Below are 57,064 nucleotides of genomic sequence, written 5' to 3' on the forward strand. Positions count from 1 at the left end.
TGCCAGAAGGCATTCATCTTCTGCAGGATTCCGGCGTTGACCACCGCGTTGTCGAACGACAGCGAGATCTCGAGGACGCAGAGGATCGCGACGATGCCGAAGGCCTCCCAGCCCCCGTAGAGCACCGCGGCGACCAAGCCGAGCACAGTGATCGCGAACGACCAGCCGAAGGTTTTCAGAATCACTGTCTACCCCATCGTGGAATTCATGGCTTTACGAAACGTTGACCCCGAAGTCTAGAGCGATGCCCCGGAGCCCGGACGCGTACCCCTGGCCCACCGCCCGGAACTTCCATTCGCCGTTGTAGCGGTAGAGCTCGCCGAAGATCATCGCGGTCTCGGTGGAGGCGTCCTCGGAGAGGTCGTACCGGGCGAGTTCCTGACCGTCCAGTTGGTTCACGACGCGGATGAAAGCGTTGCTGACCTGGCCGAAACTCTGGCCGCGGTTGTCGGCGTCATGGATCGACACCGGAAAGACGATCTTGTCGCAGTGCGCCGGGACCTTGTCGAGGTCCACGATCAGGGACTCGTCGTCACCGTCACCCTCGCCGGTGAGGTTGTCGCCGGTGTGTTCGACGGAGCCCTCGGGGCTGCGCAGCTGGTTGTAGAAGACGAAGTACTCGTCCCCGAGCACCCGGCCGGCCTGGCACAGCAGGGCGCTGGCGTCGAGGTCGAAGGGGGCTCCGGTGGTGGAGCGCGCGTCCCAGCCGAGTCCGACGAGGACCTTGGTGAGGTTGGGTGCGGCCTTGGAGAGGGAGACGTTGCCTCCCTTGGCGAGCGTGACGCCCATGTTGCGGTTCCTCCCCGGTGGTGATGAGGCACGTCCGGCGCCGCACGGGAGGTGCGGCGCCGGACGGTTCAAGACGGTTCGGCTCAGACGTTGACGCCGAAGTCCTGCGCGATGCCGCGCAGGCCCGAGGCGTAACCCTGGCCGACGGCGCGGAACTTCCACTCGGCGCCGTGGCGGTACAGCTCGCCGAAGACCATGGCGGTCTCGGTCGAGGCGTCCTCGGAGAGGTCGTACCGGGCGATCTCGGCGCCGCCGGCCTGGTTCACGACGCGGATGAACGCGTTGCGCACCTGGCCGAAGGACTGCTGGCGGTTCTCGGCGTCGTAGATCGACACGGGGAAGACGATCTTGGCCACGTCGGCCGGCACGGTGGCCAGGCTGACCTTGACCTGCTCGTCGTCGCCCTCGCCCTCACCGGTGAGGTTGTCACCGGTGTGCTCGACCGAGCCGTCGGCGCTCTTCAGGTTGTTGAAGAAGACGAAGTCCTGGTCGTTGCGGACCTTGCCCTCCTCGCTCACCAGGATGGCGCTGGCGTCGAGGTCGAAGTCCGTACCGGTGGTGGTGCGGACGTCCCAGCCCAGACCGACGGTCACGGCGGTGAGGCCAGGGGCCTCCTTGGTCAGCGAGACGTTGCCGCCCTTGCTGAGGCTGACTCCCACGAGTCCCTCCATACGTTTTCAGGGGCAGCGCCCCAGTCGTGCGTTGGCATCGGATCAACGACTGGATCCTAGTGACGGGTTCCCGGTCGAAACAGTCGATTCGACCGGTGATTCCGAGGGTGTCGGCCCCGGACCGGCTCAGATGGCGTCGAGCGCCTTCAGGTAGTCGCCGAGGTCGCGGGCGTCCGAAAGGGCGTTGACGACCGTCCAGCGGACCACGCCGTCCCGGTCGATGACGAAGGTGCCGCGCACCGCGCAGCCCTTGTCCTCGTCGAAGACGCCGTAGGCGCGGGAGGCCTCGCCGTGCTTCCAGAAGTCGGAGAGCAGCGGGAAGTCCAGGCCCTCCTGGTCGGCGAAGACGCGCAGGGTGTGGATCGAGTCGTTGGAGACGGCCAGGAGCTGGGTGTCGTCGTTGACGAAGCTCGGCAGGTTGTCGCGCAGCTCGCGCAGCTCGCCGGTGCAGACGCCGGTGAACGCGAACGGGTAGAAGAGCAGCACCACGTTCTTCTCGCCGCGGAAGTCCGAGAGCCTCACGGTGCGGCCGTGGTTGTCCTTCAGCTCGAACTCCGGGGCCTTGGTGCCGACCTCGATGGCCATCGCGTACGCATCCCTTCGACGGACCCGGTCGTCCTTGGGCCGAATCGGTGAGACCCACCCTACGGCCTGCGCACGAAAGCCCCCGCCGGCGGACCGGCGGGGGCTTCTCGCAGCGTGGTGATCAGCGCTTGGGGGCGGTCAGGCGGGTGCCCGTCCAGTCCTTGGCGACGCTGATGCTCTTGGTCTGGGAGAGACCAGCAGTCTGCGCGGCATCGTTGATGTCGGACGGCTCGATGTAGCCGTCACGGCCCGTCTTCGGCGTCAGCAGCCAGATGGTGCCGCCGTCCTCCAGAAGACCGATGGAGTCCACCAGGGCGTCGGTGAGATCACCGTCCTCGTCGCGGAACCAGAGCACGACGGCGTCGGCGACGTCGTCGTAGTCCTCGTCCACGAGGTCCTGGCCGATGATGGACTCGATGCCTTCACGGAGATCCTGGTCGACGTCGTCGTCGTAGCCGATCTCCTGGACCACCTGTCCGGGCTCGAACCCCAGCCTGCCGGCCGGGTTGGTCCGCTCCTCCGCGTGGTCCGCGGTCGCGCTCACGGCTTGCCTCCTGCTCATTCGGAAAATGCTGTGGGCCACGCGTGGGCGCGTGGCGCTGGCCGTAGTCCACACGTGCCGGGGCTGATCGCGCAAGTACCAGGCCGCGGAGACCGCCGAAACGGTGACGTTTGGGGCCGTCTCGCCCCAACTTTCGGCACGCTCGGAGCCTCCTTCGCGATCAGGCACACATGGTTCGTCCCGGTTTACGGACTTCTGCCGTTTCAGTCTGCCGAACGCCCGGACGAAACGCATGCGCGAGTTGGGCGTAAGGTTGCGATTTGACCGCACCCGGCGATGTGGAGGACACCCCTGGGGGTTACCCCCCGGTAAGTGTGACGTCTGGTGTCGGCGGGGTACACGATGGACATCCCGACCACTCCGTGGCCCCGTGGGCACCACCGAACAGCGAAGGAAGAGCGTGGCTCCCGGATCCGATCGCAACCCGATCATCATTGGCGGCCTTCCCAGCCAGGTCCCGGATTTCGACCCGGAAGAGACCCAGGAATGGCTCGACTCCCTCGACGCGGCCGTCGACGAGCGGGGCCGTGAGCGGGCCCGCTACCTCATGCTCCGACTGATCGAGCGGGCCCGCGAGAAGCGCGTGGCCGTGCCCGAGATGCGCAGCTCGGACTACGTCAACACCATCGCCACCAAGGACGAGCCGTTCTTCCCCGGCAACGAGGAGATCGAGCGCAGGGTCCTCAACGCCACCCGGTGGAACGCGGCCGTGATGGTCTCGCGCGCCCAGCGCCCGGGCATCGGCGTCGGCGGCCACATCGCGACCTTCGCCTCCTCCGCCTCGCTCTACGACGTGGGCTTCAACCACTTCTTCCGCGGCAAGGACGAGGGCGACGGCGGCGACCAGATCTTCTTCCAGGGGCACGCCTCCCCGGGCATCTACGCCCGCGCCTACCTCCTGGACCGGCTGAACGACACCCAGCTCGACGGCTTCCGCCAGGAGCGGTCGAAGTTCCCGAACGGGCTTTCGTCGTACCCGCACCCGCGGCTGATGCCGGACTTCTGGGAGTTCCCGACGGTGTCGATGGGCCTCGGCCCGCTCGGCGCGATCTACCAGGCGCGGATCAACCGGTACATGGAGGCGCGCGGCATCGCCGACACCTCCCGGTCCCACGTCTGGGCGTTCCTCGGCGACGGCGAGATGGACGAGGTCGAGTCGCTCGGCCAGCTCTCCATCGCCGCGCGCGAGGGCCTGGACAACCTGACCTTCGTCGTCAACTGCAACCTGCAGCGCCTCGACGGCCCGGTGCGCGGCAACGGCAAGATCATCCAGGAGCTGGAGTCGATCTTCCGGGGCAACGGCTGGAACGTCATCAAGCTGATCTGGGACCGCTCCTGGGACCCGCTGCTCGCGCAGGACCGCGACGGCATCCTGGTCAACAAGCTGAACACCACCCCGGACGGCCAGTTCCAGACGTACGCGACGGAGACCGGCGGCTACATCCGGGACCACTTCTTCGGCGGCGACCACCGGCTGCGGGCGATGGTCGAGGGCATGTCGGACCAGCAGGTCCTGCACCTGGGCCGCGGCGGCCACGACCACAAGAAGATCTACGCGGCGTACGCGGCGGCGAAGGCCCACGCGGGCCAGCCGACCGTGATCCTCGCCCAGACCGTCAAGGGCTGGACGCTGGGCCCGAACTTCGAGGGCCGCAACGCGACCCACCAGATGAAGAAGCTGACGGTCGACGACCTCAAGCGCTTCCGCGACCGGCTGCACATCCCGGTGACGGACCGGCAGTTGGAGGACGGCCTGCCGCCGTACTACCACCCGGGCCGGAACTCCGAGGAGATCCAGTACATGCACGACCGCCGCAAGGCGCTCGGCGGGTACGTGCCGACCCGTGTCGTGCGGGCGAAGCCGCTGGCCCTCCCCGACGACAAGACCTACGCGGGGGCCAGGAAGGGCTCCGGGCAGCAGTCGATCGCCACCACGATGGCGTTCGTCCGCATCCTGAAGGACCTCATGCGGGACAAGGAGATCGGCAAGCGCTTCGTGCTGATCGCCCCCGACGAGTACCGCACCTTCGGCATGGACGCGTTCTTCCCGAGCGCCAAGATCTACAACCCGCTGGGCCAGCAGTACGAGGCGGTGGACCGCGAACTCCTCCTCGCCTACAAGGAGTCGCCGACCGGCCAGATGCTGCACGACGGCATCTCCGAGGCCGGCTGCACGGCCTCGCTGATCGCCGCCGGATCGGCGTACGCCACGCACGGCGAGCCGCTGATCCCGGTGTACGTCTTCTACTCGATGTTCGGTTTCCAGCGGACCGGCGACCAGTTCTGGCAGATGGCGGACCAGCTGGCGCGCGGCTTCGTGCTCGGCGCCACCGCCGGCCGCACCACGCTGACCGGCGAGGGCCTCCAGCACGCGGACGGCCACTCGCACCTGATCGCCTCGACGAACCCGGCCTGCATCGCGTACGACCCGGCGTTCGGCTTCGAGATCGCGCACATCGTCAAGGACGGTCTGCGACGGATGTACGGCTCCGCCGCCGAGGACGTCTTCTACTACCTGACCGTCTACAACGAGCCGATCCAGCACCCGGCCGAGCCCGCGGACGTGGACGTGGAGGGCATCCTCCAGGGCATCCACCGCCTCGGGCCGGCCGAGGCCGGCGCGATCCCGGCGCAGATCATGGCCTCGGGCGTCGCGGTGCCGTGGGCGATCGAGGCGCAGAAGATCCTCGCCGAGGAGTGGAACGTGCGGGCCGACGTCTGGTCCGCGACCTCCTGGACCGAGCTGCGCCGCGAGGCCGTGGCCGTCGAGGAGCACAACCTGCTCCACCCGGACGAGGAGCAGCGCGTCCCGTACGTGACGCGCAAGCTCCAGGGCGCCGAGGGTCCGTTCGTGGCGGTCTCGGACTGGATGCGGGCGGTGCCGGACCAGATCTCCCGCTGGGTGCCGGGCCGGTACACCTCGCTGGGCGCGGACGGCTTCGGCTTCGCGGACACGCGGGGCGCGGCCCGCCGCTACTTCCACATCGACGCCCAGTCGATCGTGCTGGCCGTGCTGACCGAACTCGCCCGCGAGGGCAAGGTGGACCGCTCGGCCCTGAAGCAGGCCGTGGACCGCTACCAGCTGCTCGACGTGGCGGCCGCCGACCCCGGCGCCGCGGGCGGCGACGCCTGAGCCCGTCGGGCATAGCACCTGGTGAGGGCGGTGGGGCCGGTGGCCTCGCCGCCCTTCGGCGTTCTCTACGATGCCCTGCATGAAGGATCGCTGGGAAGAGCGCACGCAGGTGCCGCTGCTGGTGCTGGCCGTGGCGTTCGGCATCGCGTACGCCGTGCCGATCGTCGCCCCCGGCGCCGACCCGTGGGTGCACCGGCTGTGCACCCACGTCGAGTGGGCCGTGTGGGCGGCCTTCGCCCTGGACTACCTGGTCCGTCTCGCGATCGCCCCGGCCCGGTGGGCCTTCGTCCGCTCGCACCCCCTCGACCTGCTCGCGGTCCTGCTGCCGATGGTGCAGCCGCTGCGGCTGCTGCGGGTGGTGTCCACGCTCCTCCTGGTGGGCCGGCGGGCCCGGATGGCCCCGCAGATAACGCTCACCACCTATGTGGCGGGCGCGGTGGTCGGACTGATGATGTTCGGCTCGCTCGCCGTGCTGCACGTCGAACGGGACGCCCCGGACGGCAACATCAAGACGCTCGGGGACGCGGTCTGGTGGTCGTTCACCACGATGACCACGGTCGGCTACGGCGACCACGCCCCGACCACCGGACTCGGCCGGGTCCTCGCGGTGGGCCTGATGCTCTCGGGCATCGCCCTGCTCGGTGTCGTCACCGCCAACATCGCCGCCTGGTTCATCGCCCGCTTCGACCGGGACGACGCCGTGGAGCGCCGGCAGACCGAACTCCTGGAGGCGCTGACCCTGGAGGTCCGCGAGCTGCGCGCGGAGGTGGCCCGGCTCTCCTGTCCGCCGCGGGTGCCCGCGGCGGACGGGACGCAGGAGCTGCCCGCCCCTACCGCTCCCAGATCTTGAACGCTCTGACCTCGTAGGGAGCCTGCGGCACCCAGGTCCCCCGGCCCGGGTAGGTCTCGAACTCGCCCGCCTCCGCGCACTCGGCGGACTGGTACGTGGTGACCGGCCGTCCCGTGCGGTTCGCCAGGGACTGGGCCGAGGTGCCCGCCGGCAGGACGACGCAGCTGTCGATGTCCGTCGTGGCCAGCTCGTGGGTCTGCGCCCGGCCCTTGAAGTCGGGCTTGGGCCAGAGGCAGAGCCGGCCCGGACCGCAGGCCCCGAGCACGGTCCCGGACGGCGCGGCCGCCACCGGGGCCGCCGACGACGCCGAGACCGCCGAAGTCGCCTGGCCGGCCATGGTCGCCGTGGCCGCCGTGGCCGCCGAGACCGCCGGCTGCGCCCGTACCCCCGTGGCCGCCGGTGCCGCCCGTACCACTGGTGCCGCGGGTGCCGCCGGTGCCGTCAGGACGGTGGTCACGGTGGCGGTCAGGACGGCCGCCGTGGCGAGAAGAGTCTTCGTATACATGCTGATGAACCCCCGTTTCGTCACTCTCTGTAACCACGAGCATGGCGGAGGTCGGCGGGCTACGGAAGAGGGGCCGCCCCCGTTCACGCGAACGGGTGACGGCCCCCTACGGGAACCCTGACGGGAACGCGGACGGACGTCAGATGTGGCCGCCCATGCCGCCCGCCTCGGCGTTCTCGCCGCGCTTGGTGAGCGTGGCGACGAGGGCCGCGACGACGGCGACCCCGCCGGCGACGGTGAAGGCCAGACCCATGCCGTCGAGGAAGGTGTCGTGGATGACCGAGGAGATCTTGTCGAAGAGGTCGGGGGTCATCCCCGGGGCCTTCGCCAGCTCCGGCGGCGCCATGCCGAACTCGGCCGCCTGCTCCAGGCGCGGGTCGGCCGGGACCGGGATGCCGGCCTCCTTCCAGTTGTCCGCGAAGGCACCGGAGACCTTGGAGGACATGACGGCGCCGAGCACGGCCGTGCCGAGCGCGCCGCCGACCTGCATCGCGGCCTGCTGCAGGCCGCCCGCGACGCCGGAGAGTTCCAGCGGCGCGTTGCCGACGATGACCTCGGTGGCGCCGACCATGACCGGGGCGAGACCCAGGCCGAGCAGGGCGAACCAGAGGGACATGACGAGGGTGCCGGTGCCGGCGGAGAGCGTGATCATGCCGAACATCGCGACGGCGGTGCAGACCATGCCGCCGACCAGCGGCACGCGCGGGCCGAACTTGGTGATCAGCGCGCCGGCCAGCGGCGAGGAGACGATCATCATCGCGGTCAGCGGCAGCAGGTGCAGGCCGCTGTCGACCGGGCTGAGCCCCTTCACGCCCTGGAGGTAGAAGGTCACGAAGAACAGGCCGCCCATGAAGGCGAAGGCCATCAGCACCATCAGCACCACGCCGGCCGACAGCGGCACGGAGCGGAACATGCCCAGCGGGACGAGCGGCTCCGCGACCCTGGTCTCCCAGAAGGCGAACACGGCGAAGAGCAGCAGCGCGCCGATCAGGCAGCCCCAGGTCTTGCCGCTGGTCCAGCCCCAGGACTCGCCCGCCTTGATGAGGCTCCAGACGAGGGAGGCCATGGCGCCGGAGAGCAGCAGGATGCCGACGACGTCGAAGGAGCGCGGCGCGTTCTCGGCGCGGTGGTCCTTGAGGATCACCAGGCCGAGGACGAGCGCGACGACGCCGACCGGCACGTTGATGAAGAACACCGACTGCCAGCTGACGTGCTCGACGAGCAGGCCGCCGACGATCGGGCCGCCGGCCGTGGAGGCGCCGATGACCATGCCCCAGATGCCGATCGCCATGTTCAGCTTCTCGGCCGGGAAGGTGGCGCGCAGCAGGCCGAGCGCGGCCGGCATGAGCAGGGCGCCGAAGAGGCCCTGCAGGACGCGGAAGGCGATCACGGCGCCGATGGACTCGGAGAGGCCGATCGCGGCGGAGGCGGCGGCGAAGCCCGCGATGCCGATGAGGAAGGTCTGGCGGTGGCCGAAGCGGTCGCCGAGCTTGCCGGCGGTGATCAGGGCGACGGCGAGGGCGAGCAGGTAGCCGTTGGTGATCCATTGGACCTGGGCGAGCGTGGCGCCGAGGTCGGTCTTGATGGCGGGGTTGGCGATGGCGACGATCGTGCCGTCGAGCGCCACCATCATGACGCCCACGGCGACGGCGAACAGGCTCAGCCACGGGTGGCCGCGCAGTCCCTTCGCCGGGGCCGGGTCGGGTTCCCGGAGGCCCCCCTGACCCTGCGGGGTCTTTTCCACGGTGGTCTGACTAGTCATGCGGACGAGGCTAGTGACAGTCACTGACAATTGACAAAGCGGTTCACGCGTCGGTAACTGTCACGTAGCTCACAGGTACCCTGAGGCGGACCAAACGGCGGAAAAGAGGACCCCTACGTGACCGTGCCCGGCCTGCGCGAGCGCAAGAAGCGGCGCACCCGCGACGCGCTGATCCGGGAGGCCCTGGAGCGCTTCACCACCCAGGGGTACGAGGGGACCACCGTCGACGAGATCGTCGAGGCCGTCGAGGTCTCCCAGCGCACCTTCTTCCGCTACTTCTCCTCCAAGGAGGAGGTCGCCTTCGCCGTCCAGCAGATGGTGGAGGAGCGGTTCGTCCGCACCCTCGGCGAGCGCCCGCCGGACGAGGGACCGCTCGACGCGCTGCGCAACGCCGTCCTCTCCGCGTGGGACACCATCGGCGAGGCCATCACCGAGGTCGTGCCGGTCGAGCTGTACCTGCGGACGTTCCGGCTGATCGAGTCGACGCCCGCGCTGCTCGCCGTCCACCTGCGCCGCTCCACCGAGATGGAGGAGACGATCTCCCGGATCATCGCCGACCGCGAGGGCCTCGACGTGGACGGGGACCCGCGCCCCCGGATCGCCGTGGCGGCGTTCAGCGGTGTCATGCGGGTCACCGGGCAGTTGTGGGGCCGGGGCACGGACCAGAGCCTGGAGACCATGCGCGCCCTCACCGAGCGGTACCTCGACCACATCGGCCCGGCGCTGGCCCCGCACTGGCGGGACGCCTCCTGAACGCCTCCTGGACGCCTCCTGGCGGGGACCCCGCCGATCGGGCCCCGCCCGGGCGGGGCGCCCCTCGGGACGGTTCCCGCCGGTCGGCCCCGCACCGGTGGGACCGGTGCGGCGAGGGGTTCGGCTCCGCTCCGTAACCCGCGCCCCGTAGGGTGGCGCCCCGTGACCTCAGCCGATGCCTCCCCCACCCTCACCGTCGCGCGCGCCCTGCTGGCGCTCGGCGTGGTGTTCGTGCTCCTCGCGATCACCGGGTGGACGACGATCCGGCACCGGCCGGTGCCCGGCCCGTCGCGCGGGACGGCCCTCGCCGCCTGGGCGCACGACCGGATCGACCACCGCCCGCTGCCCGACGCCGTGACCGCGCCGGCACGTACCGTCGCCGCGTTCTTCGCCGGACTCGGCCCCGCGCGCGGGGCCCTGCTCGCCGAGCGGCACCCGCTCGTCGTCGGCAACCTCAACGGCGCCCCGGTCACCCTGCGCTACCGCGCCAACCGGATCACGCTCGGCCGGGCGCTCGACGCCGAACGGGAGCGGGTCGACGACACCCGGCTGTCGCCCGAGGGACGCCACGAGGCGCGCCGCCGGTTCGACCGCTTCGCCTCGCTGATGCGGCCGGGCCGTCAGATCCTCGCCTTCGACCCGACGGGTACGGGGCGGACGGCCGAGGTCCTCGGCGACCTGGACCGGGCCCGGCGGGTCTCGGTGATCGTGCCCGGCGTCGACACGAACCTGCTCACGTTCCAGAAGACCCGCGGCCGGTACGGGGCCCCGGAGGGCATGGCCAGCGCGCTCTTCGCCGCCGAGCGGCAGGCCTCGCCCCGCGCCCGCGTGGCGGTGATCGCGTGGGCCGACTTCACCGCGCCCGCCGGGGTCGGCGTCGACGCGGCGACCGGCCGACTGGCCGAAAGCGGCGCCGTGCGGCTCGTGAAACTGAGCGAGGCGCTCCCCGGGGACGCGCGCGTGGCGCTGTTCTGCCACAGCTACGGCTCCGTGCTGTGCGGGGTCGCCGCGCCCCGGCTGCCCGCCCGGGTGACGGACGTCGCCGTGGCAGGGAGCCCCGGCATGCGGGTGGAGCGGGCGACCGAACTCGCCACCCACGCGCGCGTGTGGGCGATGCGGGACGCCGACGACTGGATCGCCGACGTGCCCCACCTGGAGCTGGGCGGGGTCGGGCACGGCGCCGACCCGATGGCGCCGGAGTTCGGGGCGCGGCTGCTCTCGGCGGACGGCGCGGTCGGTCACAGCGGCTATTTCGAGCCCGGCACGGAAAGCCTCGGGAACTTCGCCGCGATAGGCGTCGGCGCCTTCCCGAGTGTCGTCTGCGCACGTGCCGACAGCGCTTGCCACGACGGAATATCCGGCGCGGAAGGGTCCTGACGCGCGTAGATCACGCGATTTCCGGACCTTTCACAGGGGCGACGCAGCGGCACGCGCCGCTTACGATGAGGCGTATGGGTGATGTGCTGGCCGGAAATCATGCCACCTGGGAGTTCGAGAGCGACGCCCTCCTCATCCGTTTCGATCGGGGGAACCGCACGCCGAAACTCCTCAGTGTGCTGCGCGAACGACGAGTACCGCACGAGGCGTTGGCATCCGTGACGCTGACGCCCGGCAAACGGGGCACCGTGGTGCTGCACGCGGTGCCGAGACCGGGTGCCGATCCGCTGATGGAAGTGGCCGCGGGGCAGCTCAAGGAAGCCTGCGACCCGTACCGGCTCGTGCTGCCCGCGGATCGGGAGACGCTCGCCGAGTACTACCGGGACGAGCTGCGGGCCCGCCTCCCCGCGGACGCCGTGACCGCGGTCGACCCCTTGGGCCCGGTCGACCCCCTCGACGCGATCGACCGCCTGAGCGCGGTCGCGCCCCGGGACCCGGTCGACGCCATGGGCGCGGTCGACGCCGCGACCGGTACGGACGTCGGGGCCGCGGGGGCCCCGACGCCCGTCGACCGGTTCCTGGTGGCGCCGCCGCAGGGGCCGCAGTCGTTCAAGACGTACGACGGGAAGGCGAGTTTCGACGGGGTCTCGGAGGTCTCGTTCCGCTGGTCGTGGACCGGGGCGTCGACCGAGAAGTGGAAGGCGGGCGACCAGACCTTCTCGGTGCGGGACCTGTGCGGGGTGGAGTGGCGTTCGCCCGAGGTCCTCGACGGGTACCTGCGCCTGGTGCCCCGGGGCGGGGCGCCGCGGCCGACGCAGCCGGACCTGGACCCGGCGTCGGTCGTCTTCGGCCTCGGCTACGGTCCGGTGCACCTGTCGCTCCCCTTCGCCGCGGCGGTCCTCGCCGCGATCCGGGGCCGCGCCGCGGACCGCGTGCCCGTCCCGGTCGCCGTTCCTGCCGGGATGCGGGACGGGGCGAGCCGCGACCCCGGGGCCGTGGCGGAACGGATCCGGCACCTGGGCGAGCTGCACCAGGCGGGTCTGGTGACGGACGCGGAGTTCTCGGCGAAGAAGGCGGAGCTCCTCGCGGAACTCTGAGCCGAGCTCCGCACGGAACTCTGCATCGAGCCAGGTACGGAGCTCTGTACGGAACGGAACTCTGTATGGAGCTCTGTACGGAGTTCCGGGCTGAGCTCCGGCGAAGGGGATCGGGGAACCGGAGCGCCGGAGCGCCGGAGGTCATACCCCGGTATCAGGCCGCACCCCGGTCCCCGGTATGACGTCGGGGGCGGGGTGCGCTGCCTACCCTGAGCTGGTCATGGCTACCGAACCGCGGCCCGAGCCGCCCACCGCCCGCCCGTCCACCGGACGCCCGTCCGCTGTCCGCCCGCCGGACGGACGGCCGTCCGGCGGCGGTCCGTCCGGCGCCGGTCCGTCCGGTGCCCGCAGGCTCCGTGTCCGCCGGTTCACCGCCCGGACGAGGGGGATGTTCCAGGGGCTCGGGTCCGCGCTGACCACGCCGTCGACGCCGGGGGCGCCGCTGCTCGCCGACGCGTCCTCGCGGTGGGTGCGGCTGCTGCCGTACGCCGTGGCGTTCGCGTGCGTCGCGGCCCTGCTTCCCTCGTCGATCGTGTTGCTCATCGGGGACTACGGGGTCAACGGCGCCCTCGCCGGGGCGCTCGCCACCGCGCAGACGCTGCCGCTGCTGCTCGCCGTCGCCCGTCCCCTCCAGGCGTGGTGGATCGTCTTCGCCGCCGATGTGCTGGGCGCGCTGGTGCTGCTCGGCGCGGACGGCACGCGGGCGGACTACTGGCCGTGGCCGCCGCCGGTGCTCGTCGGCTACTGCGCGCTGATGGTCGCGCTCGGCCTGCGCGAGTCGCGCCGGGCGCTGTTCGGCGTGTGGCTCGCCACCGGGGTGGCCGGTTACGTCCTGGAGGCGTTCCGGCCGGACGGGTACACCAGCATCCACACCCTGCTGCTGGTGCTGAGCGGGGTGCTGCTGCTCCTGACCTCGGCGGTGCGTGCCCGGGGCGACGCGCAGCGGCGGCTCGTGGAGCAGGAGACGATCAGCGAGGCGGAGCGGGCCCGCCGCACGCTCCTGGAGGAGCGGGCGAGGATCGCGCGCGAGCTGCACGACGTGGTGGCCCACCACATGTCCGTGATCACCGTGCAGGCCGACTCGGCGCCGTACCGCATCCCTGGGCTTCCGGACGCGGCCCGCGAGGAGTTCGCCTCGATCGCGGCGAGCGCACGCGAGTCGTTGGCCGAGATGCGGCGGCTGCTGTCGGTGCTGCGCAGTGACGGCGGCGAGGGCGAGCGGGCGCCGCAGCCGGGCCTGGACCGGGTCCAGCAGCTGGTCGAGGCGACCGTACGGGCCGGGGTGCCGGCCGAGTTGCGGCTCGCCGCCGACCTCGGGGACGTACCGCAGGCGGTCGACCTGTCGGCGTACCGGATCGTGCAGGAGGCTCTGGCGAACGTGGTGCGGCACGCGCCGGGGGCGTCGACCCGGGTGTCGGTGCGGGCGGAGGACGGGTGGTTGACGGTCCTCGTCGTCAACGGGCCCGCGACGGAGCCGGGTTCCGCGGTGGAGCGCGGCGCGGCGGGCACCGGGCACGGGCTCGTCGGGATGCGGGAGCGCGTACGGTTGACCGGCGGCTCGCTCGACACCGGGCCGCTGCCGGACGGCGGTTTCCGGGTGGCCGCCCGGCTGCCCCTGGCGCCGGACCCGGTGCCGCCCACGGACCCGTCCACGGACCACGTGCCGCCCACGGACCCGGCGCCGTCCGTCGAGGCGGACCGATCGGCGGCACACGCCGGGCCGGCGCCCGCCACGACCCCGGAGGACCCCGAGTGACCATCCGCGTGATCATCGTCGACGACCAGGCCATGGTGCGGGCCGGTTTCGCCGCGCTGCTGGCCGCCCAGCCCGACATCGACGTGGTCGGCGAGGCCCCCGACGGCCGCGCCGGCGTGGAGGTGGCGCGGTCGGCGCACCCGGACGTGGTCCTCATGGACGTGCGGATGCCGGAGCTCGACGGGCTCGCGGCGGCGCGGGAGATCCTGCACCCGCCGGCCGGTGTCACGCACCGGCCGAAGGTGCTGATGCTGACCACCTTCGACGTCGACGACTACGTGTACGAGGCGCTGCGGGCGGGCGCGTCCGGCTTCCTCCTCAAGGACGCGCCGCCCGCCGACCTCATCGCGGCGGTACGGGTGGTGGCGGCCGGCGAGGCGCTGCTCGCCCCGTCCGTGACCCGGCGCCTGATCGCCGACTTCGCCGCGTCCCGCCCCGCGCCGCGCCGCGACACGACCGCGCTGCGCCTCAACGGCCTCACCCCGCGCGAGACCGAGGTCCTGGAGCTGATCGCGCGGGGCCTGTCCAACCAGGAGATCGCGGACCACCTGGTGCTCGCCGAGCAGACGGTGAAGACCCACATCGGGCGCGTCCTCGCCAAGTTGGACCTGCGCGACCGGGCGCAGGCGGTGGTCTTCGCGTACGAGTCGGGCCTCGTCACCCCGGGCGACTCCGGCCGCTGACCCCGCACGCCGCCGCGCCGGCCTCGGCGACTCCGGCCGCTGACCCCGCACGCCACCGGGCGCGACCCGACCCACGCGCCACCCCGCACCCCGCACCCCGCACCCCAACACGCACCCCGCCACCCACCCGGGGGAAAACCCCACCCCTCCCCGGGGGCTGGCAGCTCCTCCACCCCCTACCCCGGTATCAGAAGGGAGTTGGCTCCCGGGTGTGACGCGTCGTCACCCGTCGTCTTCCTACCTTCCTCTCGCCGACGAACGAGCGAGTACCGGAGAGGGAGGGCGACCCCATGCGCCGCTTTGCGAGGACCCTGACCAGCGTGGCCCTGGTGGCCGCCGTGATCGCGGGGACGGCCGGCTGGGCGTCCGGGAACGCCCAGGAGGCCGTGACCGGGGCGCCGGCGGGGACGGGGGCGTGGCGGGCGGCGGGGCTGCCGGACCCGGAGCGGATGGCGCCGGCCGAGGTGGCGCGGTACTTCGCGGGCCTGGGCCCCGTGCGGCGGAGGGAACTGGCCCGGACGTACCCGACGGTCGTCGGGAACCTGGACGGCGCGCCGCTGGAGCTGCGGTACGAGGCCAACGGGCGTTCCGTGCGCGGGGAGTTCGGCGGGGCGCGGGTGCTGGCCCACGATCCGCGCGGCCGGGGGCAGGTGGCCCTGGTGTACGGGGACCTGGCGCGGGCGGAGCACGTGGCCGTGATCGTGCCGGGGTCCGACGTGGACGCCGGTCACGTGCGGCCGCTCGCGGACATGGCGACCGCGCTGCGCCGGGCGACCGGCGAGCGGACGGCGGTCGTCGCCTGGGTCGGGTACACCACCCCCGTCGGGGTCGGCCTGGACGCGGCAACCGGACGGCTCGCGGAGGCCGGGGCGGAGCGGCTGACCCGGTTCGCGGACGGCCTCGCGGCGGTCGGCGCGGCCGAACCGGCGGTGTTCTGCCACAGCTACGGCTCCGTCGTCTGCGGCCTCGCCGCCCGCGGCCTGAAGGCCAAGGACCTCGTCGTCCTCGGCTCCCCCGGGATGCGCGCCGGGAACGTCGCCGAGCTCGGCACCTCCGCCCGGGTCTGGGCGGCGAAGGACCCCACCGATTGGATCGACCGGGTCCCGAACGTCGAGGTCGCGGGCCTCGGGCACGGCACGGACCCCACCGACCCGGACTTCGGGGCCCGCCGGATCCCGGCCGACGACGCCATGGGCCACGGCGGTTACTTCGCCGCGGGCACCGGCTCGCTGCGCGCCTTCGCGGCGATCGCCGAGGGGGACGTCCGATGAGCACCCTCGCCGCCGCGGTCCGGAGGACGGCCGCCAGGATCGAGTCCGGCACCCCCGCCCACCGCGACCGGGCGATCGACGGGCTCCGCGCCCTCGCGCTGCTCGCCGTGCCGACCGGGCACTGGCTGCTCGGCGGCTTCACGCTCTCCGCCGACGGGGCGATCCACAACGCGAGCCCGCTGGGCGCCTTCGCCGGGCTCGCCCCGGTCAGCTGGATCCTCCAGATGCTGGGGATCTTCTTCCTGGTCGGCGGCTACGCCTCGGTGCTGTCGTACCGGCGCCGCGAGGGTTCCACGGGCGAGTGGCTGAGGGGTCGGCTGGCCCGGCTCGGCCGCCCGGTCATCGGGGTCACGGCCGTGTGGGCGGCGCTGCTGCCGCTGCTCCACTTCGGCGTCGGGGTGCCCGTGGACACCCTGCGGACGGCGTCGACGCTGGTGATCCAGCCGCTGTGGTTCGTCGGCGTGTACACGGTGGTCACCGCGCTGACCCCGTTCTGCGTCCGGCTCGCCCGCCGGCTCGGCGTGTGGGCCGCGGCGCCGCTGCTCGCGTCGGTCGCCGTCGTCGACTTCCTGCGGTACGGGCCGTACGCCGACGCCGTGCCGTCCTGGCTGAGCCTCCTGAACATCCTGCCCGGCTGGCTGTTCGCCTACCAGCTCGGCGTCTCGTGGGGCGAGGGGCGGGTCGCCCGGCGGCACGCCTGGGCGCTGCTGCTCGGCGGGGCCGCGCTCTTCGCGGCGCTCCTGGTGTTCTTCGGCTACCCGGCGTCGATGGTCGGCGTCCCCGGCGAGGCCCGCACCAACTCGCACCCGCCGTCGCTGCTCGTCCTCGCCCTCGCCGCCGCGCAGAGCGGCGCGGCGGTCCTGCTCCGCGACCGGCTCGGCGCGCTCCTGAGGCGGCCGGCGCTGTGGGCGCCCGTCGTGGTCGTCAACCTGTCCGCGATGACGATCCTGTGCTGGCACCAGACGGCGATGCTCGCGGCCGCGGTCCCGGGCTCGTACCTCGGGGAGGTCCCGGGGCTCGTCGGGGCGCCGGACTCGGTCGGCTGGATCCTCGCCCGGCTGGCGTGGATGCCGGTCTTCGCCGGGCTCCTCGTCCTCGTCGGGCGGTACGCGCGGGGCTTCGAGTCCCCGTGGGCGAAGACCGGACCGGCCCGCCGCGCCGCGGCGGGGCTGCTCGCGGCGGGCTTCGCGGTCTTCGCCCTGGGGCTCGCGTGATCCGGTCGGGGCACGTGGGGCGGGCGGGGTGCGGCTCAGACCTCCCGGTGCACGGCCGTGTGGCTCATGTCCGGGTAGCGGTCGCCCGCCACCAGGCCGGCGATCGGCTCCAGTTCGGCGAGTTCGGCGGCGGTGAGGGTGATGCGGGTGGCGGCCGCGTTCTCCAGGAGGCGGGAGCGCTTGCGGGTGCCGGGGATGGGGACGACCGTGAGGCCGTGGACGGAGGCCCGGTGGTGCACCCAGGCGAGGGCGATCTGCGCCGGGGTCGCCCCGTGCGCGGCGGCGATCTTGCGGACCGGGTCGAGGAGGGCCGCGTTCCGCTCGGCGTTCTCGCCGGTGAAGCGGGGCTGGTGGGCCCGGTAGTCGCCGCCCGACAGGTCCTTCGCGGCGTCCGCGAACGCCCCGGTCAGGAAGCCGCGACCGAGCGGCGAGTACGGCACGAAGGTCACGCCGAGCTCGGCGGCGGCACCGACGGCGCTGCGCTCGACGTCCCGGGAGAAGAGCGACCACTCCGACTGGAGGGCGGCGATCGGGTGCACCGCGTGGGCCTCGCGCAGCTCGGGCCCGGTGACCTCGCTCAGGCCCAGGAAGCGGACCTTGCCCTCCTGGACGAGTTCGGCCATCGCGCCGACGGACTCGGCGAAGGGGATCGCCGGGTCGCGGCGGTGCATGTAGTAGAGGTCGATGGTCTCGACGCCGAGGCGGCGGAGGCTGTCCTCGGCGGCCTTCCGGATGTACGCGGGGTCGTTGCGGACGCCCCGGTGGGTGGGGTCGTCGGCGCGCCGCTCGATGGCGAACTTGGTGGCGAGGACGACCTCGTCGCGGTGGGCGGCGAGGAAGGGCGCGAGGAACTCCTCGTTGGCGCCGCTGCCGTAGATGTCGGCGGTGTCGACGAGGGTGACGCCGGCTTCCAGGGCCGCGTCGAGCGTGTCGCGGGCCGCCGCCTCGTCGGTGTCGCCGTAGAACTCGCTGATGCCCATGGCGCCGAAGCCCTGGACGCCGATCTCGGGCCCGTCCTGGCCGAGCCGCACGGTGTCGATCCTGGTCACGCTGGTCATGAAGCTGTGCCTCCGCATGCAGTGCCGTAGTGGCCGATCTTGATGTCGAGCACGGCGAGCGTGTCCTGGAGCTCGGTGATCCGGGCGAGGACGTCGCGCCGGGTGGTCTCCAGGAGTTCGCGCCGCTCGTCGCGGGTGTGGTCGCCCTCGCGGACGAGTTCGGCGTACCGGACCATGTCGGCGACCGGCATCCCGGTCAGCCGCAGCTTGCCGACGAAGGCCAGCCACCCGAGGTCGCGTTCGGTGAAGCGCCGCTGCCCGGTGTGCGAACGGTCGACGTGCGGCATCAGGCCGATCCGCTCGTACCAGCGCAGGGTGTGCGCCGACAGGCCGGTCAGGGCGGCGACCTCGCTGATGGTGTAGTGCGCCCGGGTGCCGTTCGTCCGCGGGTCCCTGCTCGCGATCACGCTCATGCCCCCACGCTAAAACGTTGGAGTGCACTCGAAGCAAGTAGGCTCGGCGCCATGAGCAGCTTGCCGAGCCTGGCGTCGATCGAGAACTGGCCCGTCCCCACCGCGGCGGCGGCCGTCGTCCGCGCGGACGGCACCGTGGCCGGGTCCCACGGCCCCACCGGGCAGCGCTTCCCGCTCGCCTCCGTCACCAAGCCGCTCGCGGCGTACGCCGTCCTCGTGGCGTACGAGGAGGGGGCGATCGACCTCGACGAGCCCGCCGGGCCCGAGGGCGCGACCGTGCGCCACCTGCTCGCCCACACCTCCGGGCTCGCCTTCGACGAGAACCGGGTCATGGCCGAGCCCGGTACCCGCCGGATCTACTCCAACACGGGCTTCGAGGCGCTCGGCGACCACGTCGCCAAGGCGACCGACATCCCCTTCGCCGAGTACCTCCACCAGGCGGTCCTTGAGCCGCTCGGGATGGCGTCGACGACCCTGGAGGGCTCGCCCGCCAAGGACGGCGTGTCGACCGTGGACGACCTGGTGCGGTTCGCCGCCGAGGTGCAGGCGCCGCGGCTGCTCGACGCCCGGACCGTGCTGGACGCCATGACCGTGGCGTACCCCGGTCTCGCCGGCATCCTGCCCGGCTACGGCCGCCAGAAGCCGAACGACTGGGGTCTCGGCTTCGAGATCCGCGACGCCAAGTCCCCGCACTGGACGGGCGCCACGTCGTCGCCGCGCACCTTCGGGCACTTCGGGCAGGCCGGCACGTTCCTGTGGATCGACCCCGACGCGGCGGCCGCGTGCGTCGCCCTCACCGACCGGCCCTTCGGGCCGTGGGCGGTCGAGGCCTGGCCGCCGTTCACGGACGCGGTCCTGGCGGAGCTGCGCGCGCGGGGCTGAGCCGGACACGGTGCGCGGCCGCGCACCGGACGGGCAGCGCGCGTCGAGTGACCGCGCACCGACCGGCCGCGCCCACTCGGTGGCGCGGGGGCGCCGGTCAGACCTGGCAGCGGGTCGCGGGGAGGCTGCCGTCGGGGCCGCTGAGGGCCACCTCGACCATGCCGCCCGGGTCCTCCGAGAAGGCGGCCGTGCACACCAGCTGCTGGACGGCCCCGTCCGTCAGGTCCCCGACGGGGAAAGGGGTGCTCAGCCGGACCAGGCCGCGGCCGTCCGTGAGCCCCGCGGCCTCGTCCACCACGGCGTGCGGGTTGAGCCCGTGGCGCGGGAGCCCGCTGGTCATCCCCGCGGAGGTCTCGGGGGCGTTCGGTCCGGCCAGGAGCATGGCGAGCACCTTGTCGGTGGCGACGGCCTCGCCCCGGCCGGTCTCCACTCCCATGCCGCTGCCGCTCGTGTCGTCCCGGGGCGTCCAGCCTCCGGAGAACTGCCCGAGGTCGCGGACCGCGGGCAGCGGCCGGCCGTCCGGCCCGAGGAAGTAGAGCACCACCCGGGTGGTGCCGGGCGGGGGGTAGACGGCGACGGTCGCGGCCCCGCCCGCCTCGACGACGTCGCTCCGCTGGATGCCGCAGCCGGCGAGCGCCAGCAGCGCCAGGGGGGCGAGCAGGGCCGCGGCGGCCGTCCGGCGCGTCACAGCGGCATCCGCACGGTGAAGACCGCACCGCCCTCGGGACGGTTGGCGGCCTCCACGGTGCCGCCGTGCAGGCGCACGTTCTCCAGGGTGATCGCCAGGCCGAGGCCGCTGCCCGCCGAGCGGGTCCGGGCCCGGTCGGCCTTGTAGAAGCGGTCGAAGACGTGCGGCAGGACGTCCGGGGGGATGCCCGGGCCCCGGTCGGCGACCTCCGTCACGAGCCGGTCCCCCTCGGCGTACAGCCGCACCGTCACCGGCGCGGCGCCGTGCCGCAGCGCGTTGCCGACGAGGTTGGCGACGACGACGTCGAAGCGGCGCGGGTCGAGGCGGGCCCTGATGCCCTCGTCGAGGTACGGGACGACCTGGGCCGGATCGGTCCAGTGCCGGTGCTGGAGGGTCTTGCGCACGCAGTCGGCGGCGTCGACCTCGTCCGGGTGGAGCTCGGCTGCGCGGGCGTCGAAGCGGGAGATCTCCATCAGGTCCTCGACGAGCACGGCGAGCTTGCCGGTCTCGGTGCTGATGAGGCGGACCGCGCGGGCCGTGTCGGTGTCGAGGAGGCCGGCGTCCTCGTCGAGGACCTCGGTGACCGCGAGCATGCCGGCGAGCGGGGTGCGCAGCTCGTGCGAGACGTCGGAGGCGAAGCGGCGGGCCCGCTCCTCGGCGTCCCGCAGCTCGGCGACGGAGCGTTCCAGCGCGGCCGCGGACTCGTTGAACGTCCTTGCCAGGTCCGCGAGTTCGTCGCTGCCCTTGGCATGGATGCGGGTGTCGAGCCGGCCCCGCCCCATGCTGTGGGCGGCGTGGCGCAGCTCCCGCACCGGGCGGAGCACCCCGCGCGCGGCGATCAGCGCGGGGATCAGGGCCACGGCGAGGGCGGGGAGGGCGCCGTCGCGGGCGGCCGCGACCATGGCCTCGATGTTGGCCTCCTCCTCGTCGAGCTCCATGACGGCGTAGAAGACGAGGCCGGTGTGCTGGGCCGTCCCCTGGGTCGCGTGGGTCCGGAAGACCGCCGGGACCGCCATCGTCAGGTACGGCGTGCCGTTCTTCACCACGCGCTGGAAGCTGCCGTGCGGGCCCGCTTCCCGGGACGTCGCGCGGGCCCGCAGTTCGGGGGTGATCACGGAGGAGGTGGGGCGGTCCGTCGAGGAGGCGCGGACGGTGCCGTACTCGGCGTAGACCCGCCAGGGGCGGGGCTTGCCCTGCCGGGCGATCTGCATGAGCGGGCCGCGCAGCGAGTCGGCCTCGACGGGCAGCGTGGTGCCGAGGGCGTCCACCTGTTCCCGGAACGCGGAGACGGCGGTGTCCTGGGTCTGTTCCAGGATCGCGTTGCGCGCGGCCCGGTAGGTGAGCGCGGCGGTCGTGCCGCAGCCGACGGCCGCGACGAGCAGGAACGCGAGGACGAGCCGGGTCCGCAGGCCGAAGGGGTGCGGGCGGAGGCGCGGCGCGCGGGCCTTGCGGCGCCGGCGGGGTGCGGCGCCGACGGCCTCCGCGGTCGCCCCCGTCGGCGTCGCCCCCGTCCTCGTCGCCGACGCCCTTGTCGCCGTCGTCCTCTTCGCCGTCGTCCCGGGGCCCGCCGACGTCTCGGAGGCCCCGGGCTCCGGGCTCACGCAGGCCTTCACAGCGGGCCGAAGCGGTAGCCGAAGCCCCGCAGGGTCTGGATGTAGCGCGGCTCGCCCGGGGTGTCCTCGATCTTGTTCCGAAGCCGGCGGACACAGGCGTCGACCAGCCGGGCGTCGCCGTGGTAGCTGTGCTCCCAGACGTGCTCCAGGAGCTGCTGCCGGCTGAACACCTGCTCGGGCGCGGCCGTCAGGTGCAGCAGCAGCTTCAGCTCTGAGGGCGCGAGGGCGACGCGTTCGCCCGCCTTCGCGACGGTCAGTCCGGCCCGGTCGATCGCCAGTTCCCCGTGGAACTCGACGGCGGAGCGCCCGGAGCCCGGCTCCTCGATGCGGCGCAGCACCGCGCGTATCCGGGCCTCGATCACCTCGGTGCGGGCCGGCTTGACGATGTAGTCGTCCGCGCCCGCCTCCAGGCCGACGACCACGTCGAAGTCGTCGCCGCGCGCCGTGAGCATGATGATCGGCAGCTGGCTGGTCTCCCGCACCCGACGGCACACCTGGACGCCGTTCATCCCCGGCAGCATCAGGTCGAGCAGCAGCAGGTCCGGCCTGAACTCCCCCAGCGCGGCCAGCCCCGCCTCGCCCGTCGGCGCGGTCCGCACGTCGTGGCCGCGGCGGCGCAGCCCGAGCTCCACGCCCTCCCGGACGGAGGGGTCGTCTTCTATCAACAGCACGCGGGGCATCTGCGAAGTATCCCAAGCTTGTTCGAGTAGACGGGGGTGGGCCCCGTCGTGGGCAACTGTTCCGCCGGGGCGCGGGGCCGCGTCCGGCACGGGGTGCGGGCCGCACGCGCGGGGCGTCAGTGGCGGCGGAGGCGGGTTGTCGTGGTGGTGAGGAGGGTGTGGAGTTCGGTGAGGTGGAGGGGGCGGGCGAGGAGGGCGAAGGTGGCGAGGAGCGTGCCCGCACCCGCGAGGCCGGAGACGACGGGTCCGGCGACGTCGGCGAGGCCGACGACGAAGAGCGCGTACCCGGTGGCCGGCACCGCGGCGACGAGGAGCCGGGCCAGCGCGGGGGCGGAGCCGCCGGAGGGCGTGCCCCGCAGCCGCCGGCGCAGGACGTACGCCGTGACGGCCCAACCCGCCCAGAGGGCGAGGGAGTAGGCGGCGGCCATGCCGGTGACGGCCCAGTGCGGCGGGAGCACCTGGTGGGCGGTGAGGGAGAGGCCGGCGTTGAGGCCGGCGATGACGAGGTTGAGGACGAACGGGGTGCGCGTGTCTCGGAGGGCGTAGAAGGCGCGGGTGCAGACGTACTGGCCGGAGAGGGCGACGAGGCCGGGGGCGAAGGCCACGAGGATCCAGGCCATGGCGCGGATGTCGTCGCCGGTGGTCGCGCCGTACCGGAAGACGACCGTCATCAGCGGTACGGCGAGCGCGAGGAGCGCGCACGCGGCGGGGACGATCGCGGCCGCGCTGGTCCGCAGGGCGTACGAGACGTCCCGGCGGACGGCGGCGAGGTCGCCGTCCGCGGCGGCGGCGCTCATCCGGGGCAGCACGGCGGTGACGAGGGAGACGGTGACGATGCCGTGCGGGACGGTCCAGAGCAGGTAGGCGTTGTTGTACGCGGCGAGGCCGGAGCCGCCGGTGGTGACGGAGCCCACCGAGGTGGCGAGCCAGGTGGTCACCCAGTACGCGCCCTGGTTGGTGAGGACGAGCAGGACCAGCCAGCCGGCCGAGCGCAGCGGAGCGGCGAGGCCGCTGCCGCGCCAGTCGAGGCGGGGGCGCCAGCGGAAGCCGGCGGCGCGCAGCGAGGGGAGGAGGGCGAGGGCCTGGACGGCGATGCCCGCGGTGGTGCCCCAGCCGAGGAGCGCGGCCTCGCCGGGGGTGAGGGTGCCGCCGTCGCTGACGAGCAGGAAGAGGGAGAACACGGCGACGGCGACGACGTTGTTGAGGACGGGCGTCCACATCATGGCGCCGAAGCGGCCGCGGGCGTTGAGGACCTGGCCGAGGAGCGTGAAGAGGCCGAGGAAGAGGATCTGCGGCAGGCAGGCGCGGGTGAAGGCGAGTGTCGTCTCGCGTTGCGCGCCCGTGTAGTCGGTGTAGGCGTCGACGATCAGGGGGGCGGCGAGCACCGCGGCAGCCGTCAGCGCGGTGAGGGCGAGCGCGCAGAGGGTGAGGAGCCGGTCGGTGTAGGCGACGCCGCCGTCCTCGTGCTCCTTGGCGGCCTTGACGAGTTCGGGGACGAAGACGGCGTTGAGGGCGCCGCCGAGGAGCAGCATGTAGACGATGGTGGGGACGGAGTTGCCGACCGCGTAGCCGTCGGCGACGAATCCCGCGCCGAGGGCGGCGGCGACGACGGAGGCGCGGACGAAGCCGGTGGCGCGGGAGACGAGGGAGCCGGCGGCCATGAGCGCGCCGCTGCGGAGGACCGAGGGCTTCGGCTCGGCCGGTGCCGCGGTGAGCGTCGCCGTCACCGGCGGGCCAGGTACGCCTGGAAGGCGCGGAACAGTGCCTGGTTGGTCGTGCCCTGCATCGGAATCTCCCACTCCCCCAGCGTCTCGACGACCTGTCCGCCCGTGCCGAGCTTCCAGCGCAGGAGCCCGTGGGCGCGGTCGCCCGGATCGAGGGTGGAGGGTACCCCGCGCAGGTCGTAGACGGCGGCGCCGGCGGCGTGGGCGTCGAGGAGCATGCGCCACTGGAGGGCGTTGGAGGGGCGGACCTCGCGGCGGTGGTCGGCGGAGGCGCCGGTCTGGTACCAGACGCGCCCCCCGACGGTGATCATGGTGTGGGCGGCGAGCACCTCGCCCTCGTGGCGGGCGAGGTAGAGCTTCATGCGGCCGGGGTGCTCGGCGTTGAGGACGGCGTACTGGCGCTCGTAGTAGGCGAGGTCGCGGCCGAGGCGGAAGCCGTCGCGCTCCTCGGTGATCCGGAGCAGCCGGTGGAACTCGGGGAGGTCGGCGGCGGAGCCGACGGTGATCTCGACGCCGGACCTGCGGGCCTTGCGGACGTTGCGCCGCCACTCCTGGTTGAGGCCGGACCAGAGGTCGTCGGTGGAGCGGCCGGTGAGCGGGATCTGGAAGACGTGCCGGGGCTGGGCGTCGGCGCCGTCGCCGGAGTCGCCGCCGCAGCGGTGCCAGCCGCGGGCCCGGAGCCGGTCGGCGACGACCGTGCCGAGCGGGTCGACCTCGTCGGCGAGGACGTCGGCCAGCCGGCGACCGGCTCCGGTGCCGGCCTTGAGGGTGGCGGCGTCCCACCGGCGGTAGGCGGGGCCGGGGCCGATGCGCACGGCGAAGGCGCCCGAGGCCCGCAGGTGGGCGAGGAGCGGTCCGAGCCAGCCGTCGAGGTCGGGGTCGGCCCAGTCGGCGACGGGCCCCTCGGGGAGGTACGCGAAGTACTTGCGGGTGCCGGGGAAGGGGCGGAGGAGGACGAGGGCGACGCCGGCGAGGGGGCCGGACTCGGTTCCCCAGCCGACGAGTTGGTGACACCAGCCGTCCTTCACCTGAGCCCAGGAGGGGAGTTGGAGGAAGCTGGGGCCGCCCGCGCCGGCGGCGGCCCGGGACGCGAGGAAGGCGCGGTGGACCTCGGGGGTCACGGGGCCGACCCTGAGCGGGCCGGCCGGGGCGCGGCGTTCGGCGGGTGCGGCCGTCACGAGCAGCGCAGACACAACGGGAGCCTCCTGGTTCCGCCCCTCGGTGGTGGGGCGCACAGCAGGCTCACAGCCGAATTCGACGGGTGCGCGCGTCGTATGTGACCGGACCGTGACCGTTGTGCCGCAGCCCTCGTCACATGGCCGTTCGGCGCCCCGCGGGCGCTCCCGCCGACCTACAGTCCGGACATCCCGCTCTTCTCCCCTCTCCACGGAGGTCTTCCGTGCTGCCGATACGCACACGCCGTCCGCGCACCACCCGTCCCGTCCTCGCGGCCGTCGCGCTCGTCGCCTCCGTCACCGCCTGCACGGCCCAGGCCGCGGACGGCGGCGGCACGTCGGGGACGCGGGACCACGGTTCCGCGGCGCCCGCGGCGAAGGTGACGGTCGTGGACCCGGCGGCCGGCAGTCCGGTGACCGTGCGGGCCTCGGGCGGCACGATCGCCGCGGTGAAGGTCGTCGACGCGGAGGGCGGGACGCTCACGGGCCGTACCGGCGGGGGCGGCACGACCTGGGTGTCGGACCGCAAGGCGGTGCCGGGGACCTCGTACACGGTGGAGGTGACCTCCCGTACCGGCGACGGAGGGGAGTCGACGAGCCGGTCCTCGTTCAGCACCCCCGAGCCGGCGAAGGTCAACAAGGTGACGCTCGCGCCGGGCAAGAACACCACGGTGGGCGTCGGGCATCCGCTGTCGATCGTGTTCGACCTGCCGGTGACGCGGAAGGCGGACGTGGAGCGCCAGCTCAAGGTCACCACCTCGAACGCCACGGAGGGCTCCTGGGGCTGGATCAAGGACCACTCGGGCCGCGACCGGGCCGACTGGCGGCCGAAGGAGTACTGGAAGCCCGGTACGAAGGTCACGCTGGAAGCGGACCTGAACGGCACCGACTCGGGCGGCGGCTGGTTCGTGCGGGACTACCGCACCGGCTTCACCGTCGGCGCCTCCCAGGTCGTCAGGGTCGATCTCGACGCCCACCGGCTGACCCTCGTGCGGGACGGGCGCGCGGTCCGCACGATCCCGGTCTCCGGCGGCACCCCGGGCGGCGACAAGCGGTCCTGGCGCGGCACGGCCGTCCTGATGGCGAAGGAGGGCACCATCAACATGAACTCCGAGACGGTCGGCCTCGGCGACGCCTACGACAAGATGGTCGACCACTCGATGCGGCTGACCTGGTCGGGCATGTACGCCCACGCGGCCCCGTGGAACGCGGCCTACTTCGGCAGGGCCAACAAGAGCTCCGGCTGCATCGGCATGAGCGACGCCGACGCCGCCTCTTTCTACGCCTCCGTGAACGTCGGCGACCCCTTCGAGATCAAGGGCGCCGAGACCAAGGGCGTCGTCGCCGAGGGCAACGGCTACGGGGCGTGGAACCTGAGCTGGGAGCAGTGGCGGGCGAAGAGCGCGCTGCGCTGACGGTTCAGCCGAGGGCCTTGCGCCAGTCCCGCATCTCCCAGACCAGCACCTCCGCGTCGGTCACGGCGGCCAGTTCGAGGGCGCCGGTGTCGGTGAGCCGGGCCGCGTCGCCGGGGCCGAGCTCCTCGCCGCCGAGGCGCACGGTCCCCCGGGCCACGTGGACGTAGACGAGGTCGGCGTCCGGTACGGCGGTGCGGGTGCCCGGCCCGGGGCGGTGGACGTGCAGCCGGGCGTCCGCGGCCGGCAGGTCGTACGCGACCGGGCCGGCGGTCCCGCGCACCACCTCGTACGAGGGGTCCCCGCCCGGGCTCAGCGGGGCGAGCCACATCTGGACGAAGACCAGGGGCACGTCGGCGTCGTTGCGTTCGACGTGGCGGACGCCCCCGGCGGAGCTCAGCCGCTGGAGGTCGCCGGGGCGGACGACCGTCTCGTGGCCGGCGGTGTCGTGGTGGGTGAGTTCGCCCTCGACGACCCAGGTGACGATCTCGGTGTGGCTGTGCGGGTGCTCGTCGAAGCCGGCGCCGGGTGCGAGCCGCTCCTCGTTGACGGCGAGGAGCGCGCCGAAGCGGAGGTTGTCGGGGTCGTAGTGCGGCCCGAAGGAGAGGGCGTGCCGGGTCTCGATCCCGGCCGCCGGGTCGCCGCCGGGGTAGCGCTCGCCGGCGCGCTGGATGCGTATCACGGGGCCCACCGTAGTCGCCGGGCCGGGGCGCGCGGCGGAGGCGGACCGGCGGCCGGCGACGCCCCCCGCCGGAGGCGAACCCGCCCCGACCCCGCACGCCGGCGTCCCGATAAGGCAGTCTTGTCCCCGTGCCAGAACCCGTGAACGCCGCTCATCCGCACTCCGCGACCCTGAAGCGCCTCGAACAGTCCTCCGGGCGGCTCGCCGCCGGCGCCATCGCCCGCATGGACGAGACGCTGCCGTGGTACCGCGCGATGCCGCCCGAGAACCGGTCGTGGATCGGCCTGGTCGCCCAGGCCGGCATCGCCGCGTTCACCGAGTGGTTCCGGCACCCCGAGACCCCGCAGGCGATCTCTACGGACGTCTTCGGCACCGCGCCCCGCGAGCTGACCCGGGCGATCACGCTGCGGCAGACCGTGGAGATGGTCCGCACCACGATCGAGGTCATGGAGTCGGCGATCGAGGAGGTCGCCGCCCCGGGCGACGAGTCCGTGCTCCGCGAGGCGCTGCTCGTCTACGCCCGGGAGATCGCCTTCGCGACCGCCCAGGTGTACGCGCAGGCCGCCGAGGCCCGCGGCGCGTGGGACGCGCGCCTGGAGTCCCTCGTGGTGAACGCGGTGCTCTCCGGCGAGGCCGACGAGGGCGCCGTCTCGCGGGCCGCCGCGCTCGGCTGGAACTCGCCCGAGCACGTGTGCGTGGTCCTCGGCACCGCCCCCGACGGCGACAGCGAGCTGACGGTGGAGGCGATCCGCCGGGCCGCCCGGCACGCCAAGCTCCAGGTCCTCACCGGGGTCCTCGGCAACCGGCTCGTCGTCATCGCGGGCGGCAACGACAACCCGCTGGCGGTCGCGAAGGCGCTGATCGGCCCGTACGCGGCGGGTCCCGTCGTGGCCGGCCCCGTCGTGCCCGACCTGCTCGCGGCGACCCGGTCCGCGCAGGCGGCCGCCGCCGGACTCAAGGCGTGCTCGGCGTGGCAGGACGCTCCCCGCCCCGTTCTGGCGGACGATCTCCTCCCGGAGCGCGCCATCGCCTCCGACCCTTCGGCGCGCGAACAGCTGGTGGAGGAGATCTACAGACCGCTGGAGGAAGCGGGCTCGGCGCTGCTGGAAACTCTCAGTGTCTATCTGGAGCAGGCGAGCAGCCTGGAAGGCGCGGCCAGGATGCTCTTCGTCCACCCGAACACCGTGCGCTACCGGCTTCGACGTGTGACCGACGTCACCGGCTGGTCGCCCTCCGACGTGCGATCGGCGTTCACGCTGCGGATCGCCCTCATCCTGGGGCGCTTGGCCGACGGAGATCCCCAGTCCTAGACTTTTGTCGGAGACCAACAATTCCCCCGACGGTTCTTCGTCCTTGTCCCCACGGGCGCCGGGAGCCGTCCCCAAGAGAGAGTGTGAGGGTGCTCGTACTCGTCGCTCCCGGCCAAGGCGCTCAGACGCCCGGCTTCCTGACTCCCTGGCTCGAACTCCCCGGCGCCGCCGACCGCATCGCGGCCTGGTCCGACGCCATCGGGCTCGACCTCGCCCACTACGGCACGAAGGCGGACGCGGAAGAGATCCGCGACACCGCCGTGGCACAGCCGCTGCTCGTCGCCGCCGGCCTGCTGTCGGCCTCGGCGCTCGGCGACGTGTCGCCCGGCGTCGTCGCCGGCCACAGCGTCGGCGAGTTCACCGCCGCCGCGTTCGCCGGCGTGCTCGACGACACCGCCGCGCTGCGTCTCGTCCGGACCCGCGGACTCGCGATGGCCGACGCCGCCGCGATCACCGCGACCGGCATGTCCGCGCTGCTCGGCGGCGACCCCGAGGTGACCGTCCCGCACCTCGAGAAGCTCGGCCTGACCGCGGCCAACGTGAACGGCGCCGGCCAGATCGTGGCCGCCGGCACCCTGGAGCAGCTGGCCGCCCTGGAGGCGGACAAGCCCGAGGGCGTCCGCCGGGTCGTCGCGCTCAAGGTCGCCGGCGCCTTCCACACGCACCACATGGCCCCGGCCGTGGCGCGCCTGGAGGAGGCCGCGGCGCAGCTGTCCCCGGCCGCCCCGACCACCCGCTACGTCTCCAACAAGGACGGGCAGGTCGTCACCGACGGCGCCGAGGTCGTGGCCCGCCTGGTCGGCCAGGTCGCGAACCCGGTCCGCTGGGACCTGTGCATGGAGACCTTCCAGGCCCTGGGCGCGACGGCGCTGATCGAGGTGTGCCCCGGAGGCACCCTGACCGGCCTCGCCAAGCGCGCCCTGCCGGGCGTGGCCACCGTCGCTCTCAAGACTCCCGACGACCTCGACGCGGCCCGTACGCTCATCGCTGAGCACGCGGCCGTCTGACAAGGAGTGTCGAGAAGCATGTCGAAGATCAAGCCCAGCAAGGGCGCCCCGTACGCGCGGATCCTCGGTGTCGGCGGTTACCGCCCCACCCGGGTCGTGCCGAACGAGGTGATCCTCGAGAAGATCGACTCGACCGACGAGTGGATCCGCTCGCGCTCCGGCATCTCCACCCGCCACTGGGCCTCGCCGGAGGAGACCGTCACCGCGATGTCGGTGGAGGCCTCGGGCAAGGCCATCGCGGACGCCGGCATCACCGCCGAGCAGATCGGTGCCGTGATCGTCTCCACGGTCTCGCACTTCAAGCAGACGCCGGCCGTCGCCACCGAGATCGCCGACAAGGTCGGCGCGGGGAAGCCGGCCGCCTTCGACATCTCCGCCGGCTGCGCGGGCTTCGGCTACGGCCTGACGCTCGCCAAGGGCATGATCGTCGAGGGCTCGGCGGAGTACGTCCTCGTCATCGGCGTGGAGCGGCTCAGCGACCTGACGGACCTGGAGGACCGCGCGACGGCCTTCCTGTTCGGCGACGGCGCCGGTGCCGTGATCGTCGGCCCCTCGGACGAGCCGCACATCGGCCCGACCGTCTGGGGTTCCGAGGGCGACAAGTCCGAGACGATCAAGCAGACCGTCCCGTGGAACGACTTCCTCCCCCGCGCTCTCGGCTCCGCTCGAGCAGGGGGGACCCCCACCGGCGACGTCTCCGAGCTCCCGCTCAACGAGCAGGGCGAGGTCAAGTTCCCCGCCATCACGCAGGAGGGCCAGGCGGTGTTCCGCTGGGCCGTCTTCGAGATGGCGAAGGTCGCCCAGCAGGCGCTGGACGCCGCCGGCATCACGGCGGACGACCTCGACGTCTTCATCCCGCACCAGGCGAACATGCGGATCATCGACTCGATGGTGAAGACTCTGAAGCTGCCGGAGCACGTCACGGTCGCCCGTGACGTGGAGACCACCGGCAACACCTCGGCCGCCTCGATCCCGCTCGCCATGGAGCGGCTCCTGGCGACCGGGCAGGCGAAGAGCGGTGACACCGCGCTCGTCATCGGCTTCGGGGCGGGTCTCGTGTACGCCGCGACGGTCGTTACCCTCCCCTAGGCACCGGATCCGTCCGGAAGCCCCCCTTTTACCGAAGTAACCGCAAGAAGGAGCGCCACTATGGCTCACACCCAGGACCAGATCGTCGAAGGCCTCGCCGACATCGTCAACGAGATCGCGGGCATCCCGGTCGAGGACGTCCAGCTGGACAAGTCCTTCACCGACGACCTGGACGTCGACTCGCTGTCCATGGTCGAGGTCGTCGTCGCCGCCGAAGAGCGCTTCGACGTCAAGATCCCGGACGAGGACGTCAAGAACCTCAAGACCGTGGGCGACGCTGCCGACTACATCCTGAAGCACCAGGCCTGATTCGGCCCCTGCTGACTCGGTCCGCCACCCCGCGGTGGCGCCGTATTCCGACCATCACACACATGGAGAACGAATTCCTGTGAACTCGACCAATCGCACCGTGGTCGTTACCGGTATCGGCGCAACCACACCGCTGGGTGGCGACTCCGCGTCGACCTGGGAAGGTCTGCTCGCGGGACGCTCCGGCGTCAAGCCCCTGGAGGGCGAGCGCTTCGCCGAACTGCCCGTGCAGATCGCCGCGACGGCCGCCGTCGACCCCGGTGACGTCCTTCCCCGCCCGCTGGCCCGCAAGCTGGACCGCTCGGCGCAGTTCGCGCTGATCGCGGCCCGCGAGGCGTGGGCCGACGCGGGCTACACCGCCCCCGCCGGCGAGGACGAGAAGGTCGTGCCCGAGCGGCTCGGCTCCGTCATCGCCTCCGGCATCGGCGGCGTAACGACTCTGCTCGACCAGTACGACGTGCTGAAGGAGAAGGGCGTCCGCCGCGTCTCCCCGCACACCGTGCCCATGCTCATGCCGAACAGCCCCTCCGCCAACGTGGGTCTGGAGGTGAACGCCCGGGCGGGCGTCCACACCCCGGTCTCCGCGTGCGCGTCGGGTGCCGAGGCGATCGGCTACGCCGTCGAGATGATCCGCACCGGCCGTGCCGACGTGGTGATCGCCGGCGGTACCGAGGCCGCGATCCACCCGCTGCCGATCGCCGCCTTCGCCAACATGATGGCGATGTCCAAGAACAACGACGAGCCGACGAAGGCCTCGCGTCCGTACGACACCGGCCGTGACGGCTTCGTGCTCGGCGAGGGCGCGGGCGTCGTGATCCTGGAGTCCGAGGAGCACGCGAAGGCGCGCGGCGCGCGCATCTACTGCGAGGTCCTCGGCCAGGGCCTGTCGGCCGACAGCCACCACATCGCGCAGCCCGAGCCGACCGGCCGGGGCATCGCCGCCGCGATGCAGAACCTGCTCGACTCCACGGACCTCAAGCCGTCCGAGGTCGTCCACCTCAACGCGCACGCCACGTCGACGCCGCAGGGTGACGTCGCCGAGATCAAGGCGCTGCGCAAGGTCCTGGGCGACGACCTCGACCACGTCGCGATCTCCGCGACCAAGTCGATGACCGGCCACCTCCTCGGCGGTGCCGGCGGCATCGAGACCGTCGCGACGGTCCTGGCGCTCCACCACCGCCTCGCCCCGCCGACGATCAACGTCGACGAGCTGGACCCCGAGGTCGAGGCGGACATCGTCCGCAGCGAGCCGCGCGAGCTGCCCCAGGGCACCATCGCCGCGATCAACAACAGCTTCGGCTTCGGCGGCCACAACGTCGTCCTGGCGTTCCGCACCGTCTGATCCACGGCTCATGCGAAAGGCCCGCCCCCGTCCGGGGCGGGCCTTTCGCATGGGTCAGCGGAGGGCGTAGGCCGCGGGTTCCGCCTGCATCAGGATCTGGTTGAGGACGACGTGACCGCCGGGGACGGGGACGAGTTCGGGGTAGATGGAGATGCCGACGGTCCTGCCGGTGTCGGGTTCGACGCCGGTGGCGGCCTTGCCGGTGGCGCGGTCGAGGAGGGCGATCCGGCCCGAACCCTGGTTCTCGAGCACGGCGATGCGGCCGTCGGGTTCCACCGCGAGCGCCATCGTCTGGCTCTCCGCGTGGTACGACCACGCCTTCCGGCCGTCCTTCAGGGAGTACGCGACGGCGTAGGTGGGCACCATCGACTCCCGCTGGGCGAGGGTGACGAGGAGGCCGTCCCGGACGACGGGCCGGAGGAAGTCCTGTGCGGCGACGCCTTCGGGCGCGGAGAGGATCCCTTCGGCCCCGGAGAGGGGCACGGTCACGGTCGGCGCACCCTCGTCGTCGAAGACCAGGAAGGCGTGGGTGCCGCGCTTGTCCGCCTCGTCGACCGCGAGGACGACCGGGGAGACGGAGACCACCGCCGCCGTGGCGTCCGACTCGACGGGCAGGTCGCGGGTCCACCGCTGTGCGCCGGTACGGGTGTCGAGGGCGAGGAGCCGGGCGCCCTTGCCGCACTGCTCGGCGAGGAGGGTACGGGTGGCGTCGGCGTCGACCGCCAGGGTCTCGCAGTCCTTGGGCACCGCGCGCTGCCAGCGCTGCTCACCCGATTCGGTGGAGCGGGCCCGGACGACTCCTTCCTCGGCGCTGAGCGCGGTGGTGCCGCCGACGGCGAGAGTGCCCTCGACGAGTCCCTCTCCACCGAGGTTCCGCTTCCACAGGACCTTGCCGTCGGAGACGCGGACGGCGAGCAGGGTGGCGCAGGGCTTGTCGTGGCGGCCGTACGCGATGAGCCCGACGCCCTCCTCGACGTCCGGGGTCATGGCGCACAGGGCCTCGCGGGTGGGTGCGGGCACGCCCCACCGGACGTGGCCGTCGGTGCCGTCGTACGCGAAGAGTCCGTCGATCCGGCCTTGCGCGACGGCGGAGCCGAGACCCCAGAAGCCGACCGATCTGTCGTGGTTCCGGCCCACGCCCGGGATCGACCACGCGACGGCCGGCCGGGTGTCGAGGGACGCGGTGGGAGCGGGCTTCGCGGGCGCCTTGCCCGTCGCCTCGGTGTCGTCGCCGTCGACCCAGACGCCGGCGACGATCAGCGCGAGCGTCCACACCGCGGCCGCGGCCACGACGGAGGCCCGTCCCGACGCCGCGGTACGGGGTTCGGCGTCGGTCTTGTCGGGACCGGTGCGCGGGGCGCGGGTGTCGGTGTCGTTCGTGCCGGAGCCCGGTAGCGGTGCCGCGTCCCGGACCTCCGGGGCGGTACGGCGGCCGCGCCGGGCCGCGAGGACGGTGACCCCCAGCGCCGCGCACACGAGGGCGCACACGGCCGCCGCCCAGCCCGTGGGCCAGGAGCCGCCGAGCACTCCCGCTGCCAGGAAGACCGTCGCGGCGCCGAACAAGGCGCCGGACACACCGTCACGCGTCATCTCTCAACCCCTTCAGGCGCGCCCCCTGCGCGCCCGGGCGGGAATCTACAGCGTGTCGGTGAAGGGCTGTCAGACGACCTGGTGCAGCCAGCGGACGGGGGCGCCTTCACCGGCGTACCGGAAGGGCTCCAGTTCGTCGTCCCAGGGCTTGCCGAGGAGCTTGGCGACCTCGGCCTCCAGCTGGGTCTCGCCCTGCAGGGAGCGCGCGAGGGCGGCCCGCAGCCGGTCCTCGGGGATCAGGATGTCCCCGTGCATGCCGGTGACGGCGTGGAAGATGCCGAGGTCGGGGGTGGCGCTGTAGCGCTCGCCCTCGGCGGTGGGGCAGGGTTCCGCGGTGACCTCGAAGCGGAGCATCTGCCAGCCGCGCAGTGCGGAGGCGAGTTCGGAGGCGGTGCCGGTCTGGCCCTGCCAGGAGAACTCGGCTCTCCAGGTGCCGGGGGACGCCGGCTGGCGGATCCAGTCGAGCTGGACCCTCGCACCGAGGACGCCCGCCACCGCCCATTCGACGTGCGGGCAGAGCGCGCGCGGTGCGGAGTGTACGTACAGGACTCCACGTGTCGTCACCGGGACCTCCAGTGTGGGACGAGGTTCGCCTTTCCCAACGGCCTCAGTAAACAGCATCAGGAGTAAAACGTCACAAACCGCCAAAAAGGGGACAGGAAGTGACGTGATGTAATTTACCGGAGCCGGTCGGCAAAGGCGCCTCTGGTTCGACGGGGGAAAAGCTACCGTGCCGCACCGTCGTCGGTGTGACGTACGGTCGGTCCGGGGGCCGGTGAACACGAAGCTTTCACTCGCCAGGACGCCGAAGGAGGGGCCGGGGATGCGCGGCCGACGCCGATTCCGTACCGCCGTCGCCGTCGCGGCGGCAGGACTGCTGTGCGCGGGGACGCTCGCCGGCTGTACGGCCGGGGAGCCGGCGGCGAAGGCCCCCGCGGCGAGACCGGTGCCGAGGGCGACGCCCCTCTGGGACGTCTCCCCCGCCTCCGTCGCCGCCGTCGGCGACTCCGTCACCCGCGCCTTCGACGCCTGCTCGGTCCTCGCGGACTGCCCCGAGGTGTCGTGGGCGACCGGGACCGACGCGGCCGTGAACAGCCTGGCGCTGCGGCTGCTCGGCCCGTCGAAGGTGGCCACGCACAGCTGGAACCTGGCCCGGACGGGCGCCCGGATGGCGGAGCTGCCCGAGCAGATGGCGGGGGCGGCGGCGGAGAAGCCCGAGCTGGTGACGGTGATGATGGGCGCGAACGACGCCTGCCGGCCGACTCCCGGGGCGATGACCCCGGTCGCCGACTTCCGCGCCTCCTTCGAGGCGGCGCTGGCCCGGCTGCGGGCGGGCGCACCGAAGGCGCAGGTGTACGTGTCGAGCGTGCCGGACCTGAGGCACCTGTGGTCGACGGGGCGGGTCAGCCCGCTCGGCCTGCAGGTGTGGAAGCTGGGGATCTGCGGCTCGATGCTCGCGGACGCGGAGGACCTCGGCCCGGCGGCGGAGCGGCGGCGGGCCGAGGTGCGGGACCGGGTGGTGGCGTACAACCGGGTCCTGAAAGAGGTCTGCGCCGGGGACGCGCGCTGCCGGTACGACGGCGGGGCGGTCTTCGGCTTCCGCTTCGACGGCGGCCAGTTGAGCCCCTGGGACTGGTTCCATCCGAGCAAGGACGGGCAGGCGCGGCTCGCGGAGCTCGCGTACCGGCGGATCACGAAGGAGTGAGGGACCCCGGGGCGGTTGTCAGGTTCCGCCCCGGGGCCGGTCGGGGGACGTCCTGGATCAGACGTCGAGGGCGGTCGTCAGGCGGGCGTCCGTGAGGGAGTGGGCGGCGACGACCTCGTAGGCGCCGGTGACGAGGGTCCAGTCGCCCTTCTCCTCGTCCCAGATCTCGAAGGCGCGGCGGGGCAGCGCGATCCGGGCCTCGGCGGTCTCGCCGGGGCCGGCCTCGACGCTCGCGAAGCCGGCCAGCCAGCGGGCGGGGCGTTCCACCGTGTCGCCGGTGGGCGCCAGGTAGACCTGGACGACCTCGCGGCCGGTGCGGTCGCCGGTGTTGGTGAGCCGGACGGTGGCCGTGCCGCCGTCGCCGTCGGCGGGGACGGCGACCAGGGAGTCGTACGACCAGGTGGTGTAGCCGAGGCCGTGGCCGAAGGGGTACGCGGGGACGGCGCCGGCCCTGTCCCAGGCGCGGTAGCCGACGAAGACGCCCTCGGTGTAGTCGAGTTCGCCGTCGGTGGGGGTGACCTCGGTGACGGGGGCGTCGGCGAGGGCGACGGGCCAGGTGGTGGGGAGGCGGCCGCCGGGCTCCTCGGCGCCGGTGAGGACGTCGGCGAGGGCGGCGCCGCCCTCCTGGCCGGGGAACCAGCTGAGGAGGATCGCGGCCACGTCCTCGCGCCAGGGCAGTTCGACCGGGGAGCCGGCGTTGACGACGACGACGGTGTTCGGGTTGGCGGCGGCCACGGCCCGTACGAGGTCGTCCTGGCGGCCGGGGAGGGCGAGGTCCTTGCGGTCGAAGCCCTCGGACTCGACGCGCTCGGTGGTGGCGACGACCACGACGGCGGTGTCGGCGGCGCGGGCCGCTTCGACGGCTTCGGCGATCAGTTCGTCGGGGTCACGGCGCGGACCGAGGTGGACGAAGGAGAACATGACGGCCGGGAGCGGGGCCGCGAACTCCTTGTCGAGGGTGTGGAGGAGGGAGACCTCGACGGTCTCGCCGGCGGTGAGCGCGACCTTGGCGCGCTCGACCGGGGAGCCGAAGAAGGCCTCGAAGGGGTCGGTCTCGGGGCCCATGGCCTGGACGCCCTCGAAGACGGTCTCGCCCGCGACGGCGAGGGCGAAGGCGCCGAGGCCTCGGGTGCCGAAGGAGTGCTCGCCGGTCTCGCGCGGGGTGTAGGTGCCGACGACCTCGACGGAGGCGAGGGCCTCGTGGGTGACGCCGGCCGGCAGGTCGTCGCCGATCCACTGGACCTGGCCGTTGGGCAGGGAGCCCTCGCCGAGGAGCCGGCCCTCGGCGTCGCGGCAGCGGGCCCGCAGGGCGAATCCGGTCGAGACGGAGCCGGCGGGGGTGAGTTCCTCGCTGGGGTCGGCGCCGACGGTGAAGGTGAGGGCGCCGTCGGGGAGGGCTGCGGTGAGGCCGTCGAGCGGGGAGACGACGTGGTCGGGGAAGACCTGGGCGGAGCCGCCGCCGAGGACGCGGGCGTCGCGGGCGGCGGCGCCGGAGAGGGCGACGGTGCGGCCGGCCGCGAGGGGCAGCGCCGCGTCCTCGTTGCGCACGAGGACGAAGCCGCGGCGGGCGATCTCGCGGGCGAGGGCGTCGCCGTCGATCGGGGCCGGGGGTTCGGCGACGACCGGCGGGGCGCCTTCGAGGGCGCCGACGCGGGCGGCGAGCCGCAGCACGTTGCGCACGGCCGCGTCGACGGCGGCCTCCTCGACCTCGCCGGCGCGGACGGCGGCCGCGAGGGCCTCGCCGTACACGGTGACGGGGCCGGGCATGGCGACGTCGAGGCCGCCCTCGATGCCGCCGGTGGTGGAGCGGGCGGCCATCCAGTCGGAGACGTTGTAGCCGTCGAAGCCCCACTCGCCGCGCAGGACCTCGTTCACGAGGTACCGGTGCTCGGTCATCGTCACGCCGTTGACCCGGTTGTAGGCGGTCATGATGCCCCAGGGGTGGGCGTTCCTGACGATGGCCTCGAAGGGGGCGAGGTAGACCTCGCGGAGCGGGCGCGGGGCGACCTTGTTGTCGACGGTGAAGCGGTCGGTCTCGGCGTCGTTGGCGACGAAGTGCTTGACGGTGGTGCCGACGCCGCCGTCCTGGACGCCCTGGACGTAGCCGGTGCCGACGGCGCCGGTGAGGAAGGGGTCCTCGCTGTACGCCTCGAAGTGGCGGCCGCCGAGCGGGGTGCGGTGCAGGTTGACCGTGGGCGCGAGGAGGACGTGGACGCCCTTGCGACGGGCCTCCTGGGCGAGGAGGCGGCCGGCCCGGCGGGCGAGCGCGGGGTCCCAGGCGGCGGCGAGCGCGGTCGGGGACGGCAGGGCGACGGACGGGTCGTCGGCGGTCCAGCGGACGCCGCGGACGCCGATGGGGCCGTCGGACATGACCAGGGACTTCAGGCCGATCTCCGGCAGGGCGGGCAGGGACCACATGTCCTGGCCGCCGAGCAGCCGCGTCTTGCTGTCCAGGTCGAGCTTGCCGAGCGCCGTCTCGACGGCCGCGTTCCTCGCGGTCTCCGCGCTGTTCTCCGCCATGGCCGTACCTCCTCGTTGACGTACCGATGACCCCGATGCGCCCATCGTGCACCGACCTACCTGTAGATCGGTAGGTTACGTTACCTATCCGTTACTTCAACGGCGGGGCGAAGGGGTACCGTCCTGTCGGGACGAACCTGCGAGAGGAGGCCACGGCGATGGTGCGGGCCAGGAGCGAGGAGCGACGCGCGGACATCCTGCGCGCCGCCCTCGAAGTGATCGCCGAGCGCGGCTACCGGGGCGCCACCCTCGGCTCCGTCGCCGAGCGCGTCGGACTGACCCAGCAGGGGCTGCTGCACTACTTCCCGACGAAGGAGGCGCTGCTCGTCGCCGTCCTGGAGGAGCGCGACCGCTGGGACACCAGCGGCGGCCGGGACCGCGAGGGCTGGCGGCTCGACCTGCTGGAATCCCTCGTCGAGTACAACGCGATGCGGCCGGGGATCGTGCAGACCTTCTCCGCCCTGCTCGGCGAGAGCGTGACCGACGGCCACCCGGCCCGCGCCTTCTTCACCGATCGGTACGCGCAGGTCAGGGCCAACATGGCCGACGTCCTGCGGCTCGAGTTCGGCGACCGCCTCCCCGGCGGGCTCACCCCGGAGCGGGCGGCGCCGCTGCTCACCGCGGTCATGGACGGGCTCCAGTACCAGTGGCTCCTCGACCCCTGCGCGGTCGACATGCCGGGCGCCTTCCGGGACTTCCTGCGCCTGCTGCGCGGGGACGAGGACACTGCTTAGCGGGCCACCGCCGGGAGGACGCTCCCTAGCGGGCCACCGCCGCCAGGTCCTCGCCGAGCAGCGCCGGGTTCTTGGTGAGCGCGGCGTGGACGGCCTCCAGGACGGGCAGCTTCGCGAGGGCCGTCGCCAGGGCGACGTCCTTCGCGGCGAGGGCGACGGGGAAGTGGGAGCCGGTCGCGGTGGCGCGGCCGACGGCGCCCGCGAGGGGGCCCGCGCCGAGCGTGCGGAGCGCGAGGTCCCGGGGCAGGCCGAGGGCGCCGGCGAGCGCGAGGGCCTCGGCGACCAGGGCGACCCCGCCGATGGCCGCGTTGATGAGGACGAGCTTGAGGGCGGCGCCGGTCCCGGGCCCACCGCACGGGGTGGTCGCGCCGAGCCGGTCGAGGACGGCAGCGACGGGCGCGGTGTCGCCGCCCGCGAGGATCAGCAGCTCGCCGGAGGCGGCCCGGTCGACGCTGCCCATCACGGGCGCGTCGATCAGGGTGACCCCGGCGGGGAGCCGGGCGGCCAGGGCGCGGACGGTGTCCGGGCCGACCGTCGAGGTGTCGATCCAGTGGGTGCCGGGACGCAGCGCCGGGACCATCCCGTCCGCGACGGCGAGCGCGGCGGCCGGGTCCGCCAGCATCGTGACGACGACGTCGGCGTCCCGGACGGCCTCGGCGGGGCTCGCGGCCCGGACGGCGCCGTCGGCGACGAGGGCGTCGGCCTTGGCGGCCGTGCGGTTCCAGACGGTCAACGGGTGTCCGGCGTCGAGGAGTCGGCGGGCCATGGGGAGCCCCATGGACCCGAGGCCGAGGAAGGCGATCTTCTGCTGCGTGTTCTCCATGCCCTCGACGCTAGGTCCGCGTCCCGCATGCGACCAGCGAATGTCTAGCATGGCCGGCATGCCCGTCTCGCATGGCCTGTACGAAGCGTTCCTCGCCGTCGCCCGGGAGGGGTCCTTCACCGCCGCCGCCCGCGTCCTCGGCTACACCCAGTCCGCGGTCTCCCGCCAGGTCCAGGCCCTGGAGGACGAGACGGCCGCGGTGCTCTTCGAGCGCCTGCCGCGCGGGGTGCGGCTGACCGAGGCCGGCCGGGTGCTGCTGCCGCACGCCGAGGCCGTACGGGACCGGCTGGTCGCGGCGCGGGCCGAACTGGAGGCGCTGCGCACCCTGGAAGGCGGGCTGCTCCGGCTCGGCTCGTTCTCCAGCGCCAACGCGGCGCTCGTCCCCGGCGCGCAGGCCGTGTTCCGGGCGCGCCACCCGGGGGTGGCGGTCACCCGCACCGAGGGGCCGTCCGTGAAGCACCTGGGGCTGCTGGCCGCCGGGGAGCTGGACCTCGCGGTGGTCAGTCCGGCCGTCACCGCTCCCCCGCCGGAGGGCGTGGTCCTGCACCACCTGCTCGACGAGCCGATGCTGGTGGCCCTGGCGCGGGGGCACGCGCGCGCGGGGCGGCGGGCGGTGCGGCTGGCCGAACTCGCCGGGGAGGAGTGGATCGTCGGCAACGAGCGCCTGGAGGACACCCTCTTCCGTCCGGCGGTCGCCGCCGGGTTCCGGCCGCGCACGGGGCTGATCGCGCACGACTGGATCGCCAAGCTGGGCGCGGTGGCCGCCGGGCTCGGCGTCACGCTCGTCCCGGCGCTCGCGGCGGCGTCCGTGCGCAGGGACGTCACGCTCGTCCGGATCCATCCGGACGACGTCCCGTACCGCCGGATCCACGCGGCGGCCCCGCCGGTCCCCACGGCGGCGGCGACCGCGTTCCTGGAGGTGCTGCGGGAGACGGCGGAGGCGCTGCGGGGCTCCCCGGGGTTCCCGCGCGGCGGCCGGGCGGGATGATGGGGGCCATGATCGTCGCAGCCACCCAGTTCGCCCCGGTCGCCGGGGACATCGACGCCAACGTCCGTACGATCGCCGGCCTGGTCCGGGCCGCCGGGGCGGAGGGGGCCCGCGTGGTCGTCTTCGCGGAGCTCTGCCTGACGGGGTACGAGCCGTCCCTGATCCGGGACGCCCCCGGCCTCGTCCTCGCCGAGGACGATGCCCGCCTGGCGCCCGTCCGGGAGGCGTGCCGGGCCGCCGGTGCGGCGGCCGTGGTCAACGGGCCGGTGCGGAACGGCGGTTCACGGCCCGGTCTCGGCACGCTCGTCATCGGCCCGGACGGCTCGCTCCTCACCCGCTACGACAAGCGGAACCTGTACGGCGTGGAGGCCGAGGTGTTCGCGCCGGGCACCGCCGACGGCCGGTTCACGCTCGACGGGGTCCGGTTCGCGCTGGCCACCTGCTACGACAACCGGTTCCCCGAACTGGCCGGGCGCGCCGCCGCCGACGGCTGCACGGTGTACCTGGCGAGTTCGGTGCTGTCCGCCGACAACGACTCGTTCGAGGCGGTGTACCCGGTGCGGGCCCGCGACTTCGGCCTGTACGTGGTCCTCGGCAACGTCCTGGGGGCCAACGAGGACGGGGTCGGCGCAGGCCGGGCCGGCGCCTGGGGGCCGGACGGCGGGCGGATCGCGGACGCGGGCGACGCCGGTCCGGGCTTCGCGCTCGCCGAGGTCGGCTGACCGCCGGGGACCGGGACGCGCGAAGCCGGGCGGCCGTGGGACGTACGGCCGCCCGGCTCGTGGACGGCCGTCACGGAACCCCCGGTCCGCGACGGCGCCCCGGCCCCGTTACGGGGCGCTCAGGCCCAGCGTGTACGTACCGGAACCGCTGTACGCGTGGACCACGTACCGGTAGTAGCCCGCGGTGCCGTAGTAGCTGGTGTTCTCGTCGGCGGAGGCCGTGCCGCCGACCGCCACGTCAGCCCAGGCCGACCCGTTCCACTTCTGCAGGTACAGGTCGAAGTCGGCGCCGGCCGGGCCGCGGAGGCAGCCCGTGTGGGTGCCGGCGGTGGCGGAGTAGTAGTACGAGCCGTCCGGCTGCGCCTGGGCCTGGCCGGAGGTCAGGGTGCCCTGGTAGGTGTTCTCGGCGCCGGAGCAGCCGGTGGGCGGGGTCGTGGTGCCGACCGTCAGCTGGTACGTGACCGTGTGGGTGGCGGAGCCCGTGCCGGTGACGGTGATCGGGTAGGTGCCGTTGGCGGTGCCCGCCGCGACCTGGACGGTCATGGTGGACGAGGAGCCCGAGGTCACCGAGGTGGGGCTGAAGGAGACGGTGACGCCGCTCGGCGCGCCGCTCGCGGAGAGCTGGACGGTCTGCGCGCTGCCGCCGGTGGTGGAGGTGTTCACCGTGGAGGTGACGGAGGCGCCGGCCTGCACCGAGCCCGAGGACGGGTTCAGGGCGAGCGAGAAGTCCGGGGTGGTGGTGCCGCCGCAGTCGGTCTCACCGGACTGGGCCGGGACGCCGACCGCGTTCCAGGCCGCCTTCACCGCGTTGCACTCGACGCTGCCGTAGGTGTTCTTGGCGCTGGTCAGCGTCGCCTTGCGGGCGGCGAGGTGGTTCCAGGAGGAGGTCTTCATCAGCAGGGCGCCCATGAACACCTTGCCGGCCTTCTGGATGCCGATGCCGGTCACGGAGGACGGACCGCCGGAGCATATGGGGCTGCTGGGCTTGCCGCCGCCCGGGTTGGAGCCCTCGGCGAGCAGGTAGAACCAGTGGTTCTGCGGGCCGGCCGCCGCGTGCACCTCGGTGCCCGAGGTCAACTGCGGGTAGCAGTTGGGGTCGTTGCCGACGAGCGAGGGGTTGTACATGTTCCGGATCGGCTTGCCGTCGCCGAAGAAGTTGACCTTCTCGCCGACCGTGTAGTCCGGGGTGTCGTTCGGGTTGTTGGCGTAGTGCTCGGTGAGCGCGCCGAAGATGTCGCCCGTCGACTCGTTCATGCCGCCGTTCTCGTTGGACGAGCCGGCGGAGCCCGGGGTCCGGTCGAAGATCTCGTGGCCGTACTCGTGCGCCACGACGTCGATGCCGGTGAGCTGGTTGGAGCCGGTCTGGGCCCGCCCGTAGGTCGTCTTCGTGCCGTCGTAGTAGGCGTTGACCTCGTTGAGTCCGGCGCGGGCCGGGACCATGCCGCCCTGGCCGTTCTGGCCGTTGTAGCCGAACCACTCCTTGAGCATGGAGTGTTCCTTCTGCGCCGCGTACATGATGTCGACGCAGGCGGTCACCAGGTCGTTGGCGCCGTTGTTGCCCCACGGCGAGGAGCCCGTGTACGCGCTGCCGTTCTGGCCGCCGCACTTGAAGCCGCCGCGGCTGGTGTCGGTCATCGAGGAGGTGGCGGTGTCGATGGTGACGTTGCCGTTGTGGTAGCCGCGGCCGTCCGCGTGCAGGATCTTGTCGGTGGCGCGGGCGACGGCGCCGGTCCGCGCGTCGACGTAGGTGTCGAGGGAGCTGGGCGCGTCCTTCGCGGTCCGGCCGATGACCAGGGTGTGCCAGGTCAGCACGGCCTTGCCGCCCTTGAGGAGGACGGTCAGCTCGGGGGCGCTCGCGCTCTCGACCGACGCCAGCTGCGCGCGGGCGGTGGCGAGGGCGGCGTCGGCGGTGACCTTCGCCTTGGTGGAGAGCCTGATGGCCGGGGCGGGGGCGCCGGTGACCTCGCGGACCCTGCCGGTGCTGTCGGTGACGACGACCGCGTCGCCGCCGCCGACGACCGGGAGGCCGCGGTAGGTGCGCTCGTACGACGTGTAGTACAGGCCGTTCGCCCAGGGGGTGACGGACGTCCGGACGAGGTCCTCGTCGGCGCCGTGCCGCAGCTCGTCGAGGCCGCTCGCCGCGGCGCCGTCGGCGGCCGCGAGCGCGAGGGACTTGCCGTGACCCGGGGGTACGGGCTGCGCCTGCGGCACGGCGCTGGCGGTGCCGGCGAGGGCGGTCGCGAGGCTCGCCGACAGGGCCAGGGCGGCCACGGTCGCCGTGAGTCTGGTGGGGTGCAACGTCTGCTCCGATCAGGGTGGGGATCGAGGTGGGGGAGACGGATCGTCGCGCCGAGTATGGGCGTGGACATGGCCAGTTCGGGACATCTCACACGGCATAAGACGCGGGTTATGGTGCGCCCGCGCGGTGCTGCGTACGCTGCTGAAATGCAGCTGGAGTTGAGGCATCTAGAGGCCGTCTGCCGGATAGCGGAAGCGGGCAGTCTGGGGCGCGCGGCCGGGCGCCTCGGGGTCTCGCAGCCGGCCCTCTCGGCGCAGTTGCGCCGGATCGAGCGGGTCGCCGGCGGGGAGCTCTTCCTCCGCGGCCGGCACGGCGTGGAGCCCACGCCGCTGGGCGAGTTCGTCCTCTCCAAGGCGCGCCTGGTGCTCGGCGAGATGGACGCGCTGGCCGCCGGGGCCAGGGCCGTCGCCCCGCACACCCCGCTGCGCCTCGGCTGCATCCTGCTCGTCCTCGTCGACCGGTTGCTCGGGGAGCTGGAGCAGGTCATGGCGGGACTCGGCACCGGGCAGGACGTCTCGGTGAACGTGGAGCACTCGGCGACGACGCTGACCCGGCAGCTCGGCGCGGGACGCTACGACGCCGTCCTGTACGGGGAGGTCAACGACCACGAGGTGGCACTGCCCGAGGGGACCACGGCCCGGACGCTCGTCCCCAAGGAGCCGTTCTGCGTGCGGCTCTCGGCGGCCCACCCGCTGGCCGGGAAGGACCGGATCGCGCTGGCCGAACTGGCCGGCGAGTCCTGGATGACGCTGGTCGAGGACGACGACGGCGGCCCCGAGGCGCTGGTCGCCGCCTGCGCGAAGGCCGGCTTCACGCCCGTGCTGCGGCACCGGGTGGCCGACCGGCAGATGCACTACGGCCTGATCGCCGCCGGCCGGGCGGTCTCGATGAGCCAGCCGACGGCCCCGCATGCCGAGGGGACGGTGCTGCGCCCCCTGGAGGGCGACCCGGTCACCGGCCGGATCCGGCTGGCCTGGAACCGCACCGCGGTCCCGGCCCCGCACGCCGAGCTGATGTACCGGGCGGCGGCCCGCGCCTATCTGGCGAACGTCGACAACAACGCCTTCTACCGGGCCTGGTGGGACGCCCGCCCCGAGCTGCACCCGGTCCTCGAAGGCTGAGCCCCCGAGGACCGGGCGCGGTGCGGCGACTAGTCGTACGAGAGGTCGCCCGGCGCGTAACGGCAGGTGGTGCCGTCCGGGCCGGTGCCGATCTCCACGGGCTCCTTGCCGGTGCTGTTGCCGGTGAAGCGGGTGCAGGGCTTGGTCTTCTTCTTGGCGTCGCCGTGGATCCGGACGTTCCGCAGGGTCGCGGTGTCACCGTAGTTGGCGTTGACGCCGACGATCGACTTGCCGGGCGCGGTGACGTCCACGTCGTTGATCAGGATCGTCCGCTTGTACTGCTTCTTGCAGTTGCCGCAGGAGCGGACCAGCTTGCCGAAGTCGGCGACCTGGAACTTGGTGACGACCAGCTTGCCGGCGCCGTTGAACTGGAAGACCTTGTCGGAGGCGCCCTTCGCGCCGCCGCCGTAGACCGCGTACACCGAGGACGCCGAGGTGCCCTTGAAGGTGGCGGCGTCCTCGCCGACGTTCTCCCACCAGACGTTCTGGAGGGTGCAGCTGCCGAGGCAGTGGACCCCGTCGGCGGCCGGGGTGCCGATGACGACGTTCTTGAGGACGGCGCCGTCCTTGAGGACGAAGACCGGCTTCTGGCTCTCGCTCTGGCCGTCGGAGCCGAGCTCGCCGGTGCCGTAGAAGCGCTTGAGCTTGCCGTCGTAGGTGCCGGAGACCTCGATGGTGGTGGCGACCGGCTTGCTGCCCTTGGCCTCCGGCCAGGCGGCGACGGCACTCGCCGCGCCCGCCGGGGCGAGCAGGGTGCCGGCGACGATCGCCGTCCCGGTGACGGCGAGGGCGCTCAGGCCGCCGATGGCCGCGCGGCGGCGGCCCGTCTTCCGCTTGTGTGACGTCATGTGTTCCTTCTTCAGTGGGGGAGGTGGTGCACCCCCTGGTCGCCACCGGTCGAAGGAAGGTTGCCGCGTCCTTGATCCTTCTTCTCCGAGTCGTCGTCGGCCGTCTCGCCGCGCAGCTCGCGCACCATCAGCGTGGCGCCCGCGACGGCCCCCGGCATGAGGAAGACGGCGACGAACGGCACCAGGAAGGAGAGCGTCAGCGGTACGCCGAAACCGAGCGCCGCGAGCCTGCGCCCGCGCAGCATCCGCAGCCGCTCCTTGAGTTCGACGCCCCGGCGCTGGAGCGCCACGGCCGTCAGCTCCTCGGCGAGGAAGAACCCGGACACGCAGAAGCCGAGGACGGGCACGACGGTCTGGCCGACGACCGGGATGAAGCCGCAGGCGAAGAGCAGGACGCCGTAGAACGCGACCCGCAGCACGACCCGCAGGCTGTCCCGGGCGGAGATCCACAGCTCGCGCCAGAGCGGCAGCCCGGACTCGGGCACCTCGCCGCCCTCGCTGCGGTCGACCTGCTCGGAGAGGGACTCGTAGAAGGGCTGGCCGACGAGCAGCGTGACGGCGGTGAAGGTGATGACCGCGAGGAACAGCCCGAAGGTGAAGACGAGCGCCGTCAGGGTGCCGCGGAAGAGCCCGATCCAGGGCGAGGTCCAGTCGTCGGCGAACGGCGTCGCCCAGGCCGCCAGGTCGTCGGCGCCGTAACCGAGACCGACGAGCGCGCCCGCGTACAGGACGAGGGTCACCAGGCCGGGCAGCAGCCCGAACCCGAACCACCGGCCGTGCCGACCCACCCACTTCTGGCCCTGCAGCAAGTACTTGAAACCCACCCCGAAATCACGCATGGGGGTCACCCTATCGGTGCCCGCGGCACCTCTCCGGGCAGGTCAGCGGCCGGACGTACGGAAGGATTCCAGGGCCGTGTCGAGGTGCCGGCGGCCCTCCGACGCGCGGTCCACCGGGGCCGACGCCCACACGTCGTACAGCGTCCCGGCCTGCTCCCAGCAGACGTCGACGGTGTGCCGCGGCCCCTCGGCGCTGGTGAAGCCGTTCCACGTGAACTCCCAGCGGGCGGCGGGCAGCCCCTTGTGCCGCGTCTCCTCGACCGTGGCGTCGCGGTACCCCCGGTTCGTCCGCGGGCCGTCCGCGTCCGCGCTCCGCATCACCCCGATCGCCCCGCCGGCCGGGATCGCCCTGATCCGCACCCCGACCCAGACCGCCCCGTCCCCCGTCGTGTAGAACACCCGCTCCCCGTCGGTCGAGCGGCGCGCCCCGGCGGGAACGGCCAGCGTGAACCCGCGCTCGTCCTCGACGGTCGTGTACCCGGCGGGCGCGGGTCCGGGCGCGGGTCCGGTGGTGGTCGTCGGGGACGACGAGCCGGCCCGGGGGCCGTCCGCGCCCGTCGACGGGTCGTCCCGTCCCGCGAGCAGCACCGCCACCGTCACCGCCGCGACGGACGCGGCGACGGCCGCGACCACGAACGGCAGCGCGAGACCGCCCCGCCGGCCCGCCCCGGCCGCGCGTCCGGCCGCGGGGTCCATGAGCGCGTCGGGGTCCGTGAGCGCATCGGGGTCCGTACGCCCGCCGGGGTGGCCCGCCGCCCGAGGCGTCGAGGGCTGCCGCGGGGTGGCGGCCTGCCCGTGGGCGTACGCGGCCCGCCCCGGGTCGTACGCGGTCGGCCCGTGGTCGTGCGCGGCCGGCGGACGGACGGGCGTCGGGTCGTCGGGCCCTACGACCGGCGGGTGGACCGGGGTCGCGGCCTCGGGCCGTTCCGTCGAGGGGTGGACCGGCGTCGCGGTGTCGGGCCGTTCCGTCGAGGGGTGGACCGGCGTCGCGGTGTCGGGCCGTTCCGTCGGGGGGCGGACCGGGGTCGGGGCGTCGGCCGGGGCGTCGGCGGCCGCGCAGGCGGCGAGCATGCGGCGGGTTTCGGCGGCGCCCATACGGAGGGCCGGGTCGCGTTCGAGGAGGCCCCGGACGACCGGGACGAGCGGTCCCATCCGCTCGGACGGCCGGATCTCCTCGTACACGACGGCGTGCAGGACGGCGCCGATCGAGTCGCGGCGGAAGGGCGAGGTGCCCGTCGCCGCCGCGCAGAGGAGCGCGCCGAGCGACCACAGGTCGGAGGCCGGTCCGGCGTCGCCGCCCTGCATCCGCTCCGGCGCGGTGTACTCGGGGGTCCCGACGAAGACGCCGGTGCCGCTGAGCGTGGTGGCGCCGGGGAGGCTGGCGATGCCGAAGTCGGTGAGGACCGCCCGGCCGCTGCCCTTCTCCAGGAGGACGTTGGCCGGTTTCACGTCCCGGTGCAGCACGTCGAGGGCGTGCGCGGCGCCGAGCGCGTCGAGCAGGTCGAGGCCGAGGCGGGCGGTCTCCCGGAGGGACAGGACGCGGCCGGCCGCGAGCCGGTCGGCGAGCGAACCGCCGTCGACCAGCTCCATCACCAGCGCGGGCCGGCCCTCGTGCTCGACGACGTCGTGGACGACGATCACGTGGGGGTGCCGGATCCGGGCGACGACCCGCGCCTCCCGCAGGGCGCCCGCCGGGTCGGCCCCGTCGTCGAGCGCGAGGGTCTTGACCGCGACCTGGCGGCCGAGCAGTTCGTCGGTGGCCCGCCGGACGACGCCCGTGCCGCCCTGTCCGAGCCGCTCCCCCAGGCGGTACCGCCCGCCGATGAGCCCTTGGCCGGCCCGCTCCGGCCCGTTGTGCGACGACACTCGACTCCCCCGTCCGCTGGACACGGACATGATGCCGCAGACGCACCGCACGGGCACACGGCGAGGGCGGCGCCGCGAGCGGCGGAGGACGCGCCGCGGACGGCGGGAGAAAGCGGCGAGGGCCGCACCCCGGTCGGTCGGGGTGCGGCCCTCGCCCAGTGTGCGCCGCCGCGGGTCAGACCGCGAGCTCGACCGTGATGTTGCCGCGGGTCGCCTTGGAGTACGGGCAGACCTGGTGGGCCTTCTCGATCAGGCTCTTGGCGGTCTCGGCGTCCACGTTGGGGATGGTCGCCGAGATCTTGACGATGATGCCGAAGCCGTCGTCGTTCTTGCCGATGCCGACCTCGGCGGTGACCGTCGAGCCGGAGACGTCCGCGTTCTCGTTGCGGGCGACGACGCCGAGCGCGCCCTGGAAGCAGGCGCTGTAGCCGGCCGCGAAGAGCTGCTCGGGGTTGGTGCCGGCGCCGGAGCCGCCCATGGCCTTGGGCGGGTTGACGACGACGTCGAGCCGACCGTCGTCCGTGGCGACCCGACCGTCACGGCCGTTCTCGGCGGTGGCGACGGCGGTGTACAGGACGTCGGAGTGCTGGATGGACATGCCGGGGTACTTCCTTCTGCAGTTCGCCGCGACTCGCGCCCACGATCGCGACGGCTGAGGGAAGACTAACGGGTCACCGAGACGATCATCTTTCCGGTGTTGTCCCCGCGGAGGAGTCCGAGGAAGGCGTCCACGCCGTTCTCGATGCCCTCGACGAAGGTCTCGCGGTGCTTCAGCTCGCCGGAGGCGAGCCAGCCGCCGACCTCCTGGACGAACTGGTTCTGCAGGCCGTAGTGGTCGCCGACGAGGACGCCCTGGAGCCGCAGCCGCTTGCCGATGATCATCGCCATGTTCCGCGGGCCCGCGACCGGCTCGGTGTCGTTGTACTGGGCGATCATGCCGCAGATGGTGGCGCGGCCGTGCACGTTGAGCGAGGAGATCGCGGCTTCGAGGTGGTCGCCGCCGACGTTGTCGAAGTAGACGTCGATGCCGTCCGGGGCGGCCTCGCGGAGCTGGTCCTTGACGGGGCCGTTCTTGTAGTTGAAGGCGGCGTCGAAGCCGAGCTCCTCGACGAGGAACTTGACCTTCTCGTCGGAGCCGGCGGAGCCGATGACGCGGGAGGCGCCCCGGAGCTTCGCCATCTGGCCGACCTGGCTGCCGACGGCACCGGCCGCGCCGGAGACGAAGACGGCGTCGCCCTCCTTGAAGGAGGCGACCTCGAAGAGGCCCGCGTAGGCGGTGAGGCCGGTCATGCCGAGCACGCCCAGGTAGGCGGAGAGGGGCGCGAGCGCCGGGTCGACCTTGGTGGCGCCCTTGGCCGGGACGTCGGCGTACTCGCGCCAGCCGAGGCCGTGCAGGACGTGGTCGCCGACGGCGAAGCCCTCGGCGTTCGAGGCGACGACCTCGCCGACCGCGCCGCCGTCCATCGGGCGGTCCAGCTGGAAGGGCGGGATGTACGACTTCACGTCGTTCATCCTTCCGCGCATGTACGGGTCGACGGAGAAGTGCAGGTTGCGCACGAGGACGCGGCCCTCGGCGGGCTCGGCGACCGGGGTCTCGCGCAGCTCGAAGTCCGCGGGGACGGGCCAGCCGTGCGGACGGGCGACGAGGTGCCACTCACGGCTGGACGCGGGAAGTACGGACATGAGCACGGCCTCCAGAAAAGCTTTGGATCACAAAAGGTTCACTACCTCAAACAACCATGCGCCTAGATATTTCATGTTGTCAAGTATCTGGGTAGACTGAACCCCATGGCCACCTCACGCACGGACCCCCTCACCCTCGAAGTCGTCGAGCTGATCGGCACGGTCGTGGCGCGCTACTACGAGGAGTACGAGCAGGCGGCCGCGCAGCACGCGCTCACCGGCGCCCAGGCCCGCGTCCTCGGCCTGCTCTCCCTCGACCCGCTGCCGATGCGCCGCATCGCCCAGAAGCTGAAGTGCGAGCCCTCCAACATCACCGGGATCGTCGATCGCCTCGAAGCCCGCGGCCTGGTCGAACGCCACCCCGACCCCGACGACCGCCGCGTCAAGCTCGCCGTCCCCACCGCCGAGGGCCGCGACACCGCCCGCCGCCTCCGCGACTCCCTCGGCTTCGCCCGCGAACCCCTCGGCGAACTCTCCGAGACCGAGCGCACCCTGCTCCGCGACCTGCTCAGGCGCATGCTGGGCGAGGACCTCGCCTAATCCCTCAGCCCCTCACCCGGACCGCCCCTCCGGGACCTACACGCACCACCAGAGGAAGCGGGTGCAGGTCGGCGTCGGCGTGCCGCTCGGCGTCGCACCCGTCGTGGAGGGCGTGGGCCCGCCGGGAGTACCCGAGCCCGTGGGCGTCGGGCCGCCCGCCGTCGACGACGGCGTCCCGGCGGGCGCGGACGGCGAGCCGGTGGCCGTAGGCTGCTGCGCCGGGACGCCCCCGTCCCCCTGCCCCGTGGCGGGCCCCGTCCCCGACCCCGTACCGGACGCCGGTCCCGTGCCCGTCCCCGCTCCCGAGGCGGAACCCGATCCCCGCCGGGCGCCCGTACCCGAGCCCGCGCTCGCCTGACGAGGGCGGGTCGACTCCGGTGCGTCGGCCACCTCGGACGGCCCCGCGCCGTCCGGCGGCCGCGTGTCGTCGAGCGGTTCCGGCGCGAGCGGCGCCGCGGTCACGTCCAGCTCCTCGACCGCCGTGGCCGCGCCGTCCGGCGGAGGATCCTCCAGGGCGAGCCGCGCCAGGCTCAACGTCCCCGCCGCGAGGACCAGGCCCACCGTGCTGACCAGGACCGTACGAGCCCCACGCGACCGGGAGCGCCTCCCCCGGCGCACGGCGGTACGCCCCCGGGCCGCGGCCCGGTCCCGCCCCGCGGCCCGGGCGGCACGACGCCCGCCCGCGGGCGGGCGCGGCGGCTCCAGGACGTCCAGTTCGTAGACGTGCTCGGGAGGGGTCTCGGACTCGGGCGAGGGCTCGGGCGAAGACTCGACCGAGGGCGCGAACGAGGGCTCGGAGCGGTCCGGCTCGGCGTACGGGCGGTCCGGCCCCGTGGAGGCGTGGCCCGGCTCGGAGTAGGTGCCGCCCGGCCCGGCATGGGCGGGATGGGGCTCGGCGTAGACGGAGTAGGCCTCGGCGTAGGCGGGGCGAGGCTCGGCGTAGACGGAGTAGGCCTCGGCGTAGGCGGGGCGAGGCTCGGCGTAGGCGGGGTCCTGGGTGTGGACCGGTGCGGGGGCCGGCGGGTGGGCCGGTACGTGGGGGTTCTGGTACCGCAGTTTCTCGACGGGAGTCCCGCACCCGGCACAGGCGAGGGCCCCGTTGAGATGCCGCCGGCACGCGTAGCAGTAGTCCATGGGGCCCGCAGGCTATGCGGCCCCGTGCGGTGACAGGGAGGCGGCGACGTGAGGATCCTGTGAGGAAACCGCAGGTCGTCGGCGGTGCGTCGCGATTCTCCCGCTTCGGGAAGGATCGCCTCCGGATTCATCGCGCCCGTACCTCCGCCTCCGTCACCGGCCGCACGCGGAGGGTGCCCGACCGGCCGGCCGGAGGGGCTCCGACCGATCCGCCCGGCTCGACCCGACAGGGGTCCGGCCGATCGCCCCGGAAGCCGCCCGCCCCCTCCGCACGACCCGACCCGGAAGCGGTCCGGCCGATCCGCCCGGTCCGAACGGAAGCCGTCCGCCCCCTCCGCACGGCCCGGCCCGGCGGGCGTCGGCGGGCCCCGGGCGGCGCAGCCCAGCGCGCGCCGGGGCGCGGACGGCCGGACGATGCGAACAGGAACGCGCAACGCGAACCACCTCGCCCGTGCCAGCACCGCACTCCGGAGGATCCGCCGTGACCGTCAGCCTTGAGCAGCTGCGTCGTTGCCATGTCGCCGTCGACCTGGGTGCCGCCCGCACCCGGGTCTTCGTCAAGGGCGCCGGACTCGTCGTCGACGAGCCGAGCGTCGCCGCCGTCAACACCCGTACCGGAGCGCTGATCGCCGTCGGCGCGCTGGCGGAGAAGATGACCGGCCGCACGCCCGACTACATCCGGGTCGTCCGCCCGGTGTCGGGCGGCACGGTCGTCGACATCGACATGGCGCAGCGGATGCTCCGCCACCTCCTCGGCGAGAAGCTGCGCAGGCAGTTGCGCCGCAAGCCCCGGTTGCGGGCGGCGGCGTGCACCCCGCACGACAGCGATCCGCTGGCGCAGCGCGCCGCCGTGGAGACCCTCGTCGGTCTCGGGGCGCGGCGGGTCGAGCTGGTCGACACCCTGATCGCGGCGGCGGTGGGCTGCGGCCTTCCGGTCGAGCAGCCGACGGCGACCATGATCATGGTGTGCGGGGCGGCGACGACCCAGGTCGCGGTGCTCTCGCTCGGCGCGATCGTGACGGCCGAGCGGATGCCGGTCGGCGGCGACGCCATCGACCACGCGGTCATCCAGCACCTGCGCCACCACCACGAGCTGATGCTGCCGAGCCAGTCGGTGCGGCCGCTGCAACTGGCCCTGAGCGGGAACGGCCTGACGGCCGAGGGTCCGGCGAGGACCGAGATCCACGGCAGGGACGTCGCCACGGGCCTGGCCCGGTCGGTCACCGTCGACACGGCCGCGGTGCGGGAGGCGATCCACACCCCGCTGACGGCGGTCCTCGACGGCATCGGGAAGGTGCTGCGGGACTGCCCGCCGGACCTGGTGGCCGACCTCGCGGACCGCGGGATCATGATGGTCGGCGGCAGCGCCCTGCTGCCGGGGCTCGACCAGATGCTGCGCGAGGCGACCGGGATGCCGGTGCACATCGCCGAACGCCCGGACGTCTGCGCGGTGCTGGGCCTCGGCGCGATGCTGGAGGGCAAGGTCCAGCCGATGGTCCTCGACCCGCTGTCGGAGCGGAACCCGCTGGACGACGAGGACTGAGCCCGGAGCACGCAAACCAGCCAAATCCCCTGATTCGTATGACAATGAGATCATGACGATCATGGACGAGGACGCCGAGGCCGCGGACACCGACGACGGCACCGGGATGCCCCGCCTGCCCCTGCTGCTCGAAGCGGTCCTCAGCGTCGGCACGGATCTCGAACTGCGCACCACCCTCCAGCACATCGTGGACTCCGCGACCGAGCTGACCGGGGCGCGCTACGGCGCGCTCGGGGTCGTCGACCCCGAGCGCCACCGGCTCACCGAACTCTTCACGTCCGGCATGACGGACGAGGAGCGGCGGCGCATCGACCGGCTCCCCGACGGCAGCACCGGGCTCCTCGGCGCGCTCGTGCGGGACCCGCGGCCGCTCCGGCCCGACGGCCTGACGGCCGATCCGCGCTCCGTCGGCGTGCCCGAGGGGCATCCGGAGATGCGCACCTTCCTCGGCGTCCCGATCCGGGTCCACACCGAGGTGTTCGGCAACCTGTACCTCACCGAGAAGCACCCGGGCGGCTTCACCGAGGAGGACCTCGCCCTGCTCCGGGTCCTCGCCTCCCAGGCGGGCATCGCCATCGGCAACGCCCGCCTGTACGAGACGGCCCGGCAGCGGGAGCGCTGGATCGAGGGGGCCGCGGCCGTGACCACGGCCCTGCTCACCGGCACGTCCGCCGAGAACGCCCTGACGACCGTGGCCGAGCGGGCCCGCCTCCTCGCCGGCGCCTCGGCCGGGGTGGTCCTCCAGCCCACCGCCGAGGGCGGGATGGAGATCGTCGCCGCCTCCGCCACCGACGACCCGGGGGACCTGGTCGGCACGACGATCGCCCCCGGCTCCCCCGTGCTCGTCCAGCTGCTCGGCGGGGAACCCGTCTTCGTCGAGGACTCCGCGACCGACCCCAGGATGACCACCGCGGTCCGCACCCGCTTCGGACCGTCGATGATGCTGCCGCTGCAGAGCGGCGGGAAGCTGATCGGCACCCTCGCCCTCCCCCGGCGGCGCGGCGACCCGCCGTACTCGGCCGTGGACCGGCTCCTCGCCTCCCAGTTCGCCTCGCAGGCGGCCCTCGCCCTGGTCCTCGCGGACGCGCGCCACGACCGGGAACGGCTCGCCGTGTACGAGGACCGGGACCGGATCGCACGGGACCTCCACGACCTGGTCGTCCAGCGCCTGTTCGCCACCGAGATGATGCTCGAGTCGACCCGCCGCCGCGCCGCCGGCTCGTCCGACGAGAACGAACTCCTCGGCCGGGCCGTCGACGAACTGGACTCGACCATCCAGGAGGTCCGCACGACCATCTTCGCCCTCCAGCAGCCCCCCGCCGACGCCCCCGCCTCCTTCCGCGGCCGCGTCCTCCGCGAGACCGGCGGCGCCGCCGCCCTCCTCGGCTTCCGGCCGTCGGTGCACTTCTCCGGCGCGGTCGACACGCTCGCCGAGGAGGAGGACGCGGGGAAGCTGCTCGCCGCCCTGCGGGGGGCGCTCGCCGCGGCCCACCGGCGGCCCGGGGTCACCGCGGTGACGGTCGAGGTGGCGGCCGGGGACGACGGCCTCCGGCTGCGGGTCGAGGACGACGGCTCGCCTCCGGCGACGGTGACCTGGCCCTGAGGGGCACCCGTACGGAGCAGTCCGGCGCGCCGGGCCCCTCTTACCGATCTTGACTGGTGGGGTGACCACCGAGACGAAGCCCCCGACCGCGGCGGCCTACCGCAATCTGGCGATGGCCACCATCGGCTTCACGCTGACCTTCTGGGCGTGGAACCTGATCGCGCCGCTCGCGAGCTGGTACGGCGACCGGCTCGAACTCAGCTCGTTCCAGCAGTCGTTCCTCGTCGCCGTCCCGGTCCTGGTCGGCTCGGTCGGCCGTGTCCCGGCGGGCGCCCTGACGGACCGGTACGGCGCGAAGCGGATGTTCCCGCTCGTCTCGGCGCTGACCATCATCCCCGTACTGCTGCTGATCGTGGTGAAGGACACCTACGGGCTGCTGCTCGTCGTCGCGTTCCTCCTGGGCCTCGGCGGCACGACCTTCGCGATCGGCATCCCGCTGGTGAACTCGTGGTTCCCGCCGGCCAAGCGGGGCCTGGCCCTCGGCGTGTTCGGCATGGGCATGGGCGGCGTGGCGCTCTCCGGCTACTTCACGCCCAGGATCGCCGAGCACGGGGAGAACCTGCCGTTCGTCGTGGTGGCGCTCGCGCTGGCCGCGTACGCGGTGCTCGCCTTCTTCCTCATCTCCGACCGGCCCGACCGGCCGGTGCCCACCGCCTCCCTCGCGACCCGGCTGGGCTCGGCGGCGCGGCTGCGGGTGACGTGGGAGCTGTCGGCGCTGTACGCGATCGGCTTCGGCGGCATCGTGGCGTTCGGCGTCTACCTGCCGACGTACCTGAAGACCTGGTACGAGCTGGACCCGACGGACGCCGGCACCAAGGCGGCCGGGTTCGCCCTGGTCACGGTGGTCTTCCGGCCGATCGGCGGCTGGCTGTCGGACCGCGTCCACCCGGCGCTGGTGACGGCCGGGGCGCTCGGCACGGCCGCCCTGTTCGCGATCGTCCAGGCCTTCGACCCACCGCTGAACCCGGGCGGCACGATCGCCCTGCTGGTCATGGCGGCCGGCCTGGGCACGGCGAGCGGCTCGGTCTTCGCCCTGGTCTCCCAGGTCACCCCGCAGGCCCAGGTGGGCAGCGTGACCGGCATCGTCGGCGCGATGGGCGGCCTCGGCGGCTTCGTGCCGCCGCTGGTGATGGGCGCGATCTACAGCGCCAAGGACTCGTACTCGATCGGCTTCATGCTCCTCTCCGACCTGGCGCTCGCGGGCTGCGTGTACGCGTACGGGCGGATGCGCGGCATCCGGCCCGGCGGCGACGAACCGGAGCCGGAGGCGGCGAAGGTCGCCGCCGCGAGACCCTGACGCCCCGGCAGAATGCCTTCCGGCGACCTTCGCCCTCGACGACCCGAGGAGCTCGACCGGTGAGTGCGTTCTTCCCGGCCCTGGCGGCCGGAGCCGATTCCGACCGGACCGCGCTGCGCTTCGGCGCGACGACCCTGACGTACGGCGGACTGGCCGGGGCGGCCCGCGCCCTGGCCGCCCGGATCGCCGGGGCCGGCCGGGTCGCCGTCTGGGCCACGCCGAGCGCGCACACCGCGGTCGCGGTGGTCGGGGCGCTGCTGGCGGGCGTCCCCGCCGTCCCCCTCAACCCGCGCACCGGCGAGCGGGAGCTGGCGCACGTCCTGGGCGACAGCGCGCCCTCCGCCGTACTGGCGGACCCCGCCGCCGAGCTGCCCGCCGGGCTGGGCGGCGTCCCCCGGATCGACGTGTCGCTCACCGGCACGGCCGCCGCCCCGCCGGCGGGGCCGGACGACCCGGAGGCCCCCGCCCTGGTCGTCTACACCTCCGGCACCACCGGCCCGCCGAAGGGCGTCCTCCTCTCGCACCGGGCGCTGGCCGCCTCCCTCGACGCGCTGGCCGGCGCCTGGTCGTGGACGGCGGACGACGTCCTGGTGCACGCGCTGCCGCTGTTCCACGTCCACGGCCTGGTCCTCGGGGTGCTGGGGCCGCTGCGCCGGGGCGGCGAGGTGCGGCACCTGGGCGCCTTCTCGGCCGAGGGCGTGGCCCGGGAGCTGGGCGCCGGGGGCGGCACGATGCTGTTCGGCGTGCCGACGATGTACCACCGGCTGGCCGACGCGCTGGAGGGCGACGCCGGTCTCGCGGCGGCGCTCGCGGGGGC

The 57,064-nt window shown here is 73.5% G+C and carries 51 protein-coding genes and 1 pseudogene (1 of these 52 cut by a window edge); 27 read left to right on the forward strand and 25 right to left on the reverse strand.

The window, feature by feature from the left end; translation table 11 throughout:
• From ACIQFX_RS10110 to ACIQFX_RS10130, 5 genes and pseudogenes are all read right to left on the reverse strand, one after another.
• Window positions 1-185 (reverse strand): annotated as a pseudogene (locus ACIQFX_RS10110) (hypothetical protein); the annotation flags it as partial.
• 28 nt (window positions 186-213) lie between these two features.
• Entirely contained in the window at window positions 214-789 is a 576-nt protein-coding gene (locus ACIQFX_RS10115) for a TerD family protein (protein ID WP_033205936.1), read from the reverse strand.
• Window positions 790-872: 83 nt separating this feature from the next.
• Entirely contained in the window at window positions 873-1,448 is a 576-nt protein-coding gene (locus ACIQFX_RS10120) for a TerD family protein (protein WP_026058190.1), read from the reverse strand.
• Between the two features lie 138 nt (window positions 1,449-1,586).
• Entirely contained in the window at window positions 1,587-2,045 is a 459-nt protein-coding gene (locus ACIQFX_RS10125; RefSeq protein ID WP_402460737.1) for a peroxiredoxin, read from the reverse strand.
• Window positions 2,046-2,166: 121 nt separating this feature from the next.
• A complete protein-coding gene (locus ACIQFX_RS10130) occupies window positions 2,167-2,589 on the reverse strand; it encodes a DUF3052 domain-containing protein (protein WP_367825456.1) in 423 nt (140 codons plus the stop codon).
• A 418-nt stretch (window positions 2,590-3,007) separates the two neighbouring features.
• Between ACIQFX_RS10130 and aceE the strand changes: the two genes are divergently transcribed.
• Together aceE and ACIQFX_RS10140 are read left to right on the forward strand one after the other, a co-directional pair.
• Window positions 3,008-5,740, forward strand: coding sequence for a pyruvate dehydrogenase (acetyl-transferring), homodimeric type (gene aceE / locus ACIQFX_RS10135; RefSeq protein WP_402460740.1), 2,733 nt, complete (start codon window positions 3,008-3,010; stop codon window positions 5,738-5,740).
• Window positions 5,741-5,819: 79 nt separating this feature from the next.
• On the forward strand, window positions 5,820-6,590 hold the full coding sequence (locus ACIQFX_RS10140) for a potassium channel family protein (protein ID WP_402460741.1): 771 nt from the start codon (window positions 5,820-5,822) through the stop codon (window positions 6,588-6,590).
• Here the strand turns inward: ACIQFX_RS10140 and ACIQFX_RS10145 are convergent.
• Entirely contained in the window at window positions 6,571-7,095 is a 525-nt protein-coding gene (locus ACIQFX_RS10145) for a peptidase inhibitor family I36 protein (RefSeq protein WP_402460743.1), read from the reverse strand. The genes ACIQFX_RS10140 and ACIQFX_RS10145 overlap by 20 nt on opposite strands.
• A 139-nt stretch (window positions 7,096-7,234) precedes the next feature.
• On the reverse strand, window positions 7,235-8,857 hold the full coding sequence (locus ACIQFX_RS10150; protein WP_402460744.1) for an MFS transporter: 1,623 nt from the start codon (window positions 8,855-8,857) through the stop codon (window positions 7,235-7,237).
• 117 nt (window positions 8,858-8,974) lie between these two features.
• On the opposite strand from ACIQFX_RS10150, the gene ACIQFX_RS10155 reads away from it, so the two are divergent.
• From ACIQFX_RS10155 to ACIQFX_RS10185, 7 genes are all read left to right on the forward strand, one after another.
• Complete coding sequence (locus ACIQFX_RS10155; RefSeq protein ID WP_402460746.1) at window positions 8,975-9,610, forward strand: TetR/AcrR family transcriptional regulator; 636 nt, start codon at window positions 8,975-8,977, stop codon at window positions 9,608-9,610.
• Between the two features lie 162 nt (window positions 9,611-9,772).
• Window positions 9,773-10,987: an alpha/beta hydrolase gene (locus tag ACIQFX_RS10160; protein WP_402460749.1), complete on the forward strand. Its 1,215-nt coding sequence runs from the start codon at window positions 9,773-9,775 to the stop codon at window positions 10,985-10,987.
• 74 nt (window positions 10,988-11,061) lie between these two features.
• On the forward strand, window positions 11,062-12,084 hold the full coding sequence (locus tag ACIQFX_RS10165) for a DUF4429 domain-containing protein (protein WP_402460752.1): 1,023 nt from the start codon (window positions 11,062-11,064) through the stop codon (window positions 12,082-12,084).
• A 220-nt stretch (window positions 12,085-12,304) separates the two neighbouring features.
• Entirely contained in the window at window positions 12,305-13,840 is a 1,536-nt protein-coding gene (locus tag ACIQFX_RS10170) for a sensor histidine kinase (RefSeq protein WP_402460754.1), read from the forward strand.
• Window positions 13,837-14,523, forward strand: a complete 687-nt coding sequence (locus tag ACIQFX_RS10175) for a response regulator (RefSeq protein ID WP_376486841.1) — start codon at window positions 13,837-13,839, stop codon at window positions 14,521-14,523. Before ACIQFX_RS10170 ends, ACIQFX_RS10175 begins: the two co-directional genes overlap by 4 nt.
• Window positions 14,524-14,813: 290 nt before the next feature.
• Window positions 14,814-15,794 (forward strand): alpha/beta hydrolase, encoded by a 981-nt coding sequence (locus ACIQFX_RS10180; RefSeq protein WP_402460756.1) that lies wholly within the window; start codon window positions 14,814-14,816, stop codon window positions 15,792-15,794.
• Entirely contained in the window at window positions 15,791-17,008 is a 1,218-nt protein-coding gene (locus tag ACIQFX_RS10185) for an acyltransferase (protein WP_402460758.1), read from the forward strand. The genes ACIQFX_RS10180 and ACIQFX_RS10185 overlap by 4 nt, the downstream gene beginning before the upstream one ends.
• A 35-nt stretch (window positions 17,009-17,043) precedes the next feature.
• Here the strand turns inward: ACIQFX_RS10185 and ACIQFX_RS10190 are convergent, their stop codons facing one another.
• Window positions 17,044-18,066 (reverse strand): aldo/keto reductase, encoded by a 1,023-nt coding sequence (locus ACIQFX_RS10190; RefSeq protein WP_402460760.1) that lies wholly within the window; start codon window positions 18,064-18,066, stop codon window positions 17,044-17,046.
• Complete coding sequence (locus ACIQFX_RS10195; RefSeq protein ID WP_402460761.1) at window positions 18,063-18,479, reverse strand: MerR family transcriptional regulator; 417 nt, start codon at window positions 18,477-18,479, stop codon at window positions 18,063-18,065. The genes ACIQFX_RS10190 and ACIQFX_RS10195 overlap by 4 nt, the downstream gene beginning before the upstream one ends.
• Window positions 18,480-18,539: 60 nt before the next feature.
• Between ACIQFX_RS10195 and ACIQFX_RS10200 the strand changes: the two genes are divergently transcribed.
• The gene (locus ACIQFX_RS10200; protein ID WP_402461551.1) at window positions 18,540-19,361 is read left to right on the forward strand and encodes a serine hydrolase domain-containing protein; all 822 of its coding nucleotides are present in this window, start codon (window positions 18,540-18,542) and stop codon (window positions 19,359-19,361) included.
• Between the two features lie 97 nt (window positions 19,362-19,458).
• On the opposite strand, the gene ACIQFX_RS10205 is transcribed toward ACIQFX_RS10200, so the two are convergent.
• The 5 genes from ACIQFX_RS10205 to ACIQFX_RS10225 form a co-directional block, all read right to left on the reverse strand.
• Window positions 19,459-20,049: a hypothetical protein gene (locus tag ACIQFX_RS10205; RefSeq protein WP_402460762.1), complete on the reverse strand. Its 591-nt coding sequence runs from the start codon at window positions 20,047-20,049 to the stop codon at window positions 19,459-19,461.
• A complete protein-coding gene (locus tag ACIQFX_RS10210) occupies window positions 20,046-21,650 on the reverse strand; it encodes a sensor histidine kinase (protein ID WP_402460763.1) in 1,605 nt (534 codons plus the stop codon). Before ACIQFX_RS10210 ends, ACIQFX_RS10205 begins: the two co-directional genes overlap by 4 nt.
• A gap of 8 nt (window positions 21,651-21,658) precedes the next feature.
• Window positions 21,659-22,342 carry a response regulator gene (locus tag ACIQFX_RS10215; RefSeq protein ID WP_402460764.1) on the reverse strand — a complete coding sequence of 228 codons (684 nt, stop codon included), beginning with the start codon at window positions 22,340-22,342 and terminating at the stop codon, window positions 21,659-21,661.
• A gap of 116 nt (window positions 22,343-22,458) precedes the next feature.
• Window positions 22,459-24,069: a murein biosynthesis integral membrane protein MurJ gene (murJ, locus tag ACIQFX_RS10220; protein WP_402460766.1), complete on the reverse strand. Its 1,611-nt coding sequence runs from the start codon at window positions 24,067-24,069 to the stop codon at window positions 22,459-22,461.
• On the reverse strand, window positions 24,066-25,259 hold the full coding sequence (locus ACIQFX_RS10225; RefSeq protein ID WP_402460768.1) for a lipid II:glycine glycyltransferase FemX: 1,194 nt from the start codon (window positions 25,257-25,259) through the stop codon (window positions 24,066-24,068). Before ACIQFX_RS10225 ends, murJ begins: the two co-directional genes overlap by 4 nt.
• 206 nt (window positions 25,260-25,465) lie before the next feature.
• Between ACIQFX_RS10225 and ACIQFX_RS10230 the strand changes: the two genes are divergently transcribed.
• Entirely contained in the window at window positions 25,466-26,656 is a 1,191-nt protein-coding gene (locus tag ACIQFX_RS10230; protein ID WP_402460770.1) for an Ig-like domain-containing protein, read from the forward strand.
• Window positions 26,657-26,660: 4 nt separating this feature from the next.
• Here the strand turns inward: ACIQFX_RS10230 and ACIQFX_RS10235 are convergent, their stop codons facing one another.
• The gene (locus ACIQFX_RS10235) at window positions 26,661-27,335 is read right to left on the reverse strand and encodes a pirin family protein (RefSeq protein ID WP_402460772.1); all 675 of its coding nucleotides are present in this window, start codon (window positions 27,333-27,335) and stop codon (window positions 26,661-26,663) included.
• A 128-nt stretch (window positions 27,336-27,463) separates the two neighbouring features.
• Here ACIQFX_RS10235 and fasR point away from each other — a divergent pair, with 128 nt between their 5' ends.
• The 5 genes from fasR (at window position 27,464) to fabF (ending at window position 32,392) form a co-directional block, all read left to right on the forward strand.
• Window positions 27,464-28,645 carry a fatty acid biosynthesis transcriptional regulator FasR gene (gene fasR, locus ACIQFX_RS10240; RefSeq protein ID WP_017239141.1) on the forward strand — a complete coding sequence of 394 codons (1,182 nt, stop codon included), beginning with the start codon at window positions 27,464-27,466 and terminating at the stop codon, window positions 28,643-28,645.
• Window positions 28,646-28,734: 89 nt separating this feature from the next.
• A complete protein-coding gene (locus ACIQFX_RS10245) occupies window positions 28,735-29,652 on the forward strand; it encodes an ACP S-malonyltransferase (RefSeq protein ID WP_402460773.1) in 918 nt (305 codons plus the stop codon).
• 18 nt (window positions 29,653-29,670) lie between these two features.
• Window positions 29,671-30,741 carry a ketoacyl-ACP synthase III gene (locus ACIQFX_RS10250; protein ID WP_402460775.1) on the forward strand — a complete coding sequence of 357 codons (1,071 nt, stop codon included), beginning with the start codon at window positions 29,671-29,673 and terminating at the stop codon, window positions 30,739-30,741.
• A 60-nt stretch (window positions 30,742-30,801) separates the two neighbouring features.
• Entirely contained in the window at window positions 30,802-31,050 is a 249-nt protein-coding gene (locus ACIQFX_RS10255) for an acyl carrier protein (protein WP_366291290.1), read from the forward strand.
• 79 nt (window positions 31,051-31,129) lie between these two features.
• Entirely contained in the window at window positions 31,130-32,392 is a 1,263-nt protein-coding gene (gene fabF / locus ACIQFX_RS10260) for a beta-ketoacyl-ACP synthase II (RefSeq protein WP_402460777.1), read from the forward strand.
• Window positions 32,393-32,446: 54 nt separating this feature from the next.
• Here the strand turns inward: fabF and ACIQFX_RS10265 are convergent, their stop codons facing one another.
• On the reverse strand, window positions 32,447-33,982 hold the full coding sequence (locus ACIQFX_RS10265) for a PQQ-binding-like beta-propeller repeat protein (protein ID WP_402460778.1): 1,536 nt from the start codon (window positions 33,980-33,982) through the stop codon (window positions 32,447-32,449).
• Between the two features lie 69 nt (window positions 33,983-34,051).
• Window positions 34,052-34,546 carry a DUF3145 domain-containing protein gene (locus tag ACIQFX_RS10270; RefSeq protein WP_402460780.1) on the reverse strand — a complete coding sequence of 165 codons (495 nt, stop codon included), beginning with the start codon at window positions 34,544-34,546 and terminating at the stop codon, window positions 34,052-34,054.
• A gap of 259 nt (window positions 34,547-34,805) precedes the next feature.
• Here ACIQFX_RS10270 and ACIQFX_RS10275 point away from each other — a divergent pair, with 259 nt between their 5' ends.
• Entirely contained in the window at window positions 34,806-35,687 is an 882-nt protein-coding gene (locus ACIQFX_RS10275) for an SGNH/GDSL hydrolase family protein (protein ID WP_402460781.1), read from the forward strand.
• Between the two features lie 57 nt (window positions 35,688-35,744).
• On the opposite strand, the gene ACIQFX_RS10280 is transcribed toward ACIQFX_RS10275, so the two are convergent.
• Window positions 35,745-38,207, reverse strand: coding sequence for a beta-glucosidase (locus ACIQFX_RS10280; RefSeq protein WP_402460783.1), 2,463 nt, complete (start codon window positions 38,205-38,207; stop codon window positions 35,745-35,747).
• 158 nt (window positions 38,208-38,365) lie between these two features.
• Between ACIQFX_RS10280 and ACIQFX_RS10285 the strand changes: the two genes are divergently transcribed.
• On the forward strand, window positions 38,366-38,941 hold the full coding sequence (locus tag ACIQFX_RS10285) for a TetR/AcrR family transcriptional regulator (RefSeq protein ID WP_402460785.1): 576 nt from the start codon (window positions 38,366-38,368) through the stop codon (window positions 38,939-38,941).
• 25 nt (window positions 38,942-38,966) lie between these two features.
• Here ACIQFX_RS10285 and ACIQFX_RS10290 read toward each other — a convergent pair whose 3' ends face one another.
• Window positions 38,967-39,815 (reverse strand): NAD(P)-dependent oxidoreductase, encoded by an 849-nt coding sequence (locus ACIQFX_RS10290; RefSeq protein WP_402460787.1) that lies wholly within the window; start codon window positions 39,813-39,815, stop codon window positions 38,967-38,969.
• Between ACIQFX_RS10290 and ACIQFX_RS10295 the strand changes: the two genes are divergently transcribed.
• Complete coding sequence (locus ACIQFX_RS10295; RefSeq protein WP_402460789.1) at window positions 39,814-40,752, forward strand: LysR family transcriptional regulator; 939 nt, start codon at window positions 39,814-39,816, stop codon at window positions 40,750-40,752. The genes ACIQFX_RS10290 and ACIQFX_RS10295 overlap by 2 nt on opposite strands.
• A gap of 8 nt (window positions 40,753-40,760) precedes the next feature.
• Window positions 40,761-41,474: a carbon-nitrogen hydrolase family protein gene (locus ACIQFX_RS10300; protein ID WP_402460791.1), complete on the forward strand. Its 714-nt coding sequence runs from the start codon at window positions 40,761-40,763 to the stop codon at window positions 41,472-41,474.
• A 108-nt stretch (window positions 41,475-41,582) separates the two neighbouring features.
• Here ACIQFX_RS10300 and ACIQFX_RS10305 read toward each other — a convergent pair whose 3' ends face one another.
• Window positions 41,583-43,772, reverse strand: a complete 2,190-nt coding sequence (locus ACIQFX_RS10305; protein ID WP_402460792.1) for a M4 family metallopeptidase — start codon at window positions 43,770-43,772, stop codon at window positions 41,583-41,585.
• 147 nt (window positions 43,773-43,919) lie between these two features.
• Between ACIQFX_RS10305 and ACIQFX_RS10310 the strand changes: the two genes are divergently transcribed.
• On the forward strand, window positions 43,920-44,894 hold the full coding sequence (locus ACIQFX_RS10310; RefSeq protein ID WP_402460794.1) for a LysR family transcriptional regulator: 975 nt from the start codon (window positions 43,920-43,922) through the stop codon (window positions 44,892-44,894).
• A 29-nt stretch (window positions 44,895-44,923) separates the two neighbouring features.
• Here the strand turns inward: ACIQFX_RS10310 and ACIQFX_RS10315 are convergent, their stop codons facing one another.
• The 5 genes from ACIQFX_RS10315 to ACIQFX_RS10335 form a co-directional block, all read right to left on the reverse strand.
• Complete coding sequence (locus tag ACIQFX_RS10315) at window positions 44,924-45,742, reverse strand: pectate lyase (protein ID WP_402460795.1); 819 nt, start codon at window positions 45,740-45,742, stop codon at window positions 44,924-44,926.
• An 11-nt stretch (window positions 45,743-45,753) separates the two neighbouring features.
• Window positions 45,754-46,581 (reverse strand): EI24 domain-containing protein, encoded by an 828-nt coding sequence (locus ACIQFX_RS10320; RefSeq protein WP_402460797.1) that lies wholly within the window; start codon window positions 46,579-46,581, stop codon window positions 45,754-45,756.
• Window positions 46,582-46,623: 42 nt separating this feature from the next.
• Window positions 46,624-48,447, reverse strand: a complete 1,824-nt coding sequence (locus ACIQFX_RS10325; protein ID WP_402460799.1) for a protein kinase — start codon at window positions 48,445-48,447, stop codon at window positions 46,624-46,626.
• A gap of 175 nt (window positions 48,448-48,622) precedes the next feature.
• Entirely contained in the window at window positions 48,623-49,045 is a 423-nt protein-coding gene (locus ACIQFX_RS10330) for an organic hydroperoxide resistance protein (RefSeq protein WP_402460800.1), read from the reverse strand.
• Window positions 49,046-49,110: 65 nt separating this feature from the next.
• Window positions 49,111-50,130 carry an NADP-dependent oxidoreductase gene (locus ACIQFX_RS10335; RefSeq protein ID WP_402460802.1) on the reverse strand — a complete coding sequence of 340 codons (1,020 nt, stop codon included), beginning with the start codon at window positions 50,128-50,130 and terminating at the stop codon, window positions 49,111-49,113.
• Window positions 50,131-50,235: 105 nt separating this feature from the next.
• On the opposite strand from ACIQFX_RS10335, the gene ACIQFX_RS10340 reads away from it, so the two are divergent.
• The 6 genes from ACIQFX_RS10340 to ACIQFX_RS10365 form a co-directional block, all read left to right on the forward strand.
• A complete protein-coding gene (locus ACIQFX_RS10340; protein ID WP_402460803.1) occupies window positions 50,236-50,670 on the forward strand; it encodes a MarR family winged helix-turn-helix transcriptional regulator in 435 nt (144 codons plus the stop codon).
• A 61-nt stretch (window positions 50,671-50,731) separates the two neighbouring features.
• Complete coding sequence (locus tag ACIQFX_RS10345; protein WP_402460804.1) at window positions 50,732-51,028, forward strand: hypothetical protein; 297 nt, start codon at window positions 50,732-50,734, stop codon at window positions 51,026-51,028.
• Between the two features lie 1,257 nt (window positions 51,029-52,285).
• Window positions 52,286-53,347, forward strand: a complete 1,062-nt coding sequence (locus tag ACIQFX_RS10350) for a rod shape-determining protein (protein WP_402460806.1) — start codon at window positions 52,286-52,288, stop codon at window positions 53,345-53,347.
• A 52-nt stretch (window positions 53,348-53,399) separates the two neighbouring features.
• Complete coding sequence (locus tag ACIQFX_RS10355) at window positions 53,400-54,950, forward strand: GAF domain-containing protein (RefSeq protein ID WP_402460808.1); 1,551 nt, start codon at window positions 53,400-53,402, stop codon at window positions 54,948-54,950.
• Window positions 54,951-55,062: 112 nt separating this feature from the next.
• Entirely contained in the window at window positions 55,063-56,247 is a 1,185-nt protein-coding gene (locus ACIQFX_RS10360) for a nitrate/nitrite transporter (RefSeq protein ID WP_402461554.1), read from the forward strand.
• Window positions 56,248-56,306: 59 nt separating this feature from the next.
• Window positions 56,307-57,064, forward strand: the 5' portion of a protein-coding gene (locus ACIQFX_RS10365; protein ID WP_402460810.1) for an acyl-CoA synthetase. Its footprint extends 697 nt past the window's final position; only the first 758 of its 1,455 coding nucleotides appear in the window; it begins with the start codon at window positions 56,307-56,309; its stop codon lies off the right edge, out of view.

Origin of the sequence: Streptomyces sp. NPDC093089, assembly GCF_044754405.1 — a bacterium.
In the GTDB taxonomy this organism is placed as follows: Bacteria; Actinomycetota; Actinomycetes; order Streptomycetales; family Streptomycetaceae; genus Streptomyces.

Excerpts from the sequence above, each read along its gene's own strand:
- ACIQFX_RS10215 (WP_402460764.1), bottom strand. The coding sequence starts at position 22,342 with ATGCCCCGCGTGCTGTTGATAGAAGACGACCCCTCCGTCCGGGAGGGC.
- ACIQFX_RS10335 (WP_402460802.1), bottom strand. The coding sequence starts at position 50,130 with ATGTCCGTACTTCCCGCGTCCAGCCGTGAGTGGCACCTCGTCGCCCGT.
- ACIQFX_RS10300 (WP_402460791.1), top strand. The coding sequence starts at position 40,761 with ATGATCGTCGCAGCCACCCAGTTCGCCCCGGTCGCCGGGGACATCGAC.
- ACIQFX_RS10145 (WP_402460743.1), bottom strand. The coding sequence starts at position 7,095 with ATGTATACGAAGACTCTTCTCGCCACGGCGGCCGTCCTGACCGCCACC.
- ACIQFX_RS10150 (WP_402460744.1), bottom strand. The coding sequence starts at position 8,857 with ATGACTAGTCAGACCACCGTGGAAAAGACCCCGCAGGGTCAGGGGGGC.
- ACIQFX_RS10250 (WP_402460775.1), top strand. The coding sequence starts at position 29,671 with ATGTCGAAGATCAAGCCCAGCAAGGGCGCCCCGTACGCGCGGATCCTC.
- ACIQFX_RS10195 (WP_402460761.1), bottom strand. The coding sequence starts at position 18,479 with ATGAGCGTGATCGCGAGCAGGGACCCGCGGACGAACGGCACCCGGGCG.
- ACIQFX_RS10180 (WP_402460756.1), top strand. The coding sequence starts at position 14,814 with ATGCGCCGCTTTGCGAGGACCCTGACCAGCGTGGCCCTGGTGGCCGCC.
- ACIQFX_RS10190 (WP_402460760.1), bottom strand. The coding sequence starts at position 18,066 with ATGACCAGCGTGACCAGGATCGACACCGTGCGGCTCGGCCAGGACGGG.
- ACIQFX_RS10360 (WP_402461554.1), top strand. The coding sequence starts at position 55,063 with ATGGCCACCATCGGCTTCACGCTGACCTTCTGGGCGTGGAACCTGATC.
- ACIQFX_RS10310 (WP_402460794.1), top strand. The coding sequence starts at position 43,920 with ATGCAGCTGGAGTTGAGGCATCTAGAGGCCGTCTGCCGGATAGCGGAA.
- ACIQFX_RS10320 (WP_402460797.1), bottom strand. The coding sequence starts at position 46,581 with ATGCGTGATTTCGGGGTGGGTTTCAAGTACTTGCTGCAGGGCCAGAAG.
- ACIQFX_RS10165 (WP_402460752.1), top strand. The coding sequence starts at position 11,062 with ATGGGTGATGTGCTGGCCGGAAATCATGCCACCTGGGAGTTCGAGAGC.
- ACIQFX_RS10265 (WP_402460778.1), bottom strand. The coding sequence starts at position 33,982 with ATGACGCGTGACGGTGTGTCCGGCGCCTTGTTCGGCGCCGCGACGGTC.
- ACIQFX_RS10275 (WP_402460781.1), top strand. The coding sequence starts at position 34,806 with ATGCGCGGCCGACGCCGATTCCGTACCGCCGTCGCCGTCGCGGCGGCA.
- ACIQFX_RS10170 (WP_402460754.1), top strand. The coding sequence starts at position 12,305 with ATGGCTACCGAACCGCGGCCCGAGCCGCCCACCGCCCGCCCGTCCACC.
- ACIQFX_RS10255 (WP_366291290.1), top strand. The coding sequence starts at position 30,802 with ATGGCTCACACCCAGGACCAGATCGTCGAAGGCCTCGCCGACATCGTC.
- ACIQFX_RS10340 (WP_402460803.1), top strand. The coding sequence starts at position 50,236 with ATGGCCACCTCACGCACGGACCCCCTCACCCTCGAAGTCGTCGAGCTG.
- ACIQFX_RS10140 (WP_402460741.1), top strand. The coding sequence starts at position 5,820 with ATGAAGGATCGCTGGGAAGAGCGCACGCAGGTGCCGCTGCTGGTGCTG.
- ACIQFX_RS10355 (WP_402460808.1), top strand. The coding sequence starts at position 53,400 with ATGACGATCATGGACGAGGACGCCGAGGCCGCGGACACCGACGACGGC.
- ACIQFX_RS10115 (WP_033205936.1), bottom strand. The coding sequence starts at position 789 with ATGGGCGTCACGCTCGCCAAGGGAGGCAACGTCTCCCTCTCCAAGGCC.
- ACIQFX_RS10290 (WP_402460787.1), bottom strand. The coding sequence starts at position 39,815 with ATGCTAGACATTCGCTGGTCGCATGCGGGACGCGGACCTAGCGTCGAG.
- ACIQFX_RS10315 (WP_402460795.1), bottom strand. The coding sequence starts at position 45,742 with ATGACGTCACACAAGCGGAAGACGGGCCGCCGCCGCGCGGCCATCGGC.
- ACIQFX_RS10285 (WP_402460785.1), top strand. The coding sequence starts at position 38,366 with ATGGTGCGGGCCAGGAGCGAGGAGCGACGCGCGGACATCCTGCGCGCC.
- ACIQFX_RS10280 (WP_402460783.1), bottom strand. The coding sequence starts at position 38,207 with ATGGCGGAGAACAGCGCGGAGACCGCGAGGAACGCGGCCGTCGAGACG.
- ACIQFX_RS10125 (WP_402460737.1), bottom strand. The coding sequence starts at position 2,045 with ATGGCCATCGAGGTCGGCACCAAGGCCCCGGAGTTCGAGCTGAAGGAC.
- ACIQFX_RS10185 (WP_402460758.1), top strand. The coding sequence starts at position 15,791 with ATGAGCACCCTCGCCGCCGCGGTCCGGAGGACGGCCGCCAGGATCGAG.
- ACIQFX_RS10295 (WP_402460789.1), top strand. The coding sequence starts at position 39,814 with ATGGCCGGCATGCCCGTCTCGCATGGCCTGTACGAAGCGTTCCTCGCC.
- ACIQFX_RS10330 (WP_402460800.1), bottom strand. The coding sequence starts at position 49,045 with ATGTCCATCCAGCACTCCGACGTCCTGTACACCGCCGTCGCCACCGCC.